The organism is Enterovibrio sp. FF113 (genome assembly GCF_041439165.1).
Taxonomy (GTDB): Bacteria; Pseudomonadota; Gammaproteobacteria; order Enterobacterales; family Vibrionaceae; genus Enterovibrio; species Enterovibrio norvegicus_A.
The window spans coordinates 1-57,671 of record NZ_JBGONO010000012.1; the positions used below are offsets into that span (position 1 = coordinate 1).

At 48.3% G+C, this 57,671-nt stretch carries 46 protein-coding genes (1 of these 46 running past the window's edge); 21 read left to right on the forward strand and 25 right to left on the reverse strand.

Annotation, left to right across the window (positions count from 1 at the left end):
• Window positions 1-170 precede the first annotated feature (170 nt).
• Together mrcB and hrpB are read right to left on the reverse strand one after the other, a co-directional pair.
• On the reverse strand, window positions 171-2,513 hold the full coding sequence (gene mrcB / locus ACED36_RS11095; protein WP_017007182.1) for a penicillin-binding protein 1B: 2,343 nt from the start codon (window positions 2,511-2,513) through the stop codon (window positions 171-173).
• An 11-nt stretch (window positions 2,514-2,524) separates the two neighbouring features.
• Window positions 2,525-4,984, reverse strand: a complete 2,460-nt coding sequence (gene hrpB / locus ACED36_RS11100; RefSeq protein ID WP_371733261.1) for an ATP-dependent helicase HrpB — start codon at window positions 4,982-4,984, stop codon at window positions 2,525-2,527.
• Between the two features lie 161 nt (window positions 4,985-5,145).
• Between hrpB and sfsA the strand changes: the two genes are divergently transcribed.
• The 7 genes from sfsA (at window position 5,146) to panC (ending at window position 11,094) form a co-directional block, all read left to right on the forward strand.
• Window positions 5,146-5,868 (forward strand): DNA/RNA nuclease SfsA, encoded by a 723-nt coding sequence (gene sfsA / locus ACED36_RS11105; protein ID WP_371733262.1) that lies wholly within the window; start codon window positions 5,146-5,148, stop codon window positions 5,866-5,868.
• Between the two features lie 120 nt (window positions 5,869-5,988).
• Window positions 5,989-6,438, forward strand: a complete 450-nt coding sequence (gene dksA / locus ACED36_RS11110; protein WP_016960702.1) for an RNA polymerase-binding protein DksA — start codon at window positions 5,989-5,991, stop codon at window positions 6,436-6,438.
• A gap of 78 nt (window positions 6,439-6,516) precedes the next feature.
• Window positions 6,517-7,389, forward strand: a complete 873-nt coding sequence (gene gluQRS / locus ACED36_RS11115) for a tRNA glutamyl-Q(34) synthetase GluQRS (protein WP_371733263.1) — start codon at window positions 6,517-6,519, stop codon at window positions 7,387-7,389.
• 68 nt (window positions 7,390-7,457) lie between these two features.
• A complete protein-coding gene (pcnB, locus tag ACED36_RS11120) occupies window positions 7,458-8,876 on the forward strand; it encodes a polynucleotide adenylyltransferase PcnB (protein WP_083248027.1) in 1,419 nt (472 codons plus the stop codon).
• Window positions 8,873-9,355 carry a 2-amino-4-hydroxy-6-hydroxymethyldihydropteridine diphosphokinase gene (folK, locus tag ACED36_RS11125; protein WP_371733264.1) on the forward strand — a complete coding sequence of 161 codons (483 nt, stop codon included), beginning with the start codon at window positions 8,873-8,875 and terminating at the stop codon, window positions 9,353-9,355. The genes pcnB and folK overlap by 4 nt, the downstream gene beginning before the upstream one ends.
• A gap of 51 nt (window positions 9,356-9,406) precedes the next feature.
• On the forward strand, window positions 9,407-10,201 hold the full coding sequence (gene panB, locus ACED36_RS11130; protein WP_371733265.1) for a 3-methyl-2-oxobutanoate hydroxymethyltransferase: 795 nt from the start codon (window positions 9,407-9,409) through the stop codon (window positions 10,199-10,201).
• A 14-nt stretch (window positions 10,202-10,215) separates the two neighbouring features.
• Window positions 10,216-11,094 (forward strand): pantoate--beta-alanine ligase, encoded by an 879-nt coding sequence (gene panC / locus ACED36_RS11135; protein ID WP_371733266.1) that lies wholly within the window; start codon window positions 10,216-10,218, stop codon window positions 11,092-11,094.
• A 115-nt stretch (window positions 11,095-11,209) separates the two neighbouring features.
• Here panC and ACED36_RS11140 read toward each other — a convergent pair whose 3' ends face one another.
• From ACED36_RS11140 to ACED36_RS11150, 3 genes are read right to left on the reverse strand one after another with little or no spacing between them, the layout of a single operon-like run.
• Complete coding sequence (locus tag ACED36_RS11140; protein ID WP_371733267.1) at window positions 11,210-11,980, reverse strand: ABC transporter permease; 771 nt, start codon at window positions 11,978-11,980, stop codon at window positions 11,210-11,212.
• Entirely contained in the window at window positions 11,977-12,900 is a 924-nt protein-coding gene (locus tag ACED36_RS11145; protein WP_371733268.1) for an ABC transporter ATP-binding protein, read from the reverse strand. The genes ACED36_RS11140 and ACED36_RS11145 overlap by 4 nt, the downstream gene beginning before the upstream one ends.
• A gap of 17 nt (window positions 12,901-12,917) precedes the next feature.
• Window positions 12,918-14,570, reverse strand: a complete 1,653-nt coding sequence (locus tag ACED36_RS11150) for a SulP family inorganic anion transporter (RefSeq protein WP_371733269.1) — start codon at window positions 14,568-14,570, stop codon at window positions 12,918-12,920.
• A gap of 210 nt (window positions 14,571-14,780) precedes the next feature.
• Here ACED36_RS11150 and can point away from each other — a divergent pair, with 210 nt between their 5' ends.
• On the forward strand, window positions 14,781-15,431 hold the full coding sequence (gene can / locus ACED36_RS11155; RefSeq protein ID WP_017005483.1) for a carbonate dehydratase: 651 nt from the start codon (window positions 14,781-14,783) through the stop codon (window positions 15,429-15,431).
• A 64-nt stretch (window positions 15,432-15,495) separates the two neighbouring features.
• Here the strand turns inward: can and hpt are convergent, their stop codons facing one another.
• A complete protein-coding gene (gene hpt / locus ACED36_RS11160) occupies window positions 15,496-16,029 on the reverse strand; it encodes a hypoxanthine phosphoribosyltransferase (RefSeq protein WP_016960713.1) in 534 nt (177 codons plus the stop codon).
• A 245-nt stretch (window positions 16,030-16,274) separates the two neighbouring features.
• On the opposite strand from hpt, the gene ACED36_RS11165 reads away from it, so the two are divergent.
• Complete coding sequence (locus tag ACED36_RS11165; RefSeq protein WP_016960714.1) at window positions 16,275-16,880, forward strand: TetR/AcrR family transcriptional regulator; 606 nt, start codon at window positions 16,275-16,277, stop codon at window positions 16,878-16,880.
• A gap of 99 nt (window positions 16,881-16,979) precedes the next feature.
• Here the strand turns inward: ACED36_RS11165 and ACED36_RS11170 are convergent, their stop codons facing one another.
• The 6 genes from ACED36_RS11170 to ACED36_RS11195 form a co-directional block, all read right to left on the reverse strand.
• The gene (locus ACED36_RS11170; protein WP_371733270.1) at window positions 16,980-18,008 is read right to left on the reverse strand and encodes an ABC transporter ATP-binding protein; all 1,029 of its coding nucleotides are present in this window, start codon (window positions 18,006-18,008) and stop codon (window positions 16,980-16,982) included.
• On the reverse strand, window positions 18,005-19,636 hold the full coding sequence (locus ACED36_RS11175; RefSeq protein ID WP_371733271.1) for an ABC transporter permease: 1,632 nt from the start codon (window positions 19,634-19,636) through the stop codon (window positions 18,005-18,007). The genes ACED36_RS11170 and ACED36_RS11175 overlap by 4 nt, the downstream gene beginning before the upstream one ends.
• 74 nt (window positions 19,637-19,710) lie before the next feature.
• Window positions 19,711-20,727 carry a Fe(3+) ABC transporter substrate-binding protein gene (locus ACED36_RS11180; protein ID WP_016960717.1) on the reverse strand — a complete coding sequence of 339 codons (1,017 nt, stop codon included), beginning with the start codon at window positions 20,725-20,727 and terminating at the stop codon, window positions 19,711-19,713.
• Window positions 20,728-20,895: 168 nt separating this feature from the next.
• The gene (locus ACED36_RS11185; protein ID WP_016960718.1) at window positions 20,896-22,125 is read right to left on the reverse strand and encodes an ammonium transporter; all 1,230 of its coding nucleotides are present in this window, start codon (window positions 22,123-22,125) and stop codon (window positions 20,896-20,898) included.
• Between the two features lie 20 nt (window positions 22,126-22,145).
• Window positions 22,146-22,484 carry a P-II family nitrogen regulator gene (glnK, locus tag ACED36_RS11190; RefSeq protein ID WP_002537421.1) on the reverse strand — a complete coding sequence of 113 codons (339 nt, stop codon included), beginning with the start codon at window positions 22,482-22,484 and terminating at the stop codon, window positions 22,146-22,148.
• Between the two features lie 283 nt (window positions 22,485-22,767).
• On the reverse strand, window positions 22,768-23,145 hold the full coding sequence (locus tag ACED36_RS11195; protein WP_016960719.1) for a YacL family protein: 378 nt from the start codon (window positions 23,143-23,145) through the stop codon (window positions 22,768-22,770).
• Between the two features lie 97 nt (window positions 23,146-23,242).
• Here ACED36_RS11195 and ACED36_RS11200 point away from each other — a divergent pair, with 97 nt between their 5' ends.
• From ACED36_RS11200 to ACED36_RS11210, 3 genes are all read left to right on the forward strand, one after another.
• Window positions 23,243-24,394: a sugar diacid recognition domain-containing protein gene (locus ACED36_RS11200; protein ID WP_371733272.1), complete on the forward strand. Its 1,152-nt coding sequence runs from the start codon at window positions 23,243-23,245 to the stop codon at window positions 24,392-24,394.
• Window positions 24,395-24,518: 124 nt separating this feature from the next.
• Complete coding sequence (locus ACED36_RS11205; RefSeq protein ID WP_017005069.1) at window positions 24,519-25,784, forward strand: GntP family permease; 1,266 nt, start codon at window positions 24,519-24,521, stop codon at window positions 25,782-25,784.
• Between the two features lie 12 nt (window positions 25,785-25,796).
• Window positions 25,797-26,930 (forward strand): glycerate kinase, encoded by a 1,134-nt coding sequence (locus tag ACED36_RS11210; RefSeq protein ID WP_371733273.1) that lies wholly within the window; start codon window positions 25,797-25,799, stop codon window positions 26,928-26,930.
• Window positions 26,931-27,091: 161 nt separating this feature from the next.
• Here ACED36_RS11210 and acnB read toward each other — a convergent pair whose 3' ends face one another.
• The 8 genes from acnB to ampD form a co-directional block, all read right to left on the reverse strand.
• Window positions 27,092-29,689 carry a bifunctional aconitate hydratase 2/2-methylisocitrate dehydratase gene (gene acnB / locus ACED36_RS11215; RefSeq protein WP_026024083.1) on the reverse strand — a complete coding sequence of 866 codons (2,598 nt, stop codon included), beginning with the start codon at window positions 29,687-29,689 and terminating at the stop codon, window positions 27,092-27,094.
• Between the two features lie 224 nt (window positions 29,690-29,913).
• On the reverse strand, window positions 29,914-32,184 hold the full coding sequence (locus ACED36_RS11220; protein WP_017005072.1) for a patatin-like phospholipase family protein: 2,271 nt from the start codon (window positions 32,182-32,184) through the stop codon (window positions 29,914-29,916).
• Window positions 32,185-32,537: 353 nt separating this feature from the next.
• Window positions 32,538-34,181 carry a methyl-accepting chemotaxis protein gene (locus tag ACED36_RS11225; protein ID WP_371733274.1) on the reverse strand — a complete coding sequence of 548 codons (1,644 nt, stop codon included), beginning with the start codon at window positions 34,179-34,181 and terminating at the stop codon, window positions 32,538-32,540.
• Between the two features lie 393 nt (window positions 34,182-34,574).
• On the reverse strand, window positions 34,575-36,005 hold the full coding sequence (gene lpdA, locus ACED36_RS11230; protein ID WP_016960727.1) for a dihydrolipoyl dehydrogenase: 1,431 nt from the start codon (window positions 36,003-36,005) through the stop codon (window positions 34,575-34,577).
• Window positions 36,006-36,246: 241 nt separating this feature from the next.
• Entirely contained in the window at window positions 36,247-38,148 is a 1,902-nt protein-coding gene (gene aceF / locus ACED36_RS11235) for a pyruvate dehydrogenase complex dihydrolipoyllysine-residue acetyltransferase (protein ID WP_371733275.1), read from the reverse strand.
• Between the two features lie 13 nt (window positions 38,149-38,161).
• Window positions 38,162-40,825 carry a pyruvate dehydrogenase (acetyl-transferring), homodimeric type gene (gene aceE, locus ACED36_RS11240; protein WP_016960729.1) on the reverse strand — a complete coding sequence of 888 codons (2,664 nt, stop codon included), beginning with the start codon at window positions 40,823-40,825 and terminating at the stop codon, window positions 38,162-38,164.
• Window positions 40,826-40,953: 128 nt separating this feature from the next.
• Window positions 40,954-41,727: a pyruvate dehydrogenase complex transcriptional repressor PdhR gene (gene pdhR, locus ACED36_RS11245; RefSeq protein WP_016960730.1), complete on the reverse strand. Its 774-nt coding sequence runs from the start codon at window positions 41,725-41,727 to the stop codon at window positions 40,954-40,956.
• Window positions 41,728-42,038: 311 nt separating this feature from the next.
• Window positions 42,039-42,581, reverse strand: a complete 543-nt coding sequence (ampD, locus tag ACED36_RS11250; protein WP_029486525.1) for a 1,6-anhydro-N-acetylmuramyl-L-alanine amidase AmpD — start codon at window positions 42,579-42,581, stop codon at window positions 42,039-42,041.
• 195 nt (window positions 42,582-42,776) lie between these two features.
• Between ampD and nadC the strand changes: the two genes are divergently transcribed.
• The 8 genes from nadC to yacG all read left to right on the forward strand — a co-directional run bounded on the left by nadC (window position 42,777) and on the right by yacG (window position 49,907).
• A complete protein-coding gene (gene nadC / locus ACED36_RS11255; protein ID WP_017007207.1) occupies window positions 42,777-43,682 on the forward strand; it encodes a carboxylating nicotinate-nucleotide diphosphorylase in 906 nt (301 codons plus the stop codon).
• 227 nt (window positions 43,683-43,909) lie between these two features.
• Window positions 43,910-44,368, forward strand: coding sequence for a pilin (locus ACED36_RS11260; protein WP_371733276.1), 459 nt, complete (start codon window positions 43,910-43,912; stop codon window positions 44,366-44,368).
• 21 nt (window positions 44,369-44,389) lie between these two features.
• Entirely contained in the window at window positions 44,390-46,084 is a 1,695-nt protein-coding gene (pilB, locus tag ACED36_RS11265) for a type IV-A pilus assembly ATPase PilB (RefSeq protein WP_371733277.1), read from the forward strand.
• 11 nt (window positions 46,085-46,095) lie between these two features.
• Window positions 46,096-47,319 carry a type II secretion system F family protein gene (locus tag ACED36_RS11270; protein ID WP_371733278.1) on the forward strand — a complete coding sequence of 408 codons (1,224 nt, stop codon included), beginning with the start codon at window positions 46,096-46,098 and terminating at the stop codon, window positions 47,317-47,319.
• Window positions 47,320-47,458: 139 nt separating this feature from the next.
• On the forward strand, window positions 47,459-48,331 hold the full coding sequence (locus ACED36_RS11275; RefSeq protein ID WP_371733279.1) for an A24 family peptidase: 873 nt from the start codon (window positions 47,459-47,461) through the stop codon (window positions 48,329-48,331).
• Window positions 48,332-48,952, forward strand: coding sequence for a dephospho-CoA kinase (gene coaE, locus ACED36_RS11280; protein ID WP_016960737.1), 621 nt, complete (start codon window positions 48,332-48,334; stop codon window positions 48,950-48,952). It begins immediately after the preceding gene.
• Complete coding sequence (gene zapD / locus ACED36_RS11285) at window positions 48,945-49,685, forward strand: cell division protein ZapD (protein ID WP_371733280.1); 741 nt, start codon at window positions 48,945-48,947, stop codon at window positions 49,683-49,685. Before coaE ends, zapD begins: the two co-directional genes overlap by 8 nt.
• Window positions 49,686-49,709: 24 nt before the next feature.
• Window positions 49,710-49,907, forward strand: coding sequence for a DNA gyrase inhibitor YacG (yacG, locus tag ACED36_RS11290; RefSeq protein WP_016960739.1), 198 nt, complete (start codon window positions 49,710-49,712; stop codon window positions 49,905-49,907).
• A gap of 93 nt (window positions 49,908-50,000) precedes the next feature.
• On the opposite strand, the gene mutT is transcribed toward yacG, so the two are convergent.
• Window positions 50,001-50,405, reverse strand: a complete 405-nt coding sequence (gene mutT / locus ACED36_RS11295) for an 8-oxo-dGTP diphosphatase MutT (RefSeq protein WP_371733281.1) — start codon at window positions 50,403-50,405, stop codon at window positions 50,001-50,003.
• A gap of 85 nt (window positions 50,406-50,490) precedes the next feature.
• Window positions 50,491-53,211, reverse strand: coding sequence for a preprotein translocase subunit SecA (gene secA / locus ACED36_RS11300; protein ID WP_017005082.1), 2,721 nt, complete (start codon window positions 53,209-53,211; stop codon window positions 50,491-50,493).
• A 459-nt stretch (window positions 53,212-53,670) separates the two neighbouring features.
• Here secA and ACED36_RS11305 point away from each other — a divergent pair, with 459 nt between their 5' ends.
• On the forward strand, window positions 53,671-54,141 hold the full coding sequence (locus ACED36_RS11305; RefSeq protein ID WP_016960743.1) for a DUF721 domain-containing protein: 471 nt from the start codon (window positions 53,671-53,673) through the stop codon (window positions 54,139-54,141).
• A 126-nt stretch (window positions 54,142-54,267) separates the two neighbouring features.
• Here ACED36_RS11305 and lpxC read toward each other — a convergent pair whose 3' ends face one another.
• The 3 genes from lpxC to ftsA form a co-directional block, all read right to left on the reverse strand.
• Window positions 54,268-55,185: a UDP-3-O-acyl-N-acetylglucosamine deacetylase gene (gene lpxC / locus ACED36_RS11310; protein WP_016960744.1), complete on the reverse strand. Its 918-nt coding sequence runs from the start codon at window positions 55,183-55,185 to the stop codon at window positions 54,268-54,270.
• Window positions 55,186-55,303: 118 nt separating this feature from the next.
• Window positions 55,304-56,482 carry a cell division protein FtsZ gene (gene ftsZ, locus ACED36_RS11315; RefSeq protein WP_371733282.1) on the reverse strand — a complete coding sequence of 393 codons (1,179 nt, stop codon included), beginning with the start codon at window positions 56,480-56,482 and terminating at the stop codon, window positions 55,304-55,306.
• A gap of 33 nt (window positions 56,483-56,515) precedes the next feature.
• Window positions 56,516-57,671, reverse strand: partial view of a cell division protein FtsA gene (ftsA, locus tag ACED36_RS11320; RefSeq protein WP_016960746.1) — the 3' portion only. Its footprint extends 101 nt past the window's final position; only the last 1,156 of its 1,257 coding nucleotides appear in the window; its start codon lies beyond the right edge, outside the window; the stop codon is at window positions 56,516-56,518.

Genomic DNA, 57,671 nt, shown 5'->3' on the forward strand with positions numbered 1-57,671 from the left:
AGCAACTGACTTGTAATCAGTAGGTCACCAGTTCGACTCCGGTAGCCGGCACCATCTTTACGAAAGCCTCGTCATTGACGAGGCTTTTTCGTATCTGGATTTTGAATATGTTCGCCTCCCAGCCCCTAGGATTTTCCTTTCCTAGGGGCTGTTATTCCTAGCTTAATGCCTCAATCAAACAAACTATTAAACCACCCCACCGGGTCCGGTTTATCACAACGCTTGCGCCAGTATCCTTTCGGATCCCACATTGGTAATTTCTGTTTGCTAAAGCAATTCGTCACGTATTGTCCTTCCTGTACTTGATACGGCACGCTAGCGACTTCAGAAGGCCAATTCAAAATGAGCTTTTTTGGCTGTCTCGCCGTGATGTAATCGGTGTAAACACGCAATGCACCCGAAGAGCCGGTGAGTTTCGTTGGCTTATTGTCATCTCTCCCCAACCATACCGTCACCACTTCGCGCCCATCAATACCGACGTACCAGCTGTCTCGGTTTTTATCTGTGGTCCCCGTTTTCCCTGCCAATGACGCCCAAGCAAGAGACGTATTGAGATATCGTGCCGTACCTTCTTTGACAACATGCTTCATGGCGTACATGGTCAGCCAACTGGCTTGCTCAGGTAGGGTTTGGCTTGATTTAGGCCAATTGCGATAAAGCACTTGGCCTTCTAGGGTCACGACAGCTCTTAGTGCCGTCAGTTCTGCCTTGCGTCCACCACTGCCTAGCGTTTGGAACATTTGCGTGACTTCCATCGGCGTTAAAGTAAATGCCCCTAGCAGTAATGAAGGTACGCGGGTTATCTGATCTGGGTTCACGCCCAAATCATTAAAGGTGGACACGACCTTATCTAGCCCTAACGCCAAGCCAAGATTAACGGTAGGTATGTTATAAGAGTGCGCTAATGCTTGAAGTAAAGGCACTTGACCACGGTATTTTCTGTCGTAATTACGCGGACGCCATTCGCTGCCTTGATCGCCCTTGAGCACCAAAGGCTTGTCATCAAGTGGTGTCGCAAGGTTATATTTATCAGGCTGGGACAATGCGGCTAAGTAAACCGCTGGTTTGGACAACGAACCAATCTGGCGACTGCCATTCAGTGCACGGTTGAAACCCGCATAGCCGGGACGACTGCCGCCCACCATGGCGCGGATTTCACCGCTCTGGCGATCAGCAATGACAACGGCGGCTTCCAATTCCTCTCCAGCCACCTTCTTCAGCGCCTTAACCTTGTTAACCACGGTCTTTTCAATCAACGACTGTGACAGTGGATCTAAGGTACTGAATACACGGAGGCCACTTTCAGGGTTGAAGTCACTCCCGACTCGCTCTCGAATTTCGCGCGTCAGCTGCTCAAAATAAGCGGGCTGCCTGCTATTAAGGCTTGGCGATTTCTGCACATCGAGTTTACGCGCAGCGGCTTGCGCATACTGGTTGGCAGTCAGCACACCATTTTCCATCATCATTCGTAAGATGAGATCTCGACGCTCTTGCGCACGTTCAGGGTGGCGCCAAGGGTTATAGTAAGAAGGTCCTTTTACCGTGCCCACCAGCATCGCCAATTGATCAATACGTAGCTCTTCGATCGGACGACCAAAATAGAGCCTTGCCCCTAACGGGAAACCATGTACCGCCTGCCCACGCGCTTGACCTAAATAGACTTCATTGAGATAGGCTTCCAGAATACGGTCTTTGCTATATCGATAATCGAGAATAATCGCAATGTACGCTTCCTGCACTTTGCGCCACAGGGTGCGGTCACGGGTGAGAAACAGGTTTTTAGCCAACTGCTGCGTCAAGGTTGAACCACCTTGCACGGTACGTCCTGCTTTCAAGTTTACGACCATGGCGCGAGCGATGGCTAATGGCGACACGCCGTCATGGTGGTAGAAATCACGGTCTTCGGTTGTGAGTAAAGCATCAACCAAAAATTCAGGGAAACGCTCACGAGGCATAAAGATACGTTGCTCGTCAGTGTTGGACTCCATCATGCCGAGCAGTTTAGGCTCTATGCGCAAATAGCCGCGTTGTTTGCCGCTATCGAGTTGCTTAATAGAGGTAACACCTTGCGCGTCAAACGTTAGCATCACATGCTGTGCACTCTCTGGCCCATCTTCAAACTCGAAAGGACGACGAATAATTTCGACGCGTGTTTTGGAAGCAGAATATTCCCCAGCACGAGTCGGTGAACGCACTTTATTGTAATTGAGCAGGTCTAATTCACGCTTTAAGGTGGTGATATCGACCGAATCACCAGGCGCTAGATGTAATATTCGTCCATAAACCACCGCAGGCAGTTGCCAGATCTGTCCGTCAAAGCGGTCGCGAATTTTCCCATCAAGGTAAATACCCAGAATGGCGAGGGCTGCGATACCCACTAGCCCTAACTTAAAGCCCAGAGACAGCAGTTTCTTGCCCCAGCCTTTTGACGGTGGCGTTTTTTTCTTCTTGGCCGCGGGCGTAGAAGATTTACGCGTGCGGCTCGTGGTTTTCTTGGGAGTCTGTTTAGTCATGAATGTGGGGTTCAGGCGTCCGGTTTAAAATGGCGTTTGGTTAATGTCGTCGGCTGATGATTCGCAGGATCGTCCGGCCACACATGTTTCGGGTATCTACCCTTCATTTCTTTTTGCACGTCACGGTATGTGCCTTGCCAAAAGCCCGCGAGATCTTGCGTGATCTGCAAAGGGCGTTGCGCGGGACTCAGTAATTCCACCAGCAAAGTCACCTTGCCATCAGCAATCGCAGGAGACTGCGCCTGCCCATACATTTCCTGCATACGTACCGCGAGCGTTGGTTTTTGATCGAGTTGATAACGAATAGCGTGTCGACACCCCGTTGGCACTTGATACGTTTCTGGCAACAATCGGTTCAGCTCTTTGGTCGTCGCCCAACCAAACCACGCTTCCAGCGCACTAAAGATATCGACTTTTTTCAGGTCCTTCATTGAGCGCACGCCCGTCATAAAAGGCGCTAGCCACTCATCCAACGAAGAAAGCATGCTTTCCTCGTCAAGCGCAGGCAGGCTAATTGGCAGTTGCCACGCCAGTGCACAACGCGCACGGACCAACAGACTTTCCGCTTTTTTCGGCAAATCCAAACAAGCCAAACCTTTTCGTTTGATGGCATGCAGTAATGCTTGCGTCATCATCTCATCGTTTCGCTGAGTGATGGGTTTGCGTGACAGGATAATCTCGCCACAGCACATTTGCATTTCCGCGACCAATGCGCCTTTTTTATCATCCCAGTCTACCCACTCTCGCTGAGAAAACAGTGAAGGCTGCAGGGTTTGTAGCGTTGAAAAGTCAGCTCTGCATGCAGTGAAAATACGGCTATCGCCTTGCGACACACTCATAAGATCAACGGCGATCAAAGCCTCTTCGCCTGAGAGCGGATGATCGGCATCGATCTGCGCACCATGGCCGTTACTTAATAAGAAGCGACCATTGTTGCCTCGAGATTTAGCGATACGGTCAGGCCACGCCGACGCGGCCAGCACAGGCAAGATATGTGGGTTAATGTCTGAAGACAATATTGCCCCCAAACGGCCCGCAAGCTGAGAAGCCCGTTGTCGATGCGGTCCTTTCTGCGCAGCAATCATGGAAAGTTGCAGTCTTAAGTCAGGCTCTGTCTTTCCACGAAGTGGCTCTTCTGCCCAAGCAGCTAGCCAACATGCCGTTGAGATAGCGTCATCCCCAAGCATGTTGGCGGTATAGAGCATGGCCCCGAGTCGTGCGTCCGTGCCAAACGCCACCACCTTCTTGCCTTTGGCGGTCAACGCACTATTTATATCAAGTACGCCCAATTGCTGAAGTAGCTTAACGGCTTGCTGCCAATGTGCCGTGGGCGGAAGGTCAAGCCATTGCAAATCTTGCGCACCACAGCCCCACAGCACAACCTCCAAAACCAGTTGCATCAGATCGCTGGTGACAATTTCAGGATCAGGCACGGCTCGCATACGCTGGAAAGTATCTTCACTATATAGACGAAGGCAAATCCCCTCGGATAATCGCCCTGCTCGCCCCATTCGCTGAATGGCGGATGAGCGAGAAATCTGAACCGTTTCCAGCTTGGTGATCCCAGATTTACGATTAAACCGCGCAACGCGCTCTAAGCCTGAATCCACCACTAAGCGAATACCTTCAATGGTCAAACTGGTTTCGGCAATATTGGTCGCCAGTACCACTTTACGTTTGCCATTGGGCGCTGGCGCAATCGCGTCTTGTTGTTCGTTGGCGGAAAGCTGCCCATATAAAGGACAAATCATCACATGGCTTGGGACAATTTCAGCCAGCGCACTGGCAGTACGTTTGATTTCTGCCACACCCGGCAAGAAGACCAGTGCCGAACCTTCCTCTTTATTAATGAGTTTGGCTATTGCACTGGCAACGGCACTTTCATAACCGTACTGGCGAGCAATTGTGAAATAGCGGGCCTCGACAGGAAAACTTCGACCTTCAGAAGACACAACGGCAGCATCAGGTAACAACCCACTTAACGCGTCGCTATCGAGCGTGGCAGACATCACCAGTAAGGTCAGGTCATCGCGCAGCCCCGCTTGAACATCCAGTGAGAGTGCTAGCGCCAAATCAGCGTGTAAGCTTCGCTCATGGAACTCATCAAAAATCACCAAGCTGACACCCTCAAGCTCAGGGTCAGATTGGATCATTTTTGTCAGCACCCCTTCGGTGACAATTTCAATGCGAGTTTTGTCACTTACACGGGTTTCACCGCGAACGCGCAAGCCAACGGTTTCGCCGACTCGCTCTCCGCGTTGCGATGCGAGAAAGCGAGCAATGTTACGCGCGGCAAGACGACGGGGTTCAAGCAGGATAATTTTTCCGTCGAAAACCTCTCGCTCTAGCAGTACCAGCGGCAAGCGTGTTGACTTACCCGCGCCCGGCGGTGCTTGTAAAATCACATGTGAACAAGTGTGCAATGCAGATATCACGTCATCAAGGACGCTATCGATGGGGAGCTGTGACAAATCAAAAGCCTTTGTGTCAGAATTACCTGCAGAGTATACCCGAGTCACTTCAAGATGCAGGGTTCAGATACCACCAAAACGAAGACACTGTATTCACTGCCTCAATCGCAGGGCACTTTCAGAATTACAATGCGTATTTCATTCGCACAGCAAGGACGTCCATGAAATTTGAACCCGCTTTAAAATCAGCGACCCTACTTCGCCGCTACAAACGCTTTCTGGCAGACGTGCAATTGCCCGATGACAGTGAACGTACCATTCATTGTGCTAATACTGGGGCAATGACAGGCTGTGCGACTCCGGGCGACAAAGTGTGGTATTCCACATCAGATAACGTGAAGCGCAAATACCCAAACAGTTGGGAGCTGACTGAAACAAAAGCGGGCCATATGATTTGCGTCAACACTGCGCAGGCAAACCGTTTGGTTGTTGAGGCAATAAAAGAAGGTGCAATAAAAGAGCTTGAAGGTTACCCCACCCTTCGAACTGAAGTGGCTTACGGAGAAGAAAAAAGCCGAATCGATGTCTTGTTGCAATCCCCGACGCGAGAAGACTGCTATATAGAAGTGAAAAGTGTCACATTACTCGAAGACAATGATCAGGGCTATTTTCCCGATACAGTCACAACGCGAGGCCAAAAACACCTCAGAGAATTAGCAACCTTGGCGCAACAAGGAAAACGTGCCGTTCTCCTCTTCGCAGTGCTTCACTCTGGCATTGACAAGGTTTCACCTGCAAAACATATAGATGCGGTCTATAATCAGTTACTTATAGAAGCAGAGTCGCTTGGTGTAGAAATTCTGTGTTATCAAGCCTCACTCTCATCAGAGATGATGAGCATAAATAATAGGGTCCTGTTTTCCCAGTTTCGAGAAAAAATGTAGACATCTTCACACTGGGATTACATGAGGCAAAAACAAAGATTGCCTCACTATAGGGTTTCTGATATAGATACCGCCCTCTTTTGACCAAGCAGGTCAGGGTGTATTTAGGAGAACGCTTACATGCCAGAAAGCAAAGTTAAAAGATCGCTAGGCATCCTGGCTACGGCTGGGTTAGAACCTTACCAAGAGAAGGCTGGCGAGGAATACATGAATGATCTACAAGTAGATCATTTCCGTAAAATCCTCCAAGCGTGGCGCAACCAGCTCAGAGAAGAAGTTGACCGTACTGTGCACCATATGCAAGACGAAGCAGCAAACTTCCCTGATCCAGTAGACCGTGCTGCACAAGAAGAAGAATTCAGCCTTGAACTACGCAACCGTGACCGTGAGCGTAAGCTGATCAAGAAAATTGACAAAACATTGCAACGTCTGGAAGACGACGATTTCGGCTTCTGCGATTCATGTGGTGTAGAGATTGGCGTTCGCCGCCTTGAAGCTCGCCCGACCGCAGATATGTGCATCGATTGCAAAACTTTGGCAGAGATCAAAGAGAAGCAAATGGCAGGCTAAGCCTACCGCTTCATCGAGATTAATGGCAAAAAGGGAGCGGATGCTCCCTTTTTCCTTTTTACGGTAGGTTAAATCACCATGCAGTACGTCGGGCGCTTTGCCCCTTCTCCTTCAGGTCCTCTCCATTTTGGATCACTGGTCGCTGCTCTCGGCAGTTACTTGCAAGCACGTGCCAATCAAGGGCATTGGCTAGTACGTATAGAAGACATTGATCCACCACGTGAAGTAAAAGGCTCCGCCGACGCGATTTTACACACGCTAGATGCCTACGGTTTGCATTGGGACGACACCGTGTTGTATCAACACACACGCTATGACGCCTATCAATCTCAAATCGAGACATGGCTGAATGATGAAAACGCCTACTACTGCCAATGTACACGCAGACAAATCAAGGATTCAGGTGGAATTTACCTCGGCACGTGTCGCCATAGAACCTTAAATAGCGAACATTCCGCCGTACGTATTTGTATCGATAATCCCGTTGCTGAATTCATCGACATCAAACATGGCACCATACAAATGGATAGCACCATGGCGACAGAAGATTTTATAATCAAACGTCGTGATGGTTTATTCGCGTATAATCTTGCTGTTGTCTTGGACGATATTTATCAAGGTGTGACCGAAGTTGTCAGAGGCGCCGATCTGATCGAGCCGACTGGCAGACAAGTTTCTCTTTATCAGAAACTCCACGCATCCCCTGTCAGTTATTTGCATTTGCCACTTGCACTCAACGCTGACGGGAATAAGCTTTCTAAACAAAACCACGCACCAGCAATCGACAACGCAAATCCAGGCCCAGCCTTGGAAGCGGCAATGGCCTTTTTAGGTCATCACGTTCCCGTCGATTTACACGGTGCGAATAGGGAAGAATTGTTACTTTGGGGCATCGAAAATTGGCAGATCCGTAAATTGCCAATTGCCACGGAAGTGATTACAGCTTTCTAAAATGCGAGGGCGTGATATATGATATGCCGTCGTTTTTATAGACCGACCTGTCAAATACGAGGTGAGTTATCTTTAATCGAGTTACCAGCTTTTGCCGTAAGGTATTGAATCGCGATAACAAAACACGCGAGGTTACTGACCTAAAGCTTGAAGTTATTCCTCGCCAAGAGCACGGTATATCAAGAAAAGGTATCAGCGAAAATGCGCTGAAAGTGCTTTACCGCCTGAATAAAGCGGGTTTTGAGGCATATCTTGTTGGCGGCGGCGTGCGTGATTTAATGCTAAATACGCAACCAAAAGACTTCGATATCGCAACCAATGCGACCCCGGAAGAGGTACGTAAGCTTTTCCGTAACTGCCGTTTAGTCGGCCGTCGCTTCCGCCTTGCTCATATCCTTTTTGGACGAGATGTCATTGAAGTGGCAACGTTCCGTGGACACCACGGCAGCGAAAAGGGCGAGAAAGGTGAAAAAAGTGAAAAGGGCGAAAAGAATGCCAGTCAATCAAATGATGGCATGCTACTTCGAGACAACGTCTATGGCTCTATTGATGAAGATGCCGAACGCCGCGACTTCACCGTTAATGCCCTGTATTACAACATCGACGATTTCTCGATACGCGATTATGCTGGCGGTGTTGAAGACCTTAACAATCGCGTGATACGCCTTATTGGCGATCCAGAAACACGCTATCGTGAAGATCCGGTTCGCATGCTTCGCGCCGTGCGCTTTGCTGCCAAGCTAGACATGACAGTGAATGAAGCCACTGCTGCTCCAATTCCAGCGCTGGCTCATTTGTTGCGGGATATTCCCGCTGCGCGTCTGTTTGAAGAAAGCTTGAAACTGCTTCAGTCTGGTTACGGTTCACAGACCTACAAACTGTTGCGTGATTTCAATCTATTTACGCCGCTGTTTCCTATCTTGAGTGAACACTTCACCGAAGATCGCAACAGCAAGTGCGAGCAAATGATAGAGCTTGTGCTGAAATCAACAGATGAACGTGTTGCTAGCGAACAACGTATCAATCCGGCCTTTATGTTTGCCGCGATGCTATGGTACCCGCTAGAAACTCGCGCGGAAGAAATTGCCTTCGAAAGCGGTCTAAGTTACTACGATGCCTTTATGGTCGCGGCAAACGACATACTGGACGAGCAAGTTAAAAGCATTGCTATTCCACGTCGATTTACCGCCATGATCCGAGACATCTGGCAACTTCAGCTTCGCCTGAGCCGTCGTTCTGGCACTCGCGCATACAAGCTACTGGAACAAAACAAGTTCCGCGCTGCGTTTGATTTCCTTGAGATGCGTGGTGAAATCGAAGGCGGTCAGTTGCAAGAACTGGCGCAGTGGTGGGATGACTTCCAAAAAGCTGACCGTGATGGACGTAACGACATGGTGCAAGTGCTGAACAAAGCCAGCTCGGCCAAGAAAGTACGCCGTCGTCGTAAAGCCAAGCCGCGTCGCCGGAAGCCGACTCAAGAATCATGATCCGAGCTTACATAGCGATAGGCAGCAATCTGGGTAATCCGGTAGAAAAAGCGCAGTGTGCTATTGAAGCACTGTCGCAATTACCGGACAGCCAACTGATTGCTTGTTCATTGCTCTATAGTAGTAAGCCGATGGGTCCCTCAGACCAACCTGACTACGTGAATGCAGTGGTTTCTATTGACACAAAACTGCTTCCGTTGGATCTTCTTGATCACACACAACGTATTGAGTTGGCGTTTGGTCGAGAGCGCAAAGATGAGCGCTGGGGACCACGAACACTAGATTTGGATATTCTCCTTTATGGTGATGTCCAACTAGAGAGTGAACGGTTAACCGTTCCACACTACGGGATGAAAGTACGGGAATTCGTGCTTTTCCCTCTCGCCGAAATAGCCCCTGACTTGCACCTGCCCGATGGCAGTGCTGTCGCCGATTTAGTCGCCGTCACGGATAAGAACGGTCTGACTGCTATCGCGTAAGCACAAAAGCCTCAGCATCAACACCTTAGCAAGCAGGGTTTGGGAGACGATATGAAAAAAATTACGATAAATACCTTAATGGCATGGAAGCAAGAGGGACGTAAATTTGCCTCGGCAACGGCTTATGATGCTAGCTTTGCTCAACTTTTTGAAGCACAAGAAATGCCCGTTCTGCTTGTTGGCGATTCACTCGGTATGGTATTGCAGGGTAAAAGTGACACCCTGACCGTATCCGTTGATGAAATTGCCTACCATACGCGTAGCGTTCGTGCAGGAAGCCCAAATTGCCTCCTAATGGCTGACATGCCTTTCATGTCTTTTGCCACGCCAGAGCAAGCCTGCGCTAATGCCGCCGAATTAATAAAGGCTGGCGCCAATATGGTGAAACTGGAAGGCGGCGCTTGGCTTGCCGAGACCGTAACCATGTTGACTCAGCGTGCCGTACCTGTATGTGCTCACCTTGGTCTAACACCTCAATCTGTCAATGTTTTTGGTGGTTTCAGAGTGCAAGGTCGTGACGAAGTCAAAGCAGAGCAAATGGTACAAGATGCTTTGGCATTAGAAGAAGCAGGTGCACAAGTTATTTTGCTGGAATGCGTACCTAAAGCCTTAGCCGCACGTATCACTGACGCCGTGCGCGTCCCTGTGATTGGCATTGGTGCGGGCAACGCGACCGATGGTCAAATTCTGGTGATGCACGACATGTTTGGCATTTCAGCCAACTACATTCCGCGCTTTTCAAAAAACTACCTCGCGAGCACAGGCGACATGCGTCAAGCCGTTTCGCGATATATCGAAGAAGTTGCAACTGGCGAGTTTCCTGGCCCAGAGCAGACGTTTAATTAAGGAATGCTGAATTTATGCAAGTGATCGCTGACATTGCCCCACTACGAGATCAGATCCTTCAATGGCGTCGTGACGGGCAGCGAATTGCATTCGTCCCTACCATGGGGCATCTTCACGATGGACACCTAACTTTGGTTCGACGAGCGCGTGAAAACGCCGATATTGTGGTAGTCAGCATTTTCGTCAACCCTATGCAATTCGACAAAGCAGATGATTTAGCCGCCTACCCTCGTACCTTAGATGAAGATGTTGCCAAGCTAAACAGCGAAGGGGTAGAAGTGGTGTTTACACCATCCCCAGAGATGATGTACCCCAATGGCATGGAACAACACTCATTTGTTGATGTACCTGGCCTTTCGAGCATTCTTGAAGGATCATCACGACCAGGACACTTCAAAGGTGTCGCGACGGTCGTCAGCAAGCTATTTAACATGGTTCAGCCTGATGTTGCCTGCTTTGGTGAGAAAGACTACCAACAACTTGCCGTGATCAACAAAATGGTCAACGACCTGTGTATGCCGGTTGAAATTGTTCCCGTACCCACGGTACGTGAAATGGATGGTCTGGCAATGAGTAGTCGAAACACTCGCTTGACGGTTGACGAGCGTCAACGTGCGCCCGTACTCGCCAAAACACTTCGTTGGATGAGCAGCCAAATGCGCGGTGGTCGCACCGATTACAGTGAATTGATCCTTGATGGCAACGACCAACTTCGAGCCGCAGGCTTGGAGCCCGATGACATTTTCATTCGTGATGCTCATACTCTGTTGCCTATCGTGGAGCAGTCTTGCAAAGCGGTTATCCTTGCGTCGTGCATGCTTGGACAAGTGCGTCTCATCGACAACCTGAGTGTGGACTTAGCGCCGCCCACCAGCGATGACAGCGAAGAGTGATGCAAAGCGCAACACCGAATAAACACGAGATAAACAAAAACCGCCGAAAGGCGGTTTTTGCTTTTTCGCATCAAACGCACCCGTTGATGCAAACTCATGTTGTGATTTCGGGTGACTAGCTTCTTAAACCAATACCTCGACTAATGAGATACCACGCGATGGTATACAACACAGCAATCGCCCCAATGAGCACGGAAAATGAGGTATAGATACTCACATCTGACACGCCCAAGAAGCCATAACGGAAAGCATTCACCATGTAAACAATAGGATTTAGCTTAGACACGCCCTGCCAGAATTCAGGTAATAAGGACAGCGAATAGAATACACCGCCAAGGTAGGTCAACGGTGTCAGGATAAACGTTGGAATGATACTGATGTCATCGAACGTTTTCGCATACACCGCGTTAATCAAACCGCCGAGAGAAAACAAGATCGACGTGAGCAAGACTGTCGCGACAATCACGCCAAGATGAGCGATGTGCAGATCGACAAAAAACATCGATACTACCGACACGATAAGCCCAACGGCCAAACCACGGCTCACTCCGCCGCCCACATAGCCCGCGATAATGATGTAATTCGGCACAGGCGCGACCATTAGCTCTTCAATGTTGCGCTGCATTTTGGTGCTAAAGAATGACGAGGCGACATTCGAATATGAATTGGTGATCACCGACATCATGATCAAACCCGGCACGATATACGCCATATAACTAAAACCGCCCATCTCACCGATGCGGCTACCGATAAGGTTACCGAAGATGACGAAATACAAAGTCATGGTAATGGCGGGGGGTACCAAAGTTTGCACCCAAATGCGGCTGTATCGCGTAATTTCTTTGATCAGCAAGCTTTTAAAAGCGACCCAATAGGCTTTGTTCATGCAGAAGTCCCCTCGCTGTTGCGCACTAAATTCACGAAGAGTTCTTCCAATCGGTTCGCTTTGTTTCGCATAGATTGCACTTGGATACCTTGTTCTGACAACTGTGCAAACACTGTATTCAACCCCGTGTTTTTATGGATTTCCACTTCCAACGTGTGATCATCAACTTGCTGCCACTTTACGTTTTCTAACGTCGTCACCTTGCTGTCTGGCGCAAGGTCTAACACGAAGGTTTCCACATCCAGTTTTTTCAGCAGCGCCTTCATCGACGTATCTTCCACCAACTCGCCACGGTTAATAATGCCGATGTTTCGACACAGCATTTCCGCCTCTTCGAGGTAATGGGTGGTCAAGATAATGGTGATACCTTGCTCGTTGATTTCCTTCAAAAACGTCCACATTGAGCGACGTAATTCGATGTCAACGCCCGCTGTGGGTTCATCAAGAATAAGAAGCTTAGGCTCATGCATCAATGCACGTGCAATCATCAACCTACGTTTCATGCCACCAGATAACGTTCGAGAAGGTTCATCACGCTTCTCCCACAAATCCAGCAGTGTTAGGTACTTCTTCGAACGCACTTTCGCTTCTGCACGATCAACGCCGTAGTATCCCGCTTGGTTGAGAAGAATTTGTTCAACCTTTTCGTATTGGTTGAAATTAAACTCTTGCGGCACCAAGCCAAGCTGCCTTTTGGCATCAACAAGATGAGTATCAATGTCGTAACCAAAAATTTTCACTTTGCCGGACGTCTTATTCACCAAAGAGCTAATAATGCCAATGGTGGTGGACTTTCCTGCGCCGTTAGGGCCCAGCAGGGCATAAAAATCACCCTGTTGTACCGATAACGACACGCCTTTAAGTGCATGAACATCCTTGCCATACACTTTGATCAGGTTATCTATCTCGATTGCTTTCATAAATAGTTTTAATTCTTTTAAGGCATGACTTCCGTTAACCGCTTTGCGGCATGCAATGCGTCGTGACGAGAGTCGAACGTGTGCGCATCATTGACCCAATCACCCACATGAAGGCGTTCCAATTGCTCTCTTGTTTGCTGATGAGGACATAAAAGGAAAACGGTGCAGTTCACTTCACGGGCATCTTTGATGGCATTTTCAAGCGCAAGACCAACGGTCATGTCGATCAGAGGCACATCGCTCAAATCCAAAATCATGACACGATATTCACCAATTCGGGCATGTTGCCGCGAAATAGCTTTTGATACGCTGAAGATCATTGGGCCGGACAGATAGAAAAACAACACCTTTCCATCAGAACTGTCTAATAGCGCCCGTTCGTCTTCACTCAGGGGCACATCATCATCATCGGCATCACTGATGGCTTTCACTTGCTTCGCCTGCTCGCGACTCAAACGCTCAATAATCACGATGTTGGAGATAAAAACCCCAAGCCCCACCGCCACAATCAAATCCACAAACACAGTTAATGCCATCACTCCATACATGATGGCGGTTTGATGCAAACTGACCTTGTGCGCTCGTTGCAAAAAACTCCAATCAAGTATGTTGATACCGACATACAAAGCAATACCCGCCAACACAGCCATTGGAATCGGTTCGGTTAAAAAGCCGGCCACCAATACCACCGCTGCAAGGATCAAGGCGCGAACGATTCCCGAAAGCGGTGAACGCGCCCCCACCTGCACATTCACCACAGTTCCCATGGTGGCACCTGCGCCAGGCAATGCACCAAACAGACCCGAAATCATGTTTGCAATGCCTTGACCACGCAGCTCTTTATCTGAGTTGTGCTCTTCACGAGTCAATGAATCCGCGATAACCGCAGTCAGCAAGGTATCAATACAACCGAGCGTGCCTAGAACCAGCGCGTCAATCACCATGGTTGTGAGCATTTCTGGCGTAAAGGTGGGCATAACCATTGAAGGTAGACCTGTAGGAATTTCACCTATTCGGCGAATACTGTTGAGGTCGAACAACATCAGTGAAAGTAAAGTGACAAGTACCAACGCCACTAATTGCGCAGGTACATAACGGCGGTATTTTTTAGGAAAGAGGAAAAGAATGGCAAGGGTCGAAAGCCCAAGAAACAGCTCTTTAAAACTAAGATTAGCGACGGTATCAGGAAAGGCCTGAAGTGTCCCTATCACCCCTCCTGCCGGCGCTGCGTGCCCCATGAGCGGGCTGATTTGCAGCAAAATTAGAATGACACCGATACCTGACATAAAACCGGATATGACGCTATAGGGCATTAACGTGATGTACTTGCCCAGCTTGAGGGTGCCCAGAAGCACCTGAAATGCACCTGCCATCATGACCACAGTAAAGGTCATGGCCAACCCTGTTTCCGGATAACGCGCCATCATCGACGTCAATACTGCCGTCATGATCACTGTCATCGGCCCTGTAGGCTCTGAGATCAGACTTGATGAACCACCAAACAGAGCGGCAAATAATCCAACGAGAATTGCGCCCCATAAGCCCGCTTCAGCGCCAGCTCCCGACGCAACACCAAAAGCGAGTGCGAGAGGTAAAGAAATAATCGCGGTCGTTACACCACCAAAAATGTCACCTTTTAGGCTCCATTGTTTGAATCGGTCAAAATTCACAACTTGCTCCCTTTTATTACTTCCTTTTTCGGCAAGCCACCGAATTGCGCCGCTAGTATACCGATGAAACACAATTTGAGGGATCTGTTATACCAATGCTAATGCTGGTAAGAGGAGCTAATATGTTGAGAAGGAAGTGTTAAATTGTATCTAATTATGATCTTGAGTGGTGTATAGTGTCTCGCAGCGCAAGTTTTGAGGGGAGTCTTCATGGCACAAATTAAGCAGCTTTTTGCGAACAACGTGAAATGGTCAAAAACCATCAAGGAAGACAGTCCGGCTTACTTTGCCGAGCTTGCTCAATCACAACATCCAGAATACTTATGGATTGGTTGCGCAGACAGTCGTGTTCCCGCAGAGCGGCTGACTGGCTTAGATTCTGGTGAGCTTTTCGTTCACCGAAACGTCGCCAACCAAGTCATTCATACTGATTTGAATTGCCTGTCCGTCGTGCAATATGCAGTGGATGTTCTCCAAGTCAAACACATCATTATCTGTGGTCATTACCGTTGTGGTGGTGTTCATGCCGCAATCGAAAACCTTGAACTTGGCCTAATTAACAACTGGCTCCTTCATATTCGTGACATTTACCGCAAGCACAAAAGCTACTTAAGCTCCCTCAGCATTGAAGAGCAAGGCAACAGGCTGTGCGAAATAAATGTAGCGGAACAGGTATACAACCTTGGCAACTCCACCATTCTTCGATCAGCATGGGAGCGAGGCCAGGACGTCAAGATACATGGCTGGTTCTATGATATCAGCGATGGCGTGTTAAAAGACTTGGGTATGAATGCCAACAGCCTTAAAACGTTAGAAGCGGTGTATGAAGATGCAATGGCTGAGTTGATCCCCGACAAATAGCCGAAGCAACGAAATAAAAAGTGAATACAAAAAAGCGACCAACGTGGTCGCTTTTTTCATGCCATCAATCTTCCAATGGAACGACTTTGCCAATATATGGCAGATGACGATATTTCTGAGCGTAATCGATACCTACACCCACAACAAATTCATCTGGGATTTTAAAGCCATACCAATCAACATGAACATCCACTTCGCGACGCTCAGGTTTATCTAGCAAGGTACAGATGCGAATAGACTTAGGCTCACGAATAGACAAGATTTCACACACTTTGCTCAGCGTATTCCCTGTATCGATGATGTCCTCGACCAAAAGCACGTCTTTGCCTTTAATGTCATCATCCAAATCTTTCAGAATACGCACATCGCGAGTACTTTCCATCGCGTTGCCATAGCTAGAGGCTGTCATAAAATCAACGGTATGTGGCAATTCTATGGCGCGAGCAAGATCTGCCATAAAAACAAATGAGCCACGCAATAGGCCCACCATCACTAAATCTTCAGAGCCTTTATAGTGTTCTGTAATTTCAGCGCCTAGCACTTTCACGCGCTGTTGGACTTCCTGCTCTGAAATCATCACTTCTACGGTATGTTTCATTATAAACCTCGACGGTTTTCCGCCTGACTACCTGTGTAAATGAGGTTGAGTATTCTATCACTGTGCAAACTCGACGCCTACTCTCGATACACGTCAAAATTTCGACGCTTTATATGGACAGTTCGTTGTTCTGCAACTTGTTGCTGTTGTACACTTTGCAAGCAGTTGTTAAATATCACATTAAACCTATATAAATATTGCAAATTGCAAAAATTATTAGCGAGTTAAAGTTGGCAGGAACCAGGATGGCTACTTCAAGTGGACGTACAAGAACCCGATTGTCGCCGGAGCAGAGAAAAGAACAACTGCTCGGATATGCGCTTGAGGTGTTTTCAAAGCGCGGCATCGGACGCGCAGGGCATGCAGACATCGCCGATATGGCAAATGTCTCTGTGGCTACCGTATTTAACTATTTTTCAACCCGTGAAGAGTTGGTTGATGTTGTACTCAACCAAGCGGAAAAAGAGTTTCAACAACTCATTTCCCACAATATTAAACTTGGCAACGGCGATGCACATGCATCCCTATCTCACGTCGCATCAGCATTAATCAATGCGGCATTAGATGATAAAGAGTGGCTCAAAGTCTGGTTTGAATGGAGCACCTCCATTCGTGAGGATATTTGGCCAAACTTTGTCAATGGCAAGAACGTCGTACTGGAGCAATACGCAAGTTTGTTTGAGCAAGGCATTGCATCAAAAACACTGCCTGCTAATCGAGAGCCCATGGAAATGGCTCGGATGTTCGATGGCGTATGTTACATACTTTATTTGCAAGCCCATCAGCAACCTGACAAGGACGCATTAACCCGTCAGGCTGAAGGCTACATAGACATGCTTTGCAGTAAATAAGCGAAATATTGAGTACTAAGCAGTAAACCAATGTGCTTAATTAAAAAAACCGGCTATTCGCCGGTTTTCTTTTGTCTGCACATTATATACCGCGAACATTTACTGCGAAGCAAACAGGACAGGCGGGTGTGGACGGATATTGAGATTGACGGTATCGCCCATTTCCAGTAACTGGTTTGAATACACCATCAATGTCTGGTCATTCACTTTCACCAGATAGCGACAACTGTCTCCCATAAACTGGGCATCTATCACGACCCCTTCACCCGATGCATCGGATGAAATGGTCAGGTTTTGTGGACGAATGAGCCATTCGAGCATGGTTTCATTTTCAGCGTGCTCAATCGGCCACTCACCAAATGGAGTACTCATCGAGTTGTCACCATTCAGTGATACGGGTACATACGAACCGTGACCGAGAAAATCAGCCACAAAGCGACTGCTTGGCTGGTAATACAAGGTGGTGGCATTGCCATATTGCTCAATCACACCATGATTCATCACTGCCAGCTTATCGGCGAAAGCAAACGCCTCTTCTCGACTGTGTGTCACAAAGATCGCCGTCACGCCCTGCTCTTTGAAAATTTTACGAATTTCCTTAATCAAGCTATGACGCACTTGCGTGTCAATATTTGAAAAAGGTTCATCTAGCAATAAAAGGTCAGGTTTACACGCCAGTGCACGAGCAATCGCAACGCGTTGCTGCTGACCGCCAGACAATTGGTGCGGATAGCGACCTTCCAACCCCTCCAGCTTCACCAACACCAGCATTTCTTGCACCCGTGCCGTCACATCAGCTTTCGTCCAACCGGTTAAACCAAAAGAGACGTTTTCAGCCACGGTCAAGTGAGGGAACAAGGCATAATCTTGAAAAATCATGCCGATGTTACGCTGCTCAGGCGGAACATTGAGGTGATCGTCCACGATCGGGCGGCCATTGATGGTCATCTTTCCGCTATCTAATGGCAACAGACCTGCAATCGCTTTCAACAATGTCGTCTTGCCGCAACCGCTGGCACCCAACAAACAGACAATCTCGCCTTTTTCAACGCTAAACGACAAGTCGCTTAACACGGCCTGACCATTGTAACGACAGATTAAATTGCTAACAGTTAGCGCATCACTCATGAGTGGCTTTGCTCCAAAGAACGGTTAATCATGATCAGGGGGACAAGCCCTACCAGTACCAGAAGCACCGCGGGCAACGCTGCATATTCAAGATGCTCATCCGAGGCATAGTTGAACACGAAAGTTGCTAGGGTTTCGAAGTTAAACGGGCGCAGTAACAGCGCAGCATTCAGTTCTTTCATCGACTCGATAAACACCAGCAGCATGGCAATCAAACACCCTCGGCGAACAAGCGGTAGATGCACACGCTGGATCATCCCACGCACGTTGCAGCCCATGGTTCGCGCCGCCATATCTAACGAGGGCGATACTTTCGCTAAACTTGATTCCACACTGCCAATCGCCACGGCACTGAATCGCACCACAAACGCCATTAACAACGCAAACATGGTGCCAGAGAAGAGCAGCCCTGGCCTGCCCCAGTCCATCGCTTTGGCAATGTCATTAATAAGATGATCGGCGCTGGTCAAAAAGATAAGGACACCAATGGCCAATACTGTTCCTGGCACGGCATAACCCAGTGATGCCATGCGCATCGGAATGCTACTGACCGCATTGCCAGCAAGGCGGCGATAAAAATTAACGACAAGCGCGATAACCAATGCCACAACTGCTGCAATAGTAGACACGTATAAGCTGTTTACGCTGTATTGCGCGAAATCTTGTATCGAGCTACTCGCATGGTAATCCCACGCGTAAATGACAAGTTGAGCCAACGGAGCAACAAAAGCGATCACAAACAATCCCCAGCACCATATCGTCGCGAGGAATTTGTATTTCCCTTGTAATGGCGTTTTGGCGATCTTGTCTGGCGACACATTCTGGCTAAACAGTTTTTGCTTGCGGCGACTGTAACGCTCGGCACTTATCAGCAAGAAAATCACCACCAACATCATGGCCGATATTTTTGCTGCCGCATTAAGGTTGGAGTAACCCAGCCACGTATCGTATACCGCGGTCGTTAGTGTACTCACGGCAAAATAGCTGACGGTACCAAAGTCTCCAAGCGCTTCCATCGCTACTAAAGAAGCACCCACCGCAATGGCTGGACGCGCAAGTGGTAGAGATATACGGAAAAAGCTTTGCAGCGGCGAGCATCCCATTAGACGAGCAGACTGGGTGAGCGTCAGGCTTTGCTCCATAAACGCAGCGCGAGCGAGCAAATAGATATATGGGTGCAGAACCAGTGACAGTACAAAACATGCACCTGGCAAGGTTCTTAAATCAGGAAACCAATATTGCGCGGCAGATGTCCACCCAGTTATGTCTCTAAGAAACATCTGAATGGGGCCAGCAAAATCAAACCAATCGGTATAGATATAACCCACGATATAGCCTGGCATCGCGAGTGGCAGTACAAGTGCCCACTGAAGCCAGCGATCACCGGGTATCGAATAGTTGGCCATTAACCACGCTGAAGGGATCCCCATGAGCAGTGACAAACACACGGTGCCAACAACCAAAAGGGCAGTATTGAGGGTATAGGTACCCATTACCGTCGACATCAGGTGACCAAACACTTGGTCGGATTCACCTATCGCGGTATAGAAGATCGCTAAAATCGGCAAAACCAGCAGTAAGGATAATACCCAGCTGCTGGTTTTCAAAAATCGGTTCTGTTCTAACATTGCCTACTACAAATTGGCGTCAGAGTGCAGCAAGGGGGAACAGTGCTCCCCCTTAACCGCTTAGATCGAAGCGATTACAAATCAAACTTCGTTTCATCAAGAAGCTTCATCGCCTTCTCATGATTCTCTGCAACGGTTTCCAGAGGCAGTTTGTCTGCACGGTAATCGCCCCATGATGCCACCAGCTCAGAGCTTGCTGCGCCCGGCTTAACTGGATCTTCATAGTTCAGTTCCGCGTACATTTTCTGTGCCACGTCTGACGTCAAAAACTCCATCAGTTTTTGCGCATTATCTTTATTAGGTGCGAATTTCGCCATGGCCATGCCACTCACGTTAACGTGAGCGCCTTGCGCATTTTGACCTGGGTAGTTCAGATAAACTGCTTCAGCCCACGCGTGCTGTTTTTCATCAGCCAGCATTTTGCCGAGGTAGTAACTGTTGCCCAGAGAAATGTCACACAGACCTTCGGAAATGGCTTTAACTTGCGCTCGGTCGTTGCCCTGTGGCTTACGTGCCAAGTTAGCTTTTACGCCTTCGAGCCATGCCTTTGCTTCTGCTTCGCCGTGATTTGCTATCACAGATGAAACAAGGGACACATTGTATGGGTGTTTACCTGAGCGAGTACAGATTTTTCCTTTCCATTCAGGCTTAGCGAGATCCATGTAGTCAAAATCGTCGCCTAATTTACCAACACGGTCGCGTGAAGAGTAAACACTGCGAGAGCGCAACGTCAGTGCAAACCAACGATCATCGCTATCACGAAACTGTGAAGGAACGTTTTCATCAATCACAGTGCTATCAACAGATTGGATCAAATCCTTATTGACCAATTCTTTCAAGCGAGCAATATCCACCGTCAGCAATACGTCGGCTGGGCTGTATTCGCCTTCCTGTTGAAGTTTTTCAGCCAAACCTTCTTTTGCAAACTTCACGTTTACTTTAATACCGGTTTCTTTGGTGAACGCGTCTAGCATTGGCTCTATCAAAAATGGCTGGCGGTAAGAATAGACATTCACTTCTTCCGCAGCGTTTGCCGCGCCCGCGCCTAAAACTCCTAGCATCAGTGCCGATGCTGACAGCAAATTTTTCATTCCTTGGCTTTCCTAAACTGTAATGAGAACGTTTATCAATGCGATTAGTATACACATCCTTATTTACGGTGCAACAAAATGTGCATGAACGAAAAGCAAAAAAAAGCCCCGCATTTTGCAATGCAGGGCTAGCTATTGAGTTAAAGCGAACTCGTTTAGCGCTAAATATTATCTCACGCTGACGAACTCAGGGTAAGCATCCACACCACAATCGTGGAAATCCATGCCTTCAAGCTCTTCTTCCTCAGTGACACGAATACCCATGGTGGCTTTCAGTACAGCCCAGACCACGAGGCTTGCACCAAATACCCAAGCGAAGATAACTGCCGCACCGAACAACTGTGCACCAAACGATGCATCTGCATTGCTGAATGGCACGACCATCAGACCGAACAAACCACACGTACCGTGCACTGAGATTGCACCCACTGGATCATCAATCTTCACTTTATCTAGGCCAACGATACTGATAACAACCAATGCACCTGCTAAGCCACCGATAACCAAGGCCGCAACTGGCGATGGTGACAATGGGTCAGCAGTGATGGCGACTAAGCCCGCCAAGGCGCCATTGAGAACCATGGTCAAGTCAGCTTTGCCCCACGTTGCTTTACAGACACCCAGCGCAACCAAAGCACCTGTCGCTGCCGCAGCATTGGTGTTCAAGAAAATTTGACCCACCGCTGTCGCGTTTTCAAAATCTGAAATCATCAGCTGTGAGCCGCCGTTAAAGCCGAACCAACCGAACCACAGGATAAAGGTACCCAAGGTTGCCAATGGCAGGTTTGAGCCTTGAATTGGATAGATTTGACCGTTCTTACCGTATTTACCTTTACGAGCACCTAGCAGCAACACACCCGCCAATGCGGCAGAAGCACCTGCCATGTGAACGATGCCTGAGCCAGCGAAATCGCTAAAGCCTGCTTCTGACAAGAAGCCACCACCCCATGTCCAGTAACCTTCCATTGGGTAAATAAAGGCAGTCAGAATCACAGAGAAAACCAAGAAAGCCCACAGTTTCATGCGCTCAGCAACCGCGCCAGAAACCACAGACATTGCCGTTGCAACGAAGACAACTTGGAAGAAGAAGTCAGAAGCCAGAGAGTGATCCGCGCCTTCGCTTTGTACGCCAATCAACATGCCTAATGACGGCAACCAGCCACCTTCAGAGTTATCGACATACATGATGTTGTAGCCCACCAAAAGGTAAGTGGTACAGGCAATCGCATACAAACACACGTTTTTAGTTAATATTTCAGTGGTATTTTTTGAACGCACCAAGCCCGCTTCTAACATGGCAAAGCCTGCGGCCATCCACATCACCAGCGCACCAGAAATCAAGAAGAAAAAGGTATCGAGTGCGTAACGCAACTCTGTCACAGTGGTTGATAATTCCATTTTCAGTACTCCCTTAAACCTTAAATTGCTTCCGCATCCATCTCGCCAGTACGAATACGTACCGCTTGCTGGAGGTCATAAACAAAAATCTTTCCATCACCAATCTTGCCGGTCTGCGCCGCCTTGCTGATCGCTTCGATAATTTCGTCCACGTTTTCACTGTGCGCTGCAATTTCCAGCTTCACTTTTGGCAGAAAATCGACCTGATATTCTGCGCCGCGATACAGCTCTGTGTGACCTTTTTGACGACCAAAGCCTTTCACTTCAGATACCGTCATTCCATCCACGCCGACTTCGGCGAGTGCTTCACGCACGTCATCGAGCTTAAATGGCTTGATAATCGCATTGATCAATTTCATTCCCGTCTCCTTGAAGAACCGTATTTAAGATGTTCTGTACAAATACATAACAAATCACGTGCCAGTTTTTATTATCGTTAAAATACAACAGCTTAACTAGAAATCAGGTTGATCGGCAATTCATTACGCACTAATTTGGTGCAGAGAGTTCACTCATTTCATGCAGAGAATGGCGTGCGGGGAATAGATGCACCAATACGTGGCGAAGAGAAAAGCAGACAAGGATTAGAAAGGAAGTTGGGCATACAGCAGCAGCGCGCTGTATTACCCTTAAATCATAGTGTTAGCGACCGTATCGACGAATAAAGTCTTGCCATGCCTCTAGCACCAAAAGGAGATCTTCTGGTCCGCAAACAGACACGCTTTCTTCTTCATAGGTATGAAAATCATGCTCTGGCATTTCTTCATCGTGGTTTTCCAGCATTGCATTGGCTTGCACCACGGCTTCTTCTTGTGTCAACTGCAACAAAAAGACCTTACCCGGGCGATCCCACTCGCCACCATGATTTATGACACGGTTAAGGTTTTCCAAAACCCTATCAATTTCAGCGTGATCTGTTGCCAGCTCATCAATGAGCCAACGTCCTAGCGCTTCATGTCCCATAGAGAGAGTGACATGAAAGCTGTCGTCTAAAGTATTGCGTCGAAATTCGTAATCCACGTGCTATCCTCGATATCACAACCTTTGCCAGCCGCAGGAATGCAAGGCACGCTGGCAAGTTAGAAAAGTTTGCTCATTTTCAGGATCTCGTCACGCAATGCAACTCAATACCATGATCGCGCGTCAAATCGTCGAACGCGCAATGAAAATCATCGGTCACTCCGTCAATGTCATGAATGAGCAGGGTCTTATTATAGGCTCCGGTGATCCTCATCGCCTGCATCAAAAGCACGAAGGCGCATTATTGACACTGGCAGAGAATCGCGTCGTTGAAATTGATGAAGCAACATCAAATTCTCTCAAAGGTGTTCGCCCAGGAATTAACTTACCTGTCATGTTCAATGGCAATGCCATCGGGGTAGTTGGCATATCCGGCCCCCCAGAGACAGTGCGAAGTTATGGCGAACTGGTCAAGATGACCGCTGAACTGATTGTCGAGCAAGCCGCACTGATTTCACAAATGCAATGGGACAAACGCCATCGCGAAGAATTGGTTTTGCAGCTTATTCGTGAATCTGAACTCAATGAGCGCCAGTTACTCTCCATTGCCCAGCGCTTAGATCTGGATTTAGAGCAACCTAGGGTTGCTGCCGTGGTAAGGCTTATCCCCAACAAAGCCAATGCTCTCTCTTTAGAGCATCTTCAATCTATGGTCCATATGCTCGAAAATCCGGAACGGGATAACCTAGTGGGTATCACGTCTGTATCTCGTAACGAGATCGTCGTCCTCAAGCCTATATTGACGGACAATGGAGAGTGGTCCCGCCAATCTGAACAGAAAAAAGTACGCGCCTTACTCAAACGAGTCAGTTCTCAACAGGCTTTTCGCGTTCAGATAGCTTACGGCGGTTACTTCCCTTCTTTTCATGGGCTTGCACGTTCTTTTCAGACAGCGAGTGCAACGTTAGCGGCAAGTAGACAGCATGAAAGCGTGCTTTATTACGAAGATCATACTCTGCCAGTCTTACTCAGCGCGATGCCGGAGGACGATTGGCGCACGCGTCACCTCAACGAGCCCATGACATTGCTGGTCAATAAAGACGGTCGAGGCACGCTAATTAAGACCCTGTCGTCATTTTTTGAACAAAATTGTGATTTAGTTCAAACGAGCGAAAACCTTCATATTCACCGCAATACTTTGCGCTATCGTCTACAACGCATATCCGAAATAACGTCCTTAGATATCAATAAATTAGAAGATAAAACACACCTCTATTTATCCTTTTTGAAATGGCAGCAAAAAACTTAAATTTGTGCAAATGCACAAATTTATACGCTTTTTACCCGCTAAAATCTGGTCGTTTGCCTAAAGATTGATACTGACAGTCAACGTACAGTGTCGACAGTTTTTCGTTTCAGCCGAGAAGTATGAGATGACCGAAGTATCTACCTTGGGCGCCCTCGCTGCCCTGATTGTTTCTATTACCCTGATCTTAAGAAAAGTTCCGCCAGCTTATGGCATGATCATTGGTGCACTCGTCGGCGGTATTGTCGGTGGTGTGTCTTTAACAGACACCGTGACCCTGATGATTGGCGGCGCACAAAGTATCGTAACAGCGGTACTTCGCATTCTTGCTGCGGGTATTCTCGCTGGCGTGCTGATTGAGTCTGGCGCAGCAACTACCATCGCTGAAACCATCGTCAAAAAAGTCGGTGAAACACGTGCTCTGCTTGCATTGGCTGTAGCGACCATGATTTTGACCGCTGTTGGCGTATTTGTTGATGTCGCCGTTATTACCGTCGCGCCCATCGCGCTGGCGATTGCACGCCGTGCCGATCTTTCCAAAATGGCTATTTTGCTCGCAATGGTCGGAGGCGGTAAGGCTGGCAACGTGATGTCACCAAACCCGAATGCCATCGCGGCGGCTGATGCATTCAATGTTCCCCTGACATCCGTTATGGCTGCTGGTGTCATCCCTGGCCTTTGCGGGATGATCGTGGCTTACTTCATCGCATTAAAACTGAAAAACCGTGGCAGCAAAGTAGAAGCCCATGAAGTGGTAACTGTCGACCTGAGTCGCCTACCGTCTTTTGCCACCGCCATGGTCGCGCCGCTAGTCGCGATTTCTTTGCTGGCACTTCGCCCTATAGCAGGCATTAACATCGACCCGCTCATTGCTTTGCCACTGGGTGGGTTGTTGGGAGCGCTGGCCATGCGCCGAGCACGTGACACCAATCACTTTGCGGTATCGGGCTTGAATCGCATGGCACCTGTTGCTGTCATGCTCTTAGGTACAGGCACCTTAGCTGGCATTATCGCAAACTCAGGCTTAAAGAATGGCCTGATTGATCTACTTACCACCTCAGGTCTACCGTCTTACCTGCTTGCACCTTTTTCAGGTGCGCTCATGTCCTTGGCCACTGCATCGACAACTGCTGGTACCGCAGTAGCGAGCAGTGTCTTTGCCAACACTATCCTTGAGTTAGGTGTACCCGCATTGGCAGGCGCTGCAATGATCCATGCTGGTGCAACGGTATTTGACCACATGCCACACGGTAGCTTCTTCCATGCCACGGGTGGTGCGGTTCATATGGATATGAAAGAACGTTTGAAATTAATCCCTTACGAGTCCGCTGTCGGTTTTGTGATTGCACTGGTCTCTACATTAATCTTTGGCGTGTTTGGCCTGTTTGTATAAGGATACCTGCTAATGAAAATTGTTATTGCCCCTGATTCTTATAAAGAAAGTCTCTCCGCGATGGATGTCGCGACTGCTATTGAGTGCGGCTTCCGACGCGTGATGGAAGATGTAGAGATCGTTAAGCTACCGATGGCAGACGGCGGTGAAGGCACGGTTCAATCTTTGGTTGATGCAACGGGTGGACACATCGTCGATGTGACCGTCACAGGCCCTTTAGGTCTTTCTGTTGAGGGCTTCTTTGGTCTACTCGGCGCGGGTGATACCGCGGTGATCGAAATGGCCGCGGCTTCCGGCCTACATTTAGTGCCGTCTGCTCAGCGTAATCCACTCCAAACCACCAGCTATGGTACGGGCGAGCTAATCAAAGCCGCACTGGACCATGGTGCAAAACACTTGATCGTCGGTATTGGCGGCAGCGCCACTAATGATGGTGGTGCAGGGATGGCACAAGCATTGGGTGTAAAACTGCTAGACAACGATGGTCATGCCATCGGTTATGGCGGTGGCGCACTGGCCAATCTACATACCATCGACATGACAGAAATAGACCCACGTCTTGCCAACGTAAAGCTGGAAGTAGCCTGTGACGTTGATAACCCACTGTGTGGTGAAAAAGGTGCATCTGCGGTGTTTGGCCCTCAAAAAGGCGCAACACCGGAGATGGTAAGCACCTTGGACAGCAACCTCGCACACTACGCAGAGATCATGAAAACTCAGCTCAACAGCGATGTGAAAAACCGTGCTGGCGCAGGTGCTGCAGGTGGCATGGGCGCAGCATTGCTGGGGATCTTCAACGCCGATCTTCGACCGGGTATTAATATCGTCATGGATGCCGTGGATTTGTCAGCACACGTTAAAGATGCCGATCTCGTGATCACGGGTGAAGGCCGTATCGACAGCCAGACCATTCACGGTAAAACGCCAATTGGCGTCGCTCGCTGTGCCAAGCAATTTGGCGTACCCGTTATCGGTATTGCAGGCAGTATTACCCAAGACAGCGTGGTGGTTTACGATCATGGCATAGATGCACTATTCAGTGTGGTCTCAGGCGCATGCACGTTGGAAGAAGCACTGGCTAACGCAAAAGAAAATGTCGAACTGACGGCAGAGAACGTGGCGAGAATGATAAAAATAAGGTTCTAGGAAGAACAGGTTCTAGTCCCTAGGAAAAGCTTTAGAGCAATGAGAAATCTAAACATTGCCTCAAAGCCCTAGGTCCCATTTTCCTTCGATACAAAAAAGCCTCCAAATCTGGAGGCTTTCTCTTATCTAGCGTCTCGTTTCTCGAGACTCACCACTGATGCTTATACCGCGGTTTGGATAATGACTTCATCCGCTTTTTTGGTGTACTCATCCATACGGTGGAAGTTCAGATAACGATAAGTATCTGCTGCCGTCGCATCGATTTGCTTCGCGTACTCTAGGTACTCTTCAACCGTTGGAATACGGCCAATAATCGCACCAACAGATGCCAACTCCGCAGAAGACAGATAAACATTCGCACCTGTACCCAAACGGTTCGGGAAGTTACGGGTAGAGGTGGAAATCACGGTCGCTTTATCAGCGACACGCGCTTGGTTACCCATACAAAGTGAACACCCTGGTGTTTCGATACGCACACCAGCACGGCCGAAGATACCGTAGTAACCTTCTTCCGTTAGCTGATCACGGTCCATCTTCGTCGGTGGCGCAACCCATAAACGGGTCGACAAGGTGCCACCAAACTTCTCAAGCAATTTACCTGCCGCACGGAAGTGACCAATGTTGGTCATGCAGCTACCAATGAAGACTTCGTCAACTTTGTCGCCAGCAACATCAGACAGCAAACGCGCGTCATCAGGGTCGTTAGGTGCACACAGAATTGGCTCTTTAATATCAGCCAGATCGATTTCGATCACTTCTGCATATTCTGCGTCTTTGTCCGCTTCCATCAGTTCTGGATTCGCCAACCATGATTCCATTGCCGTGATACGACGCTCGATGGTACGGCGATCGCCATACCCTTCGCTGATCATCCACTTCAACATCACGATGTTTGACTGAAGGTACTCTGACACAGATTCTTGCGACAGTTTCACCGTACAGCCAGCAGCAGAACGCTCTGCAGAGGCATCTGAAAGTTCAAACGCTTGCTCAACCGTGAGATGTTCAACACCTTCGATTTCAAGAATTCGACCAGAGAATGCGTTGATCTTGCCTGCTTTCTCTACGTTCAACAGACCTTGCTTGATCGCAAAGTAAGGGATCGCATGGACCAGATCACGCAGTGTGATACCCGGTTGTAGTTCGCCTTTGAAACGCACCAAAATTGATTCTGGCATATCCAATGGCATAACACCTGTCGCAGCAGCAAACGCAACCAGACCTGATCCTGCAGGGAACGAGATGCCCAGCGGGAAACGGGTGTGTGAGTCACCCCCCGTACCGACGGTATCAGGCAGCAGCATACGGTTTAGCCATGAGTGGATAACACCATCACCCGGGCGCAGTGCTACACCACCACGGTTCTGAATGAAATCAGGCAGTGTGTGGTGAGTCACGACGTCAACAGGTTTCGGGTACGCTGAGGTGTGGCAGAAAGACTGCATCGTTAGGTCAGCAGAGAAGCCAAGACACGCCAAATCTTTCAACTCATCACGAGTCATAGGACCGGTGGTGTCTTGAGAACCTACTGTGGTCATTTTTGGCTCACAGTAAGTTCCAGGGCGAATACCCTGAACGCCACACGCTTTACCTACCATCTTCTGACCAAGGGTGAAGCCCTTATCAGATTCAACAGCAGGTAATGGACGGCGGAACACCTCAGAAGGTGAAAGACTCATTGCTTCACGAGCGCGATCAGTCAGACCACGGCCAATGATCAACGGAATACGGCCACCCGCGCGCACTTCATCGTACAGCACGTCAGTTTTCAATGAGAAGGTAGACAACACGTTGTCAGTGCCGTGGCTACATACTTCGCCTTTGAATGGATAGACGTCAATCACGTCACCCATGTTCAGCTTAGCAACGTCTAGCTCGATAGGCAGTGCGCCTGCATCTTCCATAGTGTTAAAGAAGATAGGTGCGATTTTACCGCCCAGACAAAAACCACCCGCACGCTTATTAGGCACGTTTGGAATGTCATCGCCCATAAACCAAAGCACAGAGTTAGTCGCAGATTTACGTGAAGAGCCCGTACCAACAACGTCACCAACGTAAACCAGTTGATGACCTTTTTCTTTCAAAGCATCAATTTGTTTGATTGGACCAACAACGCCAGCTTGATCAGGTTCGATACCGTCACGGGCGTTTTTCAGCATTGCCAGAGCATGCAATGGAATATCAGGACGTGACCAGGCATCAGGGGCTGGAGACAGGTCATCGGTGTTCGTTTCACCGGTCACCTTAAATACAGTCAGTGTGACTTTTTCAGGAACGTTTGGCTTAGACAGGAACCACTCCGCATCCGCCCAAGCTTGCATGACTTGTTTCGCGTACGCATTACCTGCTTTGGCTTTTTCTTCGATGTCATAGAAAGAATCAAATACTAGCAAGGTGTGTGACAGTGCTTTAGCAGCAATTGGTGCCAATGCCTCATCTTCTAGCATGTCAATCAGGGGCTCAATATTGTAGCCACCTTGCATGGTACCAAGCAGCTCAACCGCTTTTTCTTTGCTAACTAATGGTGAGCTTGCTTCGCCTTTTGATACAGCTGCCAAAAAGCCCGCTTTTACATATGCGGCTTCATCAACACCCGGTGGAATACGGTTTTCAAGCAGGTCAATAAGAATAGCTTCTTCGCCCGCAGGTGGGTTCTTGAGCAATGCAATTAGGCTTGCGGTTTGATCCGCATCAAGTGGTTTAGGGACAATACCCTGAGCAGCACGTTCTTCGACGTGTTTACGGTAGGCTTCAAGCACGACGTTTTCCTCATATTGCGGTCTGACCATCGCGGCCAGACATCCTTGGAATTAAGCTCGGCTTGCAGGCACCTTAACGAAACGTAGGGTAACTATCTTTCTATAGTGCCTTGCATGACGAAGCTGGTATGTTATCACTTTTTAACCAAATTTTAAATTCCAGCCATGGAATGAAACATTTGGTTTGATGATGAGAAAGTGGCTCTCACCTTCCTCGCAGTCCTTTAAAAATCAGACCCGACTATAAAATAGAACGAATCGAGATCATTTTCTGTACGACCATAGGCGACAATGATTGGGCCCAATGGCGAATCAACTCCCGCAAATATACTGCCTGCGGCATAAAACGGTACTTCTTTTAGCGAAAAATCTGGGTTGTTCCACACTCCGCCATACTCAATAGATGTCCCTAAATAAACAGGAGATTTAAACAAACCGAAGTCGTTATCCAGCAGACGATATCGATAAACAACTGCACCAAAAGCGATATTGTTTGCCCACAACGAGTCTCGCGGTATACCTGACAGGTTAAGGAACCCCCCTAATTCATGAGGTTCAATGGCAACGCTTCCGACTCGCGCATTAATGGTGCCGTACTTGGCTTTACCATAAACGGTATGTTTACCGATGTTCTTTGCGTAAATGCCCTCGATATTGAGCACACTGGCTTCGGCAATCGATCGCCCTTCGCTGCTGTCTAATTGATCCCTTGCGTAGCCCAACGACATATTAAGATAGCCGCCACGGTTCGGAAAAACACGATTATCCAACGCGTCTAACGTCACACTGATATAAGGCATTGCGCGCTGATATTTGAGTTCAGATAACCCACCCGCCAACTCTTCTTCACCATCGATATACCGGTAACCCAGCATAAACTCACCCCAAAGCTGAGGTTGCCAACCGATGCCAACATCTGCGATGACCTCACTGTAACGAGCATCCAAGGTGAATGTATCTTCGCCCAAATTGGGTTCATCAGAGCGGTAATACGCATCTCGCTCCCGCACTTCCAATCCACCAAGCACTTGCGCAAAGTAAAGCTGATCGGCAGAAAATGGGAGATACAACTCTGCCTGTGCGCGCTTGTCCGTGCCCAGCTCAAAGAGCGTTCTTAACTCTGCACCATAATCAGTAAGCCCTGTGCTGTTGATACTGACACCGGCAGAGAAATTGGTATCCGATTCAAAGTTGTCTTCTAATGCAAAACGGAAGTCGACAAAGTTAGGCCCCCAGCTTTTCTCTTTAACATCAACAACGAGAACATTTTCTTCACCTTGGCGCTCAAGGTGATAACGCACGGTTTCAAACCGATCTAAGGCGTAGAGATTTTGAACCGATTTCTCAAGTTCATTCGAGTCCACTCGCCCCGTTTCAAGGGATAATCTGGCTTTGAGGACGTCATCTGAAAAGCTGGTATCGTTATTGATGATAATGTTATCAACTGACAAAATATTGCCGTAAACCATCAATCTGCGGCGACGTTGTTTTTTCTCGATGTAAGTCTGATATTGCCCAGAGGTTAAGCCCAACTCTTTGAGCACGTCTTTGTGTTCAAACGCCACCAAATAGCCTTTCTCGTAAGCCTCGGGCATACGATCGAACTCGGTGGTTTCCATGTCTCCGACTTGTGGCGTCAGCAAGATATCGTCGTCGCTCATATTGGCTATCTGCTGATCGGTGCTATTTCGCACCATATAGTTAACCAGCTGATTCATGACCGAAAGGTAAGAACCGAGTTCAGCCGCAGGGCTGTAATCCGTACTGATATCCACCGCGATAACTATGTCTGCGCCCAGCGCTTTAGCGACATCAACCGGCATGTTGTTTACCGAGCCGCCGTCGACAAGGTAGCGCCCTTCAAGCTCAACAGGTGGCAATGCACCAGGCACGGCCATACTGGCCAGCATCGCCTCGGTTAACTGGCCGTCACCAATCACAACCGGAACTAATCTCTCGATATCCGTCGCAACCGCACGGTAAGGCACCACCATTTGATCGAAGGACTCAAAGGAAGGAAGATTACCCGTAGACTCACGCAGAATACGGATCATATTTTGGCCTTGGACAATCCCTTGGGGGGTTTTCAAGCTTTTGAAGTCAAAACCGAAATTCGTTGATAAGTTATAGCGATCTTCATGCTCTTTATCACGCGTGCGTCGATCTCCTCGATAGACGCGATCTTGATACCCGGCGTTCCAATCAATGGATTCCATCAGCACCGAGATTTCGTCAGCCGTCATACCAATGGCATACAGCCCACCAACATACGCCCCCATACTGGTCCCAGCGATATAGTCCACCGGGATCCGCATTTCTTCGAGAGCTTTAAGCACACCAACATGCGCAGCCCCTTTCGCGCCACCGCCGCCCAAGACTAACCCTACGGTAGGACGAGATATTTTCTCTTGTGAAAATGCGAATGATGCAAACAGCATGGCGACTGCAAGCACTAGGGTGGCGATGAATCTTCCTTTTAAAAGCCTAATCAACATGTTGTGCTGCCTTGCAATGTTAATATTTCTTTGCGCGTAATTAACACCGATGAACCATCGATACTACGGAGAAAACATGAATTCTGAGTATTTGGCGGTCTGTGAGATTAAGTAATACTGTTTGCGTGATTTTTTTATTTTCAATCACTTAGCGTATTCACCTCGATAGCACACAGACTCTGGATGAATGGAACACAATATCATCTCACCTATGTATCAGGGAAATGTCTTACTGATGTTAATTAGCAAATGAGGAAGTGACAGAATAACGTGAACAACAATACCCTTTATATCCGTCATAAAAAAACGCCACAAATGTGGCGTTTTATCAACGAGAGATGAATATTTCTTTTTTAGACGCGAAAACCACTAACCACGTTATCTAACTGACGGCTCTTGTCTGCCAGTTCCGCGCATGTCTGCTCAACGCTCCCCAGATTCTGGTAAACACGCTGACCATTTTCGACAATACCGTGAATATTTCGGCTGATGTCTTCTGAAACTGCCTTTTGTTGCGATGACGCAGTAGCAACTTGTGCATTTTGATCGTTGATGGTGATGATCATCGAGGACACGGCATCAAGGTATTCAGACGTTTGTTGAATATGCGACACGGTGTCATTGCTTGCTTCGCTGCTTTCATTCATGGATGAAACCGCATTTCGGGTGCCTGTTTCCAGACGTTCGATCATGTTGCGGATCTCTTCTGTGCTTTGTTGCGTTTTATTTGCCAAGTTACGCACTTCATCCGCAACTACCGCAAACCCTCGACCTTGCTCGCCCGCACGTGCCGCTTCAATTGCCGCATTCAATGCGAGTAAGTTGGTTTGCTCTGCGATGCCACGAATCACATCAACGATTGACGCAATGCTATCTACATCGTGATTCAACGACGTGATCATAGTCTGTGACTGTTCAATACGGCTGCGTAACGAAGACATTGCCGCTACAGTGCCAGCAACACTGCTCTGCGCTGCACCAATCTCCTGCGTGGCCGTGCCTGTTGCATCTGCGGCATCCGACGCATTCTGGCTGATTTGCATGCTGCTTGCGCTCATCTCCTGCACCGCGGCGGCAATCATGTCACTCTCGCGATGCTGATTTTCCGTTTCCGTCACACTGCTGCGAATGGCGATTTCAATCTGTTCAGTGTGCTCACGAACATGATTAGATGCATCAACGACCTCTTTAATACTCGCCTGTATCTTAGCGACGAAGCGATTGAATGACTCGCCTAGCTGACCAATTTCATCCGTTGAACGCACCGTCAGACGCTGCGTGAGATCACCATCACCTGACGCAATATTTTCAAGAGCATCACCCATCTCTTTCACGGGTTTAAGTAGCATGTTCGACAGTAAAACACCGCCAAGCACCGCGAGAATTAGCGCGCCAATGGTGCCGCCGATAATCAAACGCTCGGCTTGAATGGTAGACGCATCGATATCTGCAGAAATTTGTGCTGATACCTGACTAATGGCTTTAGATAGAATTTTAATATCGCCGCGCAACTGAGCAAATGTATCTTCTATGCCTTCATAACTATTGGCATATTGGCGGCTCGCCGAATCAGGCGTTCGGATCAATCTTTCGAGCTCTGAAATCCATGAGTCTGTATTATTGATCAAACGATTCAGTGTCGCTTGATGGCTCACATCAATCACACCCGCATCGATAACACGCTGTACAACTTTCAAGCGATGAAGGGTATTCGGTGCGTTGTCGTTAAACTCAAACGTCTGCTTCTCGACCATTTCTTGCGTCACACCTTTCGCCAACAAACCTTCAACACTGCCTAGCACTTGATAGAGATCGCGATAAGCATCATCAATACTTTCAACCGTCGGATTAATCAGATCATTCAATGTCGAGTTAAGCGCGACCTGACGTTCGAACGTTTGGTAAGTCATCGCCAACACAATCGTAAAGATGACTGAAACAAACCCAAGGGGAATAAATAATTTGGTACGGAATGAAAGTTGACTAATGAACTGCATAATTCCTCAAGTGCGAATAGATGACGGCGTTAAATGATAGGAAAATAAATGGATCTAGCGTCGATTCGCGAAATAAAGCGCGGCTATGAATATCCAAATAATCTGGCAGACATTGGGCGCCCTCTGCTGCAGCATATGCGTTAGCACCCAATATTCAGCATGGCGCATGGTATCAACTCAAACTATTGATACGAAATATAATATGCAGAATTATTGATATAACACACTAAAAAGTACAATGTACTTTTAATTTTCATTGCCTCCTTCCAAAATTCATCAACATAGCTAACCACCCCAGATTAACAGACAGTCGAATCAAAATAGCATGTGACAAATTGGCAAAAAAAAACGCCTCGAAAATCGAGGCGTTTCTAACAAATCAGCGAAAAATAATTACTTTTTCTTTTTCATTGCTTTTGCGTTTGGCAGGTCCGTGATTGAACCTTCAAATACTTCCGCAGCCAAGCCAACAGACTCATGCAGCGTTGGGTGAGCGTGGATAGTCAGTGCGATGTCTTCTGCATCACAGCCCATCTCAATCGCCAGACCAATTTCGCCCAGCAACTCGCCACCGTTAGTACCAACAACAGCACCACCGATTACACGGTGTGTGTCTTTGTCGAAGATCATCTTCGTCATACCGTCTGAACAATCAGAGGCGATCGCACGACCAGAAGCAGCCCAAGGGAAAGTAGCAACTTCATAGTTGATGCCTTCTGCTTTCGCTTCTTTCTCGGTCTTACCTACCCAGGCAACTTCTGGCTCAGTGTACGCAATTGAAGGAATCACTTTAGGGTCAAAGTAGTGTTTCTTACCAGAAATCACTTCTGCCGCTACGTGGCCTTCATGAACACCTTTGTGTGCCAACATTGGTTGGCCAACAACGTCACCGATTGCATGGATGTGTGCAACATTGGTACGCAATTGCTTATCAACGTTGATGAAACCACGCTCATCAACTTCGATACCGGCTTTTTCTGCGTCCATCAGCTTACCGTTTGGTACGCGACCGATAGCCACCAGCACCGCATCATAACGTGTAGGCTCAGCGGGGGCTTTTTTGCCTTCCATTGAAACGTAAATGCCGTCTTCTTTTGCTTCAACCGCAGTCACTTTGGTTTCAAGCATCAGGTTGAATTTCTTGCTGATACGCTTAGTGAAGACTTTGATGATGTCTTTATCCGCAGCCGGGATAACTTGGTCAAACATTTCAACCACATCAACTTTAGAACCCAGTGCGTGGTATACGGTACCCATTTCTAGACCGATGATACCGCCACCCATCACCAACAGCTTTTCTGGAACTTCGTTCAGTTCTAGTGCGTCAGTTGAGTCCCAAATACGTGGGTCTTCATGGGGAATAAATGGCAATTCGATTGGACGCGAGCCCGCCGCGATGATCGCGTTATCGAATTTGATGGTGGTTGCACCATCCGCGCCTTCAACCACGATGGTGTTAGGATCGGTAAATTTACCGTAACCATTGACCACGTTAACTTTACGCATCTTAGCCATACCGCCAAGACCGCCAGTCAGTTGATTAACCACTTTTTCTTTCCAAACACGGATCTTGTTAATGTCGGTTTGCGGCTCGCCGAAAACAACACCATGCTCAGACATTGCTTTGGCTTCTTCAATCACTTTAGCAACGTGCAGCAAAGCTTTTGAAGGGATACAGCCCACGTTAAGACAAACGCCGCCCAGCGTGCTGTATTTTTCTACCAGAACAGTTTCCAGACCCAAATCCGCGCAACGGAATGCGGCTGAATAACCAGCAGGACCTGAACCCAGCACCACGACTTGGGTTTTGATTTCTTTACTCATTCTGACCTCGTTGTAGTCTTATATCCCTGACAGGCTAAGAGATTAATTTATTTTTCTATGACGGACTGTTATGTAGGAACAGTGTTGTTTCACTGCGAGTAGTTAGCCATTGGCAACCGCTCGTTTTGGCTCCACATTTTACAGCCGTGTTAACAAGCTGAAAAATAAAAACCCATAGCCTGTGAGCTATACATCAAATCAGCGTTCGTCATATGCAGACGAACGCTGATCGGGTGTCGTATTACAGTACTAGACGACGAATGTCAGACAGACACTCGTTCAGGTACGTTACGAAACGTGCACCTTCTGCACCATCAACCACACGGTGGTCGTATGACAGTGACAGAGGCAACATCAGGCGAGGAACGAAGTCCTTACCATTCCAAACCGGCTTCATTTCCGATTTAGATACACCCAGGATGCCAACTTCTGGCGCGTTAACAATAGGGGTAAACGCCGTACCACCCAAGCCACCAAGGCTAGAGATAGTAAAACAACCGCCTTGCATGTCAGACGCAGTCAGCTTGCCTGAACGTGCCTTCTTAGACACTTCCATCAGTTCAGCAGACAGCTCGTAGATGCCTTTCTTGTTAACGTCACGGAATACAGGAACAACCAAACCATTTGGTGTGTCCACCGCGATACCGATGTTTACGTATTTCTTCAGGATCAGGCTCTCACCATCATCTGACAGCGAAGAGTTGAACGATGGGAACGCTTCAAGTGCTTTCGCAGCGGCTTTCATGATGAACACCAATGGGGTGATCTTCATGCCAGTGTCTTTCTTCGCTTCCACGGCATTCTGCTCTTTGCGGAATGCTTCTAGCTCAGTGATGTCTGCGTTATCCCACTGTGTAACGTGCGGGATCATTACCCAGTTACGGTGCAGGTTAGCGCCAGAGATCTTCTTGATGCGAGACAGTGGTTTGGTTTCAGTTTCACCAAACTTGCTGAAATCAACTTTCGGCCAAGGAAGAAGACCCAGTGCTGCGCCATCGCCTTTGCCTGATGCAGACGCTGCTGCGCCAGATTCCAGACGCTTAAGCGCATCTTTCACGTAGCTCTGAACGTCTTCTTTCAGGATGCGGCTCTTACGGCCAGAACCCTTCACTTTCGACAAGTTAACGCCAAACTCACGTGCTAGACGACGAACCACTGGCGATGCATGTGCATATTCGTCGTTGTCGACGAAATCCGCTGATGCTGCAGGGGCTGGTGCAGAAGCAGCTTGAGCGGCAGGCGCGGCTGCCGGAGCAGAAGCGACTGGTACTGCTGTCGCAGGAGCAGGTGCTGCACCCGCTGCGCCAACGGTCTCAAATACCATGATCAAAGAACCGGTAGAGACTTTGTCGCCCGCTGCGATTTTGATTTCTTTCAGTACGCCAGCGAAGGGTGCAGGGACTTCCATTGAAGCCTTGTCACCTTCAACAGTGATCAGAGATTGCTCTTCTTCAATGCTGTCGCCAACCGCTACCATGATCTCGGTAACTTCAACTTCGTCGCCGCCGATATCAGGAACGTGAACTTCTTTCAGTTCAGCCGCCGCTGGTGCTGCTACTGCTGGAGCCGCCGCCACAGGTGCTGCTGCAACTACTGCGCCAGACCCTGCAATTTCGAAAACCATGATAAGAGAACCAGTAGACACTTTATCGCCAGTGTTCACTTTGATTTCTTTCAGCACACCCGCGAAAGGCGCTGGTACTTCCATTGACGCTTTGTCGCCTTCAACGGTAAGAAGAGATTGCTCTTCTTCGATGCTGTCGCCAACCGCTACCATGATTTCGGTAACTTCAACTTCATCACCGCCGATATCTGGCACATGAACTTCTTTCAGCTCAGCCGCTACTGGAGCTGCAGCAACAGGTGCTGCTGGCGCTTCAGCCGCTGGAGTTGGAGCAGGTGCCGCAGCGCCTGCCTCTTCAAAGATCATGATCAAAGAGCCAGTAGAAACCGTATCGCCTACGACGATTTTGATTTCTTTGATGATACCTGCTTGAGACGCAGGTACTTCCATTGACGCTTTATCACCTTCAACAGTGATCAGCGATTGCTCTTCTTCAACTTTGTCACCGACGCTAACGAGGATTTCTGTTACTTCAACCTCATCGGCACCGATGTCTGGTACATTAATTTCGATTGCCATTGATATATGCCTCTTACGCGTACAGTGGGTTCACTTTCTGAGTGTCGATATCGAACTTTGTAATCGCTTCAGCAACCACAGATTTTTCAATATCACCACGCTTAGCCAGTTCAGTCAGCGCAGCAACAACAACGTAGCCTGCGTTAACTTCGAAGTGACGGCGCAAGTTTTCACGGCTGTCTGAACGACCGAAGCCATCCGTACCCAGCACTTTGAAAGACTCAGAAGGCATGAACGCACGCACTTGTTCTGCGTAGTTTTTCATGTAATCCGTTGCTGCAATCGCTGGCTCAGACCCCATCACTTGCGTGATGTATGGCACTTTTTGCTCTGCGGTTGGGTTCAACATGTTGAAGCGCTCTGCATCTTGACCTTCACGCGTTAGCTCATTGAATGAGGTAACAGAGTAAATGTCAGACGCTACACCGTAGTCATCGCTCAGGATCTGCGCGGCTTTACGCACTTCGTTCATGATTGTGCCCGAGCTCATCAATTGAACTTTGTTTGCACCAGCATAAGACTCAAGCTTGTAAATACCTTTACGAATGCCTTCTTCAGCGCCTTCTGGCATGCCTGGCATTGCATAGTTCTCGTTCATCAGCGTCAGGTAGTAGAACACGTTTTCTTGTTCTGGACCGTACATGCGACGGATACCGTCTTGCATGATCACCGCTAGCTCGTACGCGAACGTTGGATCGTAAGAGATACAGTTAGGGATGGTGTTCGCCTGAATGTGGCTGTGACCATCTTCGTGCTGCAAACCTTCACCGTTCAAGGTAGTACGACCTGCCGTTGCACCCAGAAGGAAGCCACGTGCTTGTTGGTCGCCTGCCATCCACGCCATGTCGCCAACACGTTGGAAGCCGAACATTGAGTAGTAGATGTAGAACGGGATCATTGGCAAATCATTGGTGCTATAAGAAGTTGCTGCAGCGACCCATGAAGACATGGCGCCCAGTTCGTTGATACCTTCTTGCAGAACCTGACCAGAGGTTGCTTCTTTGTAGTAAGAAACGACGCTGCGATCTTCAGGCGTATAGTTCTGCCCATGTGGACAGTAAATACCAATTTGACGGAACAGACCTTCCATACCGAAAGTACGTGCTTCGTCGGCAATGATAGGAACGATGTTCTTACCAATACCTTTGTTTTTCAGGAGGATGTTCAGGGTACGAACAAACGCCATGGTGGTAGAGATGTCACGCTTCTGCTCATCAAGCAGTGGTTTGAACTCTTCCACTTCTGGAATAACAAGTGCTTCAGAGAACTTAGGCAAACGCTTAGGCGTATAACCGTGCAGCGCGTTACGACGTGCATGCATGTATTCGTACTCTGCTGAACCTTCTTCCAACTTCAAGTAAGGAAGTGCTTTCATGTCTTCATCAGACACAAGCTCTTGCAGGCCCAGACGATCGCGAAGGTGTTGAACATGCGTCATGTCCATTTTCTTCACGCCGTGTGCAATGTTTTTGCCTTCTGCCGCTTCACCCATGCCGTAACCTTTAACGGTTTTCGCTAGGATAACGGTTGGACGATCAGTGGTTTGCTCAGCATTTTTGAATGCGGCAAATAACTTAGACGGCTCATGACCACCACGCTTCAGCGCGAAGATCTCTTCGTCAGTCATGTCTGCAACCAATGCCAACGTCTCTGGGTATTTACCGAAGAAGTTCGCACGAACGTACGCGCCATCTTTAGACTTAAACGTCTGGTAGTCACCATCGATGGTTTCGTTCATCAACTGAAGCAGTTTACCAGTGGTGTCTTTCGCCAGCAGTTTGTCCCAACCGCTGCCCCAAACAACCTTGATAACGTTCCAGCCAGCGCCTTTAAATAGGCCTTCAAGCTCTTGGATGATCTTGCCGTTACCCATGACTGGGCCGTCAAGACGCTGCAAGTTACAGTTGATCAGGAAGCATAGGTTGCCCAGTTTTTCACGAGAAGCGAATGAAATCGCGCCACGTGATTCTGGCTCATCCATCTCGCCGTCACCCAAGAATGCGTAAACGCGTTGAGCGCCAGTTTCTTTCAAGCCACGGCCTTCAAGATACTTCAGGAAGCGCGCTTGGTAGATAGCAGAAATAGGACCCAGACCCATAGAAACGGTCGGGAACTGCCAGAACTCAGGCATCAGTTTCGGGTGCGGGTAAGAAGGAATACCCTTGCCATCAACTTCTTGACGGAAGTTATCCAGCTGCTCTTCAGTCAAGCGGCCTTCAACAAACGCGCGAGAGTAAATACCCGGAGAGATGTGACCTTGGTAGTAAACCAAATCACCACCATCCACCTCGTTAGGTGCACGGAAGAAATGGTTAAAACATACTTCGTAGAATGCAGATGCAGACTGGTAAGACGCCATGTGGCCGCCAAGATCCAAGTCTTTTTTCGATGCACGCAACACGATCATGATCGCGTTCCAACGAATGATAGAACGAATACGACGCTCCAGGTTTACGTCACCTGGATATGCTGGTTCTTTATCCGCAGGGATGGTATTCACATAGTTGGTGGTGATGCCTGTTGGCATATCAACACCATCAAGGCGTGCCTTTTCCATAACTTGCTCAAGTAGGAACTGGGCACGTTCTACACCTTCTTCACGAACGACTGATGCAAGAGCTTCTAACCACTCTTGAGTTTCAAGTGCGTCCACGTCATTTTTCATGACTTCAGACATGGCGATTCTATCCTTTCGTTGATTGACTCGTACAAAACTAATGTTATCGCAGCTGAAAAAACGCATCCTGACAGCTACTTCGGCGTTGTCCTATTGGACACATACACTGACAAAGCTCTCAGGACGCGCTATTCCGACTCGTCCTTGCGTTGTTGAATCCGGCGAAGAGAGCGCTCACGGCGGCTTTCTTCCCTGCCCAGATCCAACAGGGTTTCTTCTATAAATGCTAAATGCGCATGCGATGCCTGACGGGCTTTTTCTGGTTCGCCAGCTGTGATCGCTTGCACAATGTTTGCTCTGTGTTTACTGACTTTATCAACGACATCTTCACGTCGATTCAGCAGTTCAAAATTCTGTAAAATGTTGTGCTCTAGCAACGGCGCCAAGCTGCGCATAATGTGCAGCAATACCACGTTGTGTGACGCTTCTGTCACCGCGATAAGGTATTGCATAACCGCAGCGGCTTCGGCTTTGATATCACCGAGTTGCTGAGCTTCGCGAATGTTATCGTGACAATGACACACTCGCGTTAAATCTTCTTCTGTGCCTCGTAATGCCGCAAAATAAGAGGAAACCCCCTCTAGAGCGTGCCGAGACTCCAGTAAATCCAATTGGCTTTCTGGGTGCTCTGCGAGCAAATCAATCAGCGGCTCAGAAAATCTCTGCCACAATCGCTCGCTGACAAATGTGCCACCACCTTGTTTCCGAGTCAGTAGCTTTTTAGCTTCTAATCGCTGAATGGCTTCTCGAACAGAAGGGCGTGAAACATCAAATTGTTTCGCTAACTCTCGCTCTGGTGGCAATTTCTGCCCCGGCGATAGCGTTCCTTCTAGAATCAGGCTTTCAAGCTCTTTCTCTATAACATCTGACAGTTTGGGTTGACGAATCCGTTGTATAGCCATCGTTCTTCTTCGTTATTTGGCGCCGGAGTGCCTGCGCGTCCTTTCCCATTTACCGACATTGTCAATTGGTAAGACCAATTACAAAACAGGTAAAAAGTTACCAGAATGCGGCTTAAGTGTCCACCGTAAACTTGATTTGCGTCATAGAAATTACAATTAGACTCGGGATGGCAATTAATCAACAAACTCGCAATGGTCAGACCAATTTATTTGGTCAAGCCAATGAAAATAGACTAGCGATTTCACTGTGGTTTCATTTAAGACGCAGTCTCGTCAACACAGCGTTACGCTATTAGGCTGTTTTTAATTTTTTATAAGTGATCACGAAACGTCTTCCAGTTAAATGACCGACCTGGATCCGTTTTCCTTCCCGGCGCGATATCTTGATGCCCTGTGATACGTTGTTGTGTAATCGCGGGATAATGGTGCATTACCGCAGCGGCAACATTCCCGAGTGTTTGATATTGCACATCGGTGTACGGCAGGTCGTCAGTCCCTTCAAGCTCAATGCCAATGGAGAAATCATTGCATTGCTCTCGCCCTTCAAACACGGATACGCCGGCATGCCAAGCTCGTCGATTAAACGGAACAAATTGCACCACGCTGCCATCTCGCTTGATCAAGCAATGTGCAGAGACTTTCATATTACGAATTTCATCAAAATACGGATGCGTGTTACAGGTTAGTTCACCTTGGAAAAATTGCTCAATGTAAGGCCCACCAAACTCGCCGGGCGGCAAGCTAATGTTGTGCACCACAAGCAATGACACATCGTCAGAAACTGGCCTGTCGTTGCAGTGTGGGGAGGGTAGATAGGAAGCGCTATCCAAAAGGTGGTGGGTAATCGTCAGCATGAAATGATTCTGTGTTTCATCCGTGTAAACAAGTGCTTTGTATTTTAGCGTATTCACACCAAATCCCTAGCAATTAAACCGGTTGATTTCAAAAAATGCATGCCTCGCAATCTCATTCCCTCACAGGTAAACTTGCACGCAACACGTTCAGGCTTTGCCTGTCTATATTCTGTATTTATCAGTGATGGAACCACCATGTCAGAACAAGCTAACGCGTCACGCGTTCATGATAGCCAAACCCGATTGGCCTACCTCAAAGAACACCTGCATGACGACATTGTTCGTTGTGTCACCGATACGTTAAAAGAAGACTTGGGCGGCAGCGTTGATGCAACGCACGACATCACTGCCAGCTTGATCCCTGCCAGCACTCACTCTACCGCGACCATTATTACCCGCGAACACGGCGTATTTTGTGGTCGAGCATTTGCTGATGAAGTTTTTCGCCAGTTAGGCGGCGAAGTCAGCATCACGTGGAAAGTAGATGATGGCGACAAGGTTGAACCTAACCAAGTGCTGTGTGAATTAAGCGGCCCAGCCCGCGCCCTGCTCACGGGTGAGCGCAACGCCATGAACTTCATTCAAACCCTATCTGGCTGCGCAACAGAAACCGCACGTTATGTTGAAAAACTGGCTGGCACCAAAACTCGCTTGCTGGATACCCGCAAAACCATTCCCGGCCTGCGCAATGCGCTGAAATATGCCGTGACCTGTGGTGGCGGTTTTAATCACCGTATCGGCGTTTACGACGCGTACCTTATTAAAGAGAACCACATCATTGCTTGTGGTGGCATTCAAGGTGCAGTCACTACTGCCAAAGCGCTCAACCCCGGCAAACCGGTTGAAGTGGAAACCGAAAGCTTAGAAGAGCTGCAACAAGCCATTGATGCAGGCGCAGACATTGTGATGCTGGATAACTTCACCACAGACATGATGCGTGAAGCCGTGACACTGAACCAAGGTCGCATCGCGTTAGAGGTGTCCGGCAACGTGACCTTAGATACCCTTCGAGAGTTTGCAGAAACCGGCGTGGATTACATTTCTGTGGGTGCATTGACGAAGCACATTCGCGCGATGGATCTGTCAATGCGTCTCAAATAGACGCCCAACATAACAAACCACAGACACTTTAATTTATTAATAATGCAGACATTAAGTCTGCATTACCTCTCCCTCATCACGCATGTAACATTACATTGCAACTTAGTTACATAAAAGACACCTTACTCCTCGAAATTCCCTTTTTATCCGCTGTTTTCCTATTTTTATCCGCCGTATCGTGACTCCACAACAGCACTTTGCTGCACATAAAAATGGAGAGAAAAGGCATGAGAAAACAAAAAGGTTTTAGCTTAATTGAGCTGATGATTGTGGTAACAGTAATTGGGGTTTTATCAGCAATTGCACTACCTGCATACCAAAAATATGCGCTCAAATCAGAGGCTGCTGCAGGTTTAGCTACTTTGAGGTCTCTACAAACGAATATTACAACCTATGTTGCCGACACTGGTTCATTTCCTGCTACAGATAAATTAAGTGAAATTGGTGCTGCTGCTGATATGAATAAACTAGGAGCTCTTTCGACCGCAGTGGAGGCCCAAACAATCACATTTACTTTTAGCTCAAACAGCAGTTCGATTCCTACGGATGAAACACTGGTGATGACAATGAATACTACAACAGGGCTTTGGAGCTGCCTCAGTAAAGTAACAGACGTCAAACTTAAAGGCTGTCCTTTAGATGAGACAACCCCAACCCCAACCCCAACCCCACCCCCAGGCGCGTAACAAATATAAAGACAATATCAAATGTCTTCGCACCTGATTTCTATCCTTCATAAGGCAAATTACCTTGACAAGGAGCGGTTGGAAATTATCGAACAGCAAGTGGCACAGTCGTCTTCGTCTGTGCCTGCTGAGCTAATTGCGAACAACTACTTTTCTGGTATAGAGCTTGCTCAAATTGTGTCTGTGCTTTTTGACGAGCCAATCAAGTCAATTTCAGACTACCCTTTTACATTTACCGCCGAGAAGATTAATAATCCTGATCTAATACTGCGGCATCAGGCGTTACCGCTTGAAATCGAGAACAATCAGTTACAACTGGCTATTAGCGACCCTAGCAACCTCGAAGCCCAAGACGACTTCCGCTTTACCACTGGCCTCCAAATTAAACCGGTTCTGGTAGACCACCAACAACTGGTGGGCGCAATTCGCAAACTTTATGGCAAGCAGATAGCATCAGGCCAAGCCGATTCAAAATCTGTTAGTGATTCTGAGCTCGCAGACCTTGCTCAATTTGATGACGATGCGAATTCCGATGAACTGGTCACCGACGAAGCCCCCGTTAGCCGTTATATTCAGCAAGTGTTAATGGATGCGGTGCGCAAGCAAGCCTCTGATATTCATTTCGAACCGTTTGAGCAGCGCTACCAAATTCGTTTTCGTTTAGACGGCATATTGCAAACTCACGGCACGCCGCCTGTGGGCATTTCACGTCGCCTTTCGACTCGTTTGAAAATCCTCGCCAAGCTCAATATTGCTGAGCGCCGCTTGCCGCAAGATGGGCGCATTAAGCTGACCTTGGCAGACGGTAAATCTATCGACATGCGTGTTTCCACTTTGCCGACTTTGTTTGGCGAAAAAGTGGTGCTACGAATATTGGATGGCGGCAGTGTGGCACTGGATATTGATTCGCTAGGTTATAGCGAAAAACAAAAACAAGATTACCTGACAGCACTAGATAAGCCGCAAGGTCTGATCTTAATGACTGGCCCAACCGGCAGTGGCAAAACCGTGTCGCTGTACACAGGGCTCAAATACCTCAACACCGCCGAGCGCAACATTTCTACTGCGGAAGATCCGGTGGAGATCAACTTACCCGGCATCAATCAGGTCAATATTAATAACGACATCAAGCTCGATTTCGCCACGGCGCTTCGTGCTTTTTTACGACAAGATCCTGACGTGGTGATGGTCGGTGAGATGCGCGATCTTGAAACCGCTGAAATTGGCATCAAGGCCGCACAAACCGGACACTTGGTGTTATCGACACTACACACTAACTCTGCAGCAGAAAGCATTACCCGCCTAGCGAACATGGGGGTCGCACCTTATAACCTCGCGGCATCACTGACATTGATCATCGCCCAGCGTCTGGCGCGACGTTTATGCCAACACTGTAAAGTGCCTCACGAGGTCGATGATCATCAACTGACCGTTTTGGCGCCGCTCTACCCCAGCTTAATGTTGAGCCATGTTTATCAAGCGAATCTTGAAGGGTGTGACCATTGCAATAATGGCTATATTGGCCGAGTCGGCATTTACGAGGTGATGCGTATCGATCGCACGCTATCTGAAGCCATTGGTAACGGCGCATCGGCTTTGCAACTTGAAAGTATTGCCCTCAATAATGGCATGCTCACGCTCTCGCTTTCCGGTATTGAAAAACTCAATCAAGGCATCACCAGCCTCGCAGAACTTCAACGCGTTATTAGTCTGTAAAGGGAATTACCATGGCCTCAAAACCCCGCAAGCTTTATGCATTCCAGTGGCGCGGCACGACCGCCAAAGGCGCCAAAGTCAAAGGCCAATTACTTGCTTACAATGAACAAGATGCCCGGAATTCATTAACCGAGCAGCGGGTTCGCATCATCAAAATCAAGCGTCGCTCGCCGTCTTCATGGGTAAAGCGCCGCAACACCGCCAATGCTAAAGATATCACGCTATTTACGCGACAAATGGCCACCATGTTAGAAGCGGGTGTGCCACTGGGAGAAACCCTGCAACTACTGAAAACAGGATCAAAGAAGGCTGAAATGAAGCTGATCATTGGCCAAATTTATAGCCATATTGAGGCAGGTTCCTCGTTATCGCAGGCAATGAAGTCAAGCTCAACGCTGTTTGATCAGTTCTACTGCGATCTGGTGGCAACGGGTGAGCAAACGGGTCGTTTAGAACAAATATTTGCGCGCATCTGCGTGTATCGTGAAAAGAGTGAGGATACCCGATCCAAAGTCATCAAGGCGATGATTTACCCCGGTATTGTCTGCTCCATTGCCATATTGGTGACCATCGGTATGCTGTTATTTGTTATCCCAACCTTTAAAGACATCTTCTCGTCGTTCAACGCCGAGTTGCCTTGGTTTACGCAAAAAGTTCTCGGTGTGTCTGATGCTATCCATGATTATGGCGTGTACATGCTGATTGGAATCATACTGGCGGCATTGGCGTTCAAAACCAGCTATCAAAAGAGTTACGCTTTTCGCCTCAAAGCCAGTCGATTTTCCCTGCGCATCCCTATTCTTGGCGACGTACTCACAAAAGCCACCCTCTCACGTTTTACGCGCACACTCGCCACCACGTTCAGTGCCGGTATCCCACTACTCAATGGTTTGTCGGCAGCAGGGAAAACGGCCAATAACACCTACTTCAAACAGGTGATTGAAGACGTTCATAAGCAGACTTCTGGCGGGCGTCCTTTGCATCGTGCCATCCGAGAAACTGACGCATTTCCTGACATGATGATCCAAATGGTGATGATCGGCGAAGAGTCCGGCGCATTGGATGACATGTTGAACAAGGTCGCGGGGCTGTATGAAGCCGATGTCGATAACACGGTCGATAACTTGGGGAAAATCCTCGAGCCTATGATTATTGTGCTGCTTGGCGTATTAATCGGATCCTTGGTGGTGGCGATGTATTTGCCCATGTTCGATCTGATGAGCGTCATGGGGTAGACACTCCTAGCCTTCTGTTCTCTTATTTCACCTAAATACTCTGAGTATTCGATAGATGTTTAAATTCAGTTAATAAGAGGATAGAGGCGAGCCAAACAACCCGTTATCATGTCCCCATCAACTTACACTGGATTTCAACATGAATTGGCTGTTCGACTCTCCGAGTCTGTATGTATTTCTCGCGTCTGTGTTTGGGCTTATCGTAGGCAGCTTTCTCAACGTCGTGATTTATCGCTTTCCAAAAATGATGGAAGCGCAATGGCGTACTGATTGTCATGAGTGTTTTCCAAGCGAGATGCCTGCACCTAAAGATATGGGCGTATTTAACCTCAGCCTCCCCCGTTCGCATTGCCCTTCTTGCCAAGCGCCCGTTAAAGCGATGGATAACGTTCCCGTATTGAGCTGGCTGATCCTTGGTGGTAAGTGCCGACACTGCAAAACTCCGATTAGCATTCGCTACCCCTTTGTGGAATTGCTGACCGCACTGCTTGTGGGCACCACGGCGTATTTCCTGCCGGGCTCTTATTGGTCTCTCGCCGTGATTGCTGCGACGTTTGTGTTGGTCGCTCTGTGCTTTATCGATATCGATACCATGCTGCTGCCCGATCAAATGACTCTGCCTCTAATGTGGGCGGGTATTCTACTGGCGGTGATGGGTATATCGCCGGTTTCACTGCAAGATGCGGTGATTGGTGCCATGGCAGGCTATCTGTCGCTTTGGAGCGTGTTCCAATTGTTTAAATTGCTGACTGGCAAAGAAGGCATGGGATACGGTGATTTCAAATTACTTGCCGCACTTGGCGCTTGGCTTGGCTGGCAACCGCTCCCTATGGTGATCCTCATTGCGTCGTTTGCGGGCGCAATCATTGGTATCATCTTGATGCGTATAAAAGGCACGGGGAAAGAGACCCCGTTCTCGTTTGGACCATACCTTGCCATTGCAGGCTGGATTAGTCTGCTGTGGGGCAATAACATCATTGATTGGTATTTAACGTCATATTTGGGTTATTAGATGGCTTTTGTTGTTGGCGTCACGGGCGGCATTGGTAGCGGAAAAACCACAGTAGCAAACCTGTTTGCCGATAAACGCATTGAGGTCATTGATGCCGATGTGATCGCGCGTCAAGTCGTCGAGCCTGGCTCGGAAGGGCTAAGCGCTATTGCTGCAAAGTTTGGTGACTCGATGCTATCCGCAGACGGCACGCTGGATCGCGCTGCGCTGCGTGAGCACGTATTTTCACATCCTGAAGACAAAGATTGGCTCAATAATCTGCTTCACCCAAAGATCCGCCAAGAAATGATTCGCCAGACGACTCAAGCACGTTCGCCATATTGTTTACTCGTGATCCCTCTTCTCGTTGAGAATGGACTTCAAAGCTTGTGTGACCGCGTTTTGGTAGTGGATGTGTCAGAGCAAACACAAGTTGAACGTGCATCACGAAGAGACAGCGTCTCAAATGAGCAGGTTAAACGCATTTTGGCGGCTCAAGCGACGCGTGAGGATAGACTTGCCCTTGCTGATGACGTTATCGTAAACGAGTGCACGCAAGAAGAACTCAACGGTCAGATTGACACCTTGCATCTGCACTACCTCACATTAGCCGGACACGATACTGAGAATCAACATGAGTAGCGATACCCTTTACGAGCACCCTTTGACTGAGCAGGTTCGCGTTTATCTGCGGCTCGAGTATTTGCTAAATCAAATCACCCAATCTGCAACGCTAACTGAGGATTCGCAATGGCGGGTTTTCTTTAAAAGCTTATTTGATTTAGCGGAGATCCTTGAACAAGTGCAAGTGAAAGGCGATCTGGCGAAAGATCTCGAAAAGCAGCGATCCAAGCTGGAAGCATGGCTCAATGTGCCCAATGTTGATACTGAGCAGCTAAATAGCCTGTTGCACGAAAGTCGTCAGTTACAAAAAACCTTGCTGCAATCTCCTCGGTTGGGGCAAACGTTAAGAGAAGACAAGTTTCTTTCTTCTATTCGTCAGCGTTTCTCGATCCCAGGCGGCACCTGCAGTTTTGATTTGCCTTCGCTGCATCATTGGCTCAACCTACCATTGGCACATCGTCAATCAGATGCAAAGACTTGGTGCGACACACTTCATCCGTTAGAAAATGCGCTGACATTTTGGCTGCAACTCACACGTGGTGGTGCCACCATGCAGCCCCGCACAGTGAGCAATGGTTTTTATCAACAAGAGGTCGACGGCGCGAGTTTGTTGCGCATGAGAATCTCCCCCGATTACAATGCATACCCTTTGGTGTCTGGTCATAAATCTCGGTTTGCTATACGCTTCATGCCGTTTGATGAAAACCAAGCTATTGCCGAGAAAATGACACTCTCGATAGCGGTGTGCTGATCAGTTAGAAGAAATGAGGTTTCCGTGAACCAAGAAAAACCCATCGTCGTAAAATGCCCACAATGTGGAATACCGGTTGTTTGGGGCGAAGTGAGTCCTTTTAGGCCATTTTGCAGCAAGCGCTGCCAGCTTATTGACCTCGGTGAATGGGCTGAAGAAGAAAAACGCATTGCGGGCGCGCCAGATATGTCCGACAGCGATGGCTGGTCGGAAAATCAATAGAGCCAAATGACGAGAACACGAGGTTCGAGTCATCAGGGCGACAATATCCAACGTTAGCGCTTTTACTCGTTCCTCGTTAATCTCAATGCTAGCCTAAGCAAACATCTCTTGTATCTTTGCCAACACAGGGCTGTTCGCTTCTGGAAATTCAAACCCAGAAAGCGCTAAGATCTCAACCCACTGTCCAGGTTGTCCCTCCTTGCCATACGGCACGCCATCAAAAACTTTGATAAGAAAGAAATCAAACGTCAGCGCTTTGTCAGGGTAGTCATGTGTCATCGACATAAACGCTTCTACGACGGTCGCAGTAATTCCAACCTCTTCTTCAAGCTCTCGGATCACTGCTTGTTCTGCCGTTTCCCCATGCTCGACTTGCCCTCCAGCAAATTCCCAAAACCCACCTTTGTGTGCTTTCGCTGGGCGCTGGGTAATGAAGATCTGACTGTAATCAGGATTGAGGATGATCCCTGCGGCGATGTGTATTCGTTTCTTATCCATGTTTGACGCGCTCTCGTCCCATAAAAAAGGCCGCTTAGCGGCCTTTTGTGTTTCGTTGTTGATGCCCTTTGATTCGCTAATTTTCTTAGCTCATCTTACCGTGGCATTGTTTGAATTTTTTACCTGAACCACAAGGGCAAGGATCGTTGCGACCGACCTTACGACCATCACGAACCACCGTTTCAGACGCTGGATCTTGATTGTCTTCCAGTTGGCTTCCCGCTTCCTCATGGCTCATTTGCTGGCGACGTGCTGCTTCTTCCGCTTGTGCACGACGCTGCTCTTCCATACGGTCAACTTCTTCTGGCTGCTGTACACGCACGCGACTTAGCGTCATCACGACATCAGACTTCAGTGAGTCAAGCATGCCTTCAAACAGCTCAAACGATTCACGCTTGTATTCCTGTTTCGGGTTTTTCTGTGCGTAGCCACGAAGATGGATACCTTGACGTAGATGATCCATCGCCGCTAGATGCTCTTTCCAAAGCGTGTCCAGCGTTTGCAGCATCACGGCTTTTTCAAAGTTACGTAGGGTTTCGGCGCCCACAGTACCTTCTTTCGATTGATAGACGTCGATAATCGTACTTAGAATGCGCTCACGTAGCTGCTCTTCATACAACTTGTCGTCATTTTCCAACCACTCGCGCAACGGTAAGTCAGCATCAAAGTCTGCCTTAAGGCGCGTTTCAAGACCTTCAACATCCCACATTTCTGCCAGAGATTGTGGTGGAATGTACTGATCAACCACATCACCCAACACATCCTCGCGGTTGTGTTCAATCATCTCGCTGATGTCGGTGCTGTTCATCAGTTCGTCACGCAGCTCATAAACCACTTTACGTTGGTCATTGGCTACGTCATCAAACTCAAGAAGCTGTTTACGAATATCGAAGTTGCGGCCTTCAACTTTACGTTGTGCGTTTTCGATCGCTTTGTTCACCCATGGGTGCTCAATAGCTTCGCCTTCTTCCATACCGAGCTTCTTCATCATGTTAGATACACGCTCAGACGCGAAAATACGCATCAGTGAATCTTCCATAGACAGATAGAAACGGCTAGAACCCGGATCACCCTGACGACCAGAACGACCACGTAGCTGGTTATCAATACGGCGAGACTCATGACGCTCTGTACCGATGATGTGCAGGCCACCTGATGCTTTTACTGCTTCGTGCGTTTCACGCCATTTGGCTTTGATATCCGCAATTTGCTGCTCAGTCGGGTTTTCCAGCTTGGCAATATCTGATTGCCAACTACCACCTAACACAATATCCGTACCACGACCCGCCATGTTGGTTGCGATGGTAACCGCACCTGGCGAACCCGCATCTGCAACAATATCCGCTTCGTGAGCGTGGAACTTCGCGTTCAATACTGCGTGTTTTACACCGGCTTTTTTCAGTGCTTCTGACAGCAGTTCAGATTTCTCAATCGACACAGTACCCACCAGGCTAGGCTGGCCATTGGCGCTGCGAGTTTTGATGTCTTCAATGATAGCGTCGAATTTTTCGCGTTCAGTCATGTAAACCTGATCCGCCATGTCATCACGAACCATGGGTTTATTGGTCGGAATAACGACGGTGTCCAAACCATAAATGGATTGGAACTCGAACGCTTCGGTATCAGCCGTACCGGTCATGCCTGACAGTTTGTCGTACAAACGGAAGAAGTTCTGGAAAGTGATCGACGCCAGTGTTTGGTTTTCGTTCTGAATCTTAACGCCTTCTTTTGCCTCAATGGCTTGATGAAGACCTTCAGACCAACGACGACCCGGCATCGTACGTCCAGTGTGCTCATCAACGATGATAACTTCGTCGTCTTTAACGATGTAATCGACGTCTTTCTCAAACAGTACATGGGCACGTAATGCGGCATTGATATGGTGAAGCAATGAAATATTAGCAGGCGAGTACAGGGTATCGTTCTCGTCCATCAATTCATTTTTCTTCAGCATATCTTCAACAAACTCTTGACCATTTTCTGTCAGGTGAGCTTGCTTAGATTTTTCATCAACGGTGAAGTGGCCTTCTCCGCGATACTCTTCACTGTCTTCTTTTTCCTGACGGATCAGCTGTGGGATCAACGTATTAATACGCGCATACATCTCAGAGCTGTCTTCCGCAGGACCAGAAATAATCAGCGGTGTACGCGCTTCATCGATCAAGATGGAGTCGACTTCATCCACCACGGCAAAGTAACGCTCACGCTGAACGCGATCTTCTGGACGGAAGGCCATGTTGTCACGCAGGTAATCGAAACCAAACTCGTTGTTTGTTCCATAAAGAATGTCTGCAAGGTAAGCGGCTTTTTTCTCAGGTGGTGCCATATTTGGCACATTCACACCCACCGTCATATCAAGGAACTCAAACAGGGCACGGTTGGTTTCCGCATCACGCTTGGCCAGGTAGTCATTCACGGTAACAATGTGAACGCCTTTACCTGTCAACGCATGCAAATAGGCAGGCAAGGTCGCAGTCAGGGTTTTACCTTCACCGGTACGCATTTCAGCAATTTGGCCATTGTTCAGCACCATGCCGCCAATCAGCTGTACGTCGAAGTGGCGCATACCGAATACACGCTTTGATGCTTCGCGCACCGTTGCAAACGCTTCTGGGAGGATCAAATCTAGCGATTCACCTTGCTCGATACGTTGGCGATATTCAGCGGTTTTCGCTTTCAGATCGTCATCGGTGAGGGCTTCAAATTGAGGCTCTAGATTGTTGATTTCATTTACGACTTTGCGAAGGCGACGCAGTGTACGGTCATTGCGGCTTCCGATTACTTTTGTGATTAATTTCGATAACATGGCTTTGCCGTTTCTCTCATTTTGTCGCTTTAGCGTCGGGGCCAAAGCCTGGATACTGCACGGCAGAGAAAGTCAGCATGTCCCTCTGCCCAAAATTCTTTTCAGAAGAATTAGCGATGATTAAAAAGCATGGTTCTTTTCGTAGCATTGATCTTGTGCCTTAAAATGATGTTTTCAAGGGCAATGATTCAATTAATAAAGCTAGGTTAGCACTAAGGCTATTTATAATAAGCCATAACTGCGGTGCATCCCACCTGTAATGCGGGTCGCATCAAGTTAGATAGTAAAAATTAGAACCTGTTCATTCACTAGAACCAAGTTAGTGCATTTTATGTTCAATCTTGGTGCGTTTTTTCTTCTCTTACGTGGAAGGCTGTTACTCAGTTATCTACAACAAGCATGGCCGGAACCCTAAAGCCCTGTTACTCTTTGAAGCAGTGCGACCACAGCGAATTGATTATGAGAGACCACAGACCCAAAGCGGCACAAGATTTACTGGAAAATGGCCTGACGGGACAAGTACGCCAGCGTGCGATGGTGTTGTCGCAACTCAGCCAGCAAGTGAAAGCGCTATTGCCCCCAGCCTCTGCAGAGCATTGCCGAGTGGCAAACTATCGTGATGGGATTTTAGTGTTGGAATGTGGCTCGTCGTCTTGGGCGACTAGGCTCAATTATGACCGCCATACGCTGATGTCAGCGCTTCGCCGTGGCACTTTACCCTCGCTCATGACTATCGAAATCAAGGTTAACCCTGAACTGGCAAGACGTGAACGTGCAGAAGCGGAAAAAGTTGAGAAAGCGAAAGAGTGGCGAACAGTCAGTCCGGCTGCGGCTGAATACCTGAAAGCCATTGCTCAAAGCGCACCTGACAACGTGAGAAAGAAGCTAGAAGCTATTGCAGAATTAGCAGAGCGAAATAGGCACAAATAATACAATTGACGACTGTTGCCCTGCCGCCTAGGGCTCCTACCCTGTGTGCAAGTACGACGAATAGGGTTATACGGACATAAAAAAACCGGAGTGAATCACTCCGGTTTTTTTGTATTCTTGATTTTCTTAGGCCAGAACCATACCGGGTTCTGCAAATCTGACGGGCAGAGTCTGCTCGTTTTCAAATGTCGCCCATTCCCAAGCTTCTTGGTCTGCAAGTACTGCGCGAAGTAGCTGATTATTCAACGCATGGCCTGACTTAAACGCACGCATTTCACCAATGATGTTATGACCACACATGTAAAGGTCGCCAATGGCGTCCAGTACTTTGTGTTTGACGAGTTCATTGTCAAAACGCAGGCCGTCTTCATTCAGGATGCGGTAATCATCAAGGACAATGGCACAGTCGAAACTACCACCAAGACACAGATTACGTGACTGGAGGTATTCGATATCGCGCATGAAACCAAAGGTTCGTGCTCGGCTAATGTCTTTGATAAACGCTTGTGAAGAAAAATCCATCACCAGGCTTTGCTGCTCTGATTCAATCGCTGGGTGATTGAAATCAATGGCGAAGTCTAAGCGGAAACCGTCATACGGTAACAACTCAGCCCATTTATCGCCATCTTCGATGCGAACAGGCTTCTTAATGCGCACAAAGCGTTTTGGTGCATTAAGGGTTTCAATACCCGCTGATTGCAGCAAATATATGAATGGGCTTGCGCTGCCATCCATAATTGGAATCTCTGGTGCGTCTACTTCAACGATAACGTTGTCGATACCCATACCTGCCAATGCAGCATTAAGATGCTCAACAGTAGAAATACGAACACCATCGTCGTTAACCAGTGCAGTACACAGCATTGTATCGCGCACTGAAGCTGGATCCGCCGGGAAATCCACAGGAGGATTCAAGTCAGTACGACGATAGATAACGCCAGTGTTAGCTGCAGCTGGGCGCAGGATCAACGTGACCTTACGTCCAGAGTGCAAACCCACTCCTGTCGTTTGAACAATAGTCTTTAATGTTCGCTGTCTAATCATCTGTCATTCCCAACTGAAAATCTCTTTTTGCGCCCCATGTCACTCATTACAGTGTCACAACGAGACAAAACGGGCAGCATAATATCATGCTGCTGTACACAAACCAAGCACTGGCTGATTAATCCGCTTGCTTACGTAAAAACGCAGGGATATCCAGATAGTCTTGTTCTTGCTTAGGCTTAGGTGCAACGTTCGTTGTCTGTGTTTGAACAGATGATTCGACTGCATGTCCGCTTTGGACATTCGTTGCCACCTTCGTCTTTTCTTGCAAAGGTTGTGCCTTATTTTCCACTGGCGCTGGTTTTTGTGTACCCGGAACCAAAGTGATATCAGGCTTACGCTCGTTACCGATGCCAGTAGCAACAACGGTCACTCGAAGCTCATCACTCATATCAGGATCCATCGACGAACCGATAACCACAGTGGCATTATCTGAGGCAAAAGCCTTAACAGTGTTGCCTACAGTTTCGAATTCATCCAGTCGCATATCGAATCCAGCTGTAATATTTACAAGAACACCTCGTGCTCCAGCCAAATCGATGTCTTCTAGTAGTGGGCTAGAAATCGCCATTTCAGCGGCTTCTTCTGCACGGTTTTCACCGGTTGCAATCCCACTACCCATCATGGCATGACCCATTTCCGACATCACGGTACGTACATCCGCAAAGTCGACGTTGATCAAGCCAGGACGCGTGATTAACTCAGCAATACCTTGGACTGCATTTCGCAGCACATCGTTCGCTTTTGCAAAAGCATCAAGTAGTGTAATTCCACGACCCAATACTTTCAGTAGCTTCTCATTCGGGATGGTGATCAGTGAATCGACGTGCTTAGATAGCTCTTCAATTCCCTGCTCAGCAAACGCAAGACGCTTCTTACCTTCAAAGCTAAATGGCTTAGTCACAACGGCTACGGTAAGAATACCCAGCTCTTTTGCGATTTCAGCGATAACCGGAGCAGCACCTGTACCTGTACCACCGCCCATTCCCGCTGCGATAAATACCATATCGGCACCTTCGAGCTCAGCTTTAATCGCTTCACGATCTTCAAGCGCTGACTCACGACCTACTTGTGGATTTGCACCCGCACCTAAGCCTTTTGTGATATCGCCGCCAATTTGAATTACCGTGCTAACTGCCGTCTTACGAAGCGCCTGAGCGTCCGTATTGATGGTGATGAACTCCACCCCTTCAATTGACTCACGCACCATGTGCTCGACTGCATTACCACCGCCGCCGCCAACACCAACGACTTTAATTACCGCATCATTGGACATTTCCATCATCGGTTCAAACATGTGTTCTCTCCGTCATTCCTGTTCGCATCAGGTTCAAAATTCTTTCTTGAGCCAGCCACTAAACTTACTGAACATTCCTGATACAGTACGTTTAGGCTCTGGCTCGCTCGTTTCGTTCAATAGGTTGTCTTTGCCATAGTGCAGCAGACCCACCGCGGTAGCGTGATAAGGGGCATTGACGTAATCCGTCAAACCCGTCACGCCAGAAGGAAGGCCCACGCGGACTTGGTTTTGGAATACGCGTTCTGCGCACTCCACCAATCCTTGCATTTGCGCAGCACCGCCAGTCAGGACAATACCTGCGGCCAATTGATGCTTCACACCCTGCGCGCGTAAACGCTCCTGAACACGCTCCAATTCTTGCTGCACCAACCCCAGCAATTCACTGCAACGTGGCTCAATGACTTCAGCCAATGTTTGACGCTGTAGGCTTCGCGAAGGACGCCCACCGACGCTCGGTACATTGACCTTGGCATCTTTGTTCACCAGCTCACCTAAAGCACACCCATGCTTCACTTTGATTTTCTCAGCGTCACTTAAGGGCGTACCGAATGCATAAGCAATGTCACTGGTGATTACATTACCTGCGTATGGGATCACCGCTGCATGTCGCAACGCACCACCTGTCCATACTGCAATGTCCATGGTTCCGCCGCCAATATCGACGACGCAAACGCCTAATTCTCTTTCATCAGCGGTGATCACCGCGTGGCTTGCCGCCAAACCGGAGAAAATCAACTGATCGACTTTCAGGCCACAACGCTCAACCGCTTTTTCAATGTTGCGTGCTGTGTCGCTGTGGCAGGTAATAAGATGCACGCTGGCTTCCATGCGCACACCCGATAATCCAACTGGGTTTTTGATCCCTTCTTGATAATCGATTTTGTATTCTTGCGGGATCACATGCAGCACGCGCTGCTCATCACTAATTTTTACAGACTTCGCGGTATGGATAACCATTTCCACGTCATCTTGAGTCACTTCTTCGTCAGAAATCGTGCCCATTCCACGCTCTGTTAAGCAATGGATATGTTTTCCTGACAGTGACAAAAACACGGAGCGAATTTTACAGTCAGACATCATTTCTGCGCCATTGACTGCACGTTCAACCGATTTTACTACAGATTCCAGGTCGTTCACGCCGCCTTTATCCATACCCTGAGACGGTGTTGTACCCACGCCCAGTATA

Excerpts from the sequence above, each read along its gene's own strand:
- mrcB (WP_017007182.1), bottom strand. The coding sequence starts at position 2,513 with ATGACTAAACAGACTCCCAAGAAAACCACGAGCCGCACGCGTAAATCT.
- sfsA (WP_371733262.1), top strand. The coding sequence starts at position 5,146 with ATGAAATTTGAACCCGCTTTAAAATCAGCGACCCTACTTCGCCGCTAC.
- dksA (WP_016960702.1), top strand. The coding sequence starts at position 5,989 with ATGCCAGAAAGCAAAGTTAAAAGATCGCTAGGCATCCTGGCTACGGCT.
- gluQRS (WP_371733263.1), top strand. The coding sequence starts at position 6,517 with ATGCAGTACGTCGGGCGCTTTGCCCCTTCTCCTTCAGGTCCTCTCCAT.
- folK (WP_371733264.1), top strand. The coding sequence starts at position 8,873 with ATGATCCGAGCTTACATAGCGATAGGCAGCAATCTGGGTAATCCGGTA.
- panB (WP_371733265.1), top strand. The coding sequence starts at position 9,407 with ATGAAAAAAATTACGATAAATACCTTAATGGCATGGAAGCAAGAGGGA.
- panC (WP_371733266.1), top strand. The coding sequence starts at position 10,216 with ATGCAAGTGATCGCTGACATTGCCCCACTACGAGATCAGATCCTTCAA.
- ACED36_RS11140 (WP_371733267.1), bottom strand. The coding sequence starts at position 11,980 with ATGAACAAAGCCTATTGGGTCGCTTTTAAAAGCTTGCTGATCAAAGAA.
- ACED36_RS11145 (WP_371733268.1), bottom strand. The coding sequence starts at position 12,900 with ATGAAAGCAATCGAGATAGATAACCTGATCAAAGTGTATGGCAAGGAT.
- can (WP_017005483.1), top strand. The coding sequence starts at position 14,781 with ATGGCACAAATTAAGCAGCTTTTTGCGAACAACGTGAAATGGTCAAAA.
- hpt (WP_016960713.1), bottom strand. The coding sequence starts at position 16,029 with ATGAAACATACCGTAGAAGTGATGATTTCAGAGCAGGAAGTCCAACAG.
- ACED36_RS11165 (WP_016960714.1), top strand. The coding sequence starts at position 16,275 with ATGGCTACTTCAAGTGGACGTACAAGAACCCGATTGTCGCCGGAGCAG.
- ACED36_RS11170 (WP_371733270.1), bottom strand. The coding sequence starts at position 18,008 with ATGAGTGATGCGCTAACTGTTAGCAATTTAATCTGTCGTTACAATGGT.
- ACED36_RS11175 (WP_371733271.1), bottom strand. The coding sequence starts at position 19,636 with ATGTTAGAACAGAACCGATTTTTGAAAACCAGCAGCTGGGTATTATCC.
- ACED36_RS11180 (WP_016960717.1), bottom strand. The coding sequence starts at position 20,727 with ATGAAAAATTTGCTGTCAGCATCGGCACTGATGCTAGGAGTTTTAGGC.
- ACED36_RS11185 (WP_016960718.1), bottom strand. The coding sequence starts at position 22,125 with ATGGAATTATCAACCACTGTGACAGAGTTGCGTTACGCACTCGATACC.
- glnK (WP_002537421.1), bottom strand. The coding sequence starts at position 22,484 with ATGAAATTGATCAATGCGATTATCAAGCCATTTAAGCTCGATGACGTG.
- ACED36_RS11200 (WP_371733272.1), top strand. The coding sequence starts at position 23,243 with ATGCAACTCAATACCATGATCGCGCGTCAAATCGTCGAACGCGCAATG.
- ACED36_RS11205 (WP_017005069.1), top strand. The coding sequence starts at position 24,519 with ATGACCGAAGTATCTACCTTGGGCGCCCTCGCTGCCCTGATTGTTTCT.
- ACED36_RS11210 (WP_371733273.1), top strand. The coding sequence starts at position 25,797 with ATGAAAATTGTTATTGCCCCTGATTCTTATAAAGAAAGTCTCTCCGCG.
- ACED36_RS11220 (WP_017005072.1), bottom strand. The coding sequence starts at position 32,184 with ATGTTGATTAGGCTTTTAAAAGGAAGATTCATCGCCACCCTAGTGCTT.
- ACED36_RS11225 (WP_371733274.1), bottom strand. The coding sequence starts at position 34,181 with ATGCAGTTCATTAGTCAACTTTCATTCCGTACCAAATTATTTATTCCC.
- lpdA (WP_016960727.1), bottom strand. The coding sequence starts at position 36,005 with ATGAGTAAAGAAATCAAAACCCAAGTCGTGGTGCTGGGTTCAGGTCCT.
- aceF (WP_371733275.1), bottom strand. The coding sequence starts at position 38,148 with ATGGCAATCGAAATTAATGTACCAGACATCGGTGCCGATGAGGTTGAA.
- aceE (WP_016960729.1), bottom strand. The coding sequence starts at position 40,825 with ATGTCTGAAGTCATGAAAAATGACGTGGACGCACTTGAAACTCAAGAG.
- pdhR (WP_016960730.1), bottom strand. The coding sequence starts at position 41,727 with ATGGCTATACAACGGATTCGTCAACCCAAACTGTCAGATGTTATAGAG.
- ampD (WP_029486525.1), bottom strand. The coding sequence starts at position 42,581 with ATGCTGACGATTACCCACCACCTTTTGGATAGCGCTTCCTATCTACCC.
- nadC (WP_017007207.1), top strand. The coding sequence starts at position 42,777 with ATGTCAGAACAAGCTAACGCGTCACGCGTTCATGATAGCCAAACCCGA.
- ACED36_RS11260 (WP_371733276.1), top strand. The coding sequence starts at position 43,910 with ATGAGAAAACAAAAAGGTTTTAGCTTAATTGAGCTGATGATTGTGGTA.
- pilB (WP_371733277.1), top strand. The coding sequence starts at position 44,390 with ATGTCTTCGCACCTGATTTCTATCCTTCATAAGGCAAATTACCTTGAC.
- ACED36_RS11270 (WP_371733278.1), top strand. The coding sequence starts at position 46,096 with ATGGCCTCAAAACCCCGCAAGCTTTATGCATTCCAGTGGCGCGGCACG.
- ACED36_RS11275 (WP_371733279.1), top strand. The coding sequence starts at position 47,459 with ATGAATTGGCTGTTCGACTCTCCGAGTCTGTATGTATTTCTCGCGTCT.
- coaE (WP_016960737.1), top strand. The coding sequence starts at position 48,332 with ATGGCTTTTGTTGTTGGCGTCACGGGCGGCATTGGTAGCGGAAAAACC.
- zapD (WP_371733280.1), top strand. The coding sequence starts at position 48,945 with ATGAGTAGCGATACCCTTTACGAGCACCCTTTGACTGAGCAGGTTCGC.
- mutT (WP_371733281.1), bottom strand. The coding sequence starts at position 50,405 with ATGGATAAGAAACGAATACACATCGCCGCAGGGATCATCCTCAATCCT.
- secA (WP_017005082.1), bottom strand. The coding sequence starts at position 53,211 with ATGTTATCGAAATTAATCACAAAAGTAATCGGAAGCCGCAATGACCGT.
- ACED36_RS11305 (WP_016960743.1), top strand. The coding sequence starts at position 53,671 with ATGAGAGACCACAGACCCAAAGCGGCACAAGATTTACTGGAAAATGGC.
- lpxC (WP_016960744.1), bottom strand. The coding sequence starts at position 55,185 with ATGATTAGACAGCGAACATTAAAGACTATTGTTCAAACGACAGGAGTG.
- ftsZ (WP_371733282.1), bottom strand. The coding sequence starts at position 56,482 with ATGTTTGAACCGATGATGGAAATGTCCAATGATGCGGTAATTAAAGTC.